This is a genomic window from Streptomyces hyaluromycini (genome assembly GCF_002217755.1).
Taxonomy (GTDB): Bacteria; Actinomycetota; Actinomycetes; order Streptomycetales; family Streptomycetaceae; genus Streptomyces; species Streptomyces hyaluromycini.
Genome location: NZ_BCFL01000017.1, coordinates 902,653 through 947,441, shown reverse-complemented (window position 1 = coordinate 947,441; position 44,789 = coordinate 902,653). Strand labels below are relative to the sequence as shown.

The 44,789-nt window shown below is 70.7% G+C and carries 38 protein-coding genes, 3 tRNA genes and 4 pseudogenes (1 of these 45 running past the window's edge); 18 read left to right on the top strand and 27 right to left on the bottom strand.

The features are described 5' to 3' along the window. The 7 genes and pseudogenes from SSP29_RS58430 to SSP29_RS12235 form a co-directional block, all read right to left on the bottom strand. The coding region (locus SSP29_RS58430) for a tetratricopeptide repeat protein (protein ID WP_167449903.1) at positions 1 to 1,697 on the bottom strand (1,697 nt) is incomplete at its 3' end. Positions 1,698 to 1,707: 10 nt separating this feature from the next. Further along, a complete protein-coding gene (locus SSP29_RS12260) occupies positions 1,708 to 2,076 on the bottom strand; it encodes a hypothetical protein (RefSeq protein ID WP_145968879.1) in 369 nt (122 codons plus the stop codon). A 550-nt stretch (positions 2,077 to 2,626) separates the two neighbouring features. Next, complete coding sequence (locus SSP29_RS12255) at positions 2,627 to 3,946, bottom strand: IS630 family transposase (RefSeq protein ID WP_089100572.1); 1,320 nt, start codon at positions 3,944 to 3,946, stop codon at positions 2,627 to 2,629. 139 nt (positions 3,947 to 4,085) lie between these two features. Further along, a complete protein-coding gene (locus tag SSP29_RS12250) occupies positions 4,086 to 4,499 on the bottom strand; it encodes a cytidine/deoxycytidylate deaminase family protein (protein ID WP_089100571.1) in 414 nt (137 codons plus the stop codon). Between the two features lie 21 nt (positions 4,500 to 4,520). Continuing rightward, a pseudogene (locus SSP29_RS12245) lies at positions 4,521 to 4,826 on the bottom strand (transposase); the annotation flags it as partial. 194 nt (positions 4,827 to 5,020) lie between these two features. Next, the gene (locus tag SSP29_RS59655; RefSeq protein WP_089100775.1) at positions 5,021 to 5,413 is read right to left on the bottom strand and encodes a hypothetical protein; all 393 of its coding nucleotides are present in this window, start codon (positions 5,411 to 5,413) and stop codon (positions 5,021 to 5,023) included. Between the two features lie 98 nt (positions 5,414 to 5,511). Continuing rightward, positions 5,512 to 5,925 (bottom strand): ATP-binding protein, encoded by a 414-nt coding sequence (locus tag SSP29_RS12235; RefSeq protein WP_245883074.1) that lies wholly within the window; start codon positions 5,923 to 5,925, stop codon positions 5,512 to 5,514. A gap of 212 nt (positions 5,926 to 6,137) precedes the next feature. On the opposite strand from SSP29_RS12235, the gene SSP29_RS12230 reads away from it, so the two are divergent. The 4 genes and pseudogenes from SSP29_RS12230 to SSP29_RS12220 all read left to right on the top strand — a co-directional run bounded on the left by SSP29_RS12230 (position 6,138) and on the right by SSP29_RS12220 (position 9,314). After that, on the top strand, positions 6,138 to 6,452 hold the full coding sequence (locus tag SSP29_RS12230) for a putative quinol monooxygenase (RefSeq protein WP_089100569.1): 315 nt from the start codon (positions 6,138 to 6,140) through the stop codon (positions 6,450 to 6,452). Beyond that, a complete protein-coding gene (locus SSP29_RS12225; RefSeq protein WP_245883073.1) occupies positions 6,433 to 7,671 on the top strand; it encodes a helix-turn-helix domain-containing protein in 1,239 nt (412 codons plus the stop codon). The genes SSP29_RS12230 and SSP29_RS12225 overlap by 20 nt, the downstream gene beginning before the upstream one ends. A 298-nt stretch (positions 7,672 to 7,969) precedes the next feature. After that, positions 7,970 to 8,089, top strand: a pseudogene (locus SSP29_RS59650) (DNA-binding protein); the annotation flags it as partial. Next, positions 8,070 to 9,314, top strand: a pseudogene (locus SSP29_RS12220) (site-specific integrase). The pseudogenes SSP29_RS59650 and SSP29_RS12220, both read left to right, overlap by 20 nt. 94 nt (positions 9,315 to 9,408) lie before the next feature. Here the strand turns inward: SSP29_RS12220 and SSP29_RS12215 are convergent. Together SSP29_RS12215 and SSP29_RS12210 are read right to left on the bottom strand one after the other, a co-directional pair. Next, positions 9,409 to 9,481, bottom strand: a tRNA-Arg gene (locus SSP29_RS12215). 289 nt (positions 9,482 to 9,770) lie between these two features. After that, positions 9,771 to 9,861: transfer RNA gene (locus tag SSP29_RS12210), tRNA-Ser, on the bottom strand. Between the two features lie 172 nt (positions 9,862 to 10,033). Between SSP29_RS12210 and SSP29_RS12205 the strand changes: the two genes are divergently transcribed. Both SSP29_RS12205 and SSP29_RS12200 read left to right on the top strand, forming a co-directional pair. Then, positions 10,034 to 10,450, top strand: coding sequence for an SSI family serine proteinase inhibitor (locus SSP29_RS12205; RefSeq protein WP_089100568.1), 417 nt, complete (start codon positions 10,034 to 10,036; stop codon positions 10,448 to 10,450). A 345-nt stretch (positions 10,451 to 10,795) separates the two neighbouring features. Beyond that, entirely contained in the window at positions 10,796 to 14,899 is a 4,104-nt protein-coding gene (locus SSP29_RS12200; RefSeq protein ID WP_089100567.1) for a hybrid sensor histidine kinase/response regulator, read from the top strand. A gap of 156 nt (positions 14,900 to 15,055) precedes the next feature. Here SSP29_RS12200 and SSP29_RS12195 read toward each other — a convergent pair whose 3' ends face one another. The 8 genes from SSP29_RS12195 to SSP29_RS12155 all read right to left on the bottom strand — a co-directional run bounded on the left by SSP29_RS12195 (position 15,056) and on the right by SSP29_RS12155 (position 23,058). Beyond that, a complete protein-coding gene (locus SSP29_RS12195; RefSeq protein ID WP_089100566.1) occupies positions 15,056 to 16,711 on the bottom strand; it encodes a long-chain fatty acid--CoA ligase in 1,656 nt (551 codons plus the stop codon). Between the two features lie 141 nt (positions 16,712 to 16,852). Further along, positions 16,853 to 17,422 (bottom strand): SigE family RNA polymerase sigma factor, encoded by a 570-nt coding sequence (locus tag SSP29_RS12190; RefSeq protein WP_089100565.1) that lies wholly within the window; start codon positions 17,420 to 17,422, stop codon positions 16,853 to 16,855. Positions 17,423 to 17,766: 344 nt separating this feature from the next. Further along, positions 17,767 to 18,933 carry a lipid-transfer protein gene (locus SSP29_RS12180; RefSeq protein WP_089100564.1) on the bottom strand — a complete coding sequence of 389 codons (1,167 nt, stop codon included), beginning with the start codon at positions 18,931 to 18,933 and terminating at the stop codon, positions 17,767 to 17,769. After that, complete coding sequence (locus SSP29_RS12175) at positions 18,930 to 19,379, bottom strand: MaoC family dehydratase (protein WP_150134006.1); 450 nt, start codon at positions 19,377 to 19,379, stop codon at positions 18,930 to 18,932. Before SSP29_RS12175 ends, SSP29_RS12180 begins: the two co-directional genes overlap by 4 nt. Beyond that, a complete protein-coding gene (locus SSP29_RS12170; protein WP_089100562.1) occupies positions 19,369 to 20,421 on the bottom strand; it encodes an acyl-CoA dehydrogenase family protein in 1,053 nt (350 codons plus the stop codon). Before SSP29_RS12170 ends, SSP29_RS12175 begins: the two co-directional genes overlap by 11 nt. Position 20,422: 1 nt before the next feature. Beyond that, entirely contained in the window at positions 20,423 to 21,385 is a 963-nt protein-coding gene (locus tag SSP29_RS12165; protein WP_089100773.1) for a bifunctional MaoC family dehydratase N-terminal/OB-fold nucleic acid binding domain-containing protein, read from the bottom strand. Continuing rightward, a complete protein-coding gene (locus SSP29_RS12160; RefSeq protein WP_089100561.1) occupies positions 21,369 to 22,538 on the bottom strand; it encodes an acyl-CoA dehydrogenase family protein in 1,170 nt (389 codons plus the stop codon). Before SSP29_RS12160 ends, SSP29_RS12165 begins: the two co-directional genes overlap by 17 nt. A gap of 202 nt (positions 22,539 to 22,740) precedes the next feature. Next, complete coding sequence (locus tag SSP29_RS12155; protein ID WP_089100560.1) at positions 22,741 to 23,058, bottom strand: hypothetical protein; 318 nt, start codon at positions 23,056 to 23,058, stop codon at positions 22,741 to 22,743. 361 nt (positions 23,059 to 23,419) lie between these two features. Here SSP29_RS12155 and SSP29_RS12150 point away from each other — a divergent pair, with 361 nt between their 5' ends. Together SSP29_RS12150 and SSP29_RS12140 are read left to right on the top strand one after the other, a co-directional pair. Next, on the top strand, positions 23,420 to 24,295 hold the full coding sequence (locus tag SSP29_RS12150; protein WP_089100559.1) for a bifunctional DNA primase/polymerase: 876 nt from the start codon (positions 23,420 to 23,422) through the stop codon (positions 24,293 to 24,295). Between the two features lie 473 nt (positions 24,296 to 24,768). Next, positions 24,769 to 25,563: a glycoside hydrolase family 3 N-terminal domain-containing protein gene (locus SSP29_RS12140; RefSeq protein ID WP_089100557.1), complete on the top strand. Its 795-nt coding sequence runs from the start codon at positions 24,769 to 24,771 to the stop codon at positions 25,561 to 25,563. A 91-nt stretch (positions 25,564 to 25,654) separates the two neighbouring features. On the opposite strand, the gene SSP29_RS12135 is transcribed toward SSP29_RS12140, so the two are convergent. Then, positions 25,655 to 26,560, bottom strand: a complete 906-nt coding sequence (locus SSP29_RS12135) for a GNAT family N-acetyltransferase (protein ID WP_089100556.1) — start codon at positions 26,558 to 26,560, stop codon at positions 25,655 to 25,657. Positions 26,561 to 26,732: 172 nt separating this feature from the next. Continuing rightward, on the bottom strand, positions 26,733 to 27,128 hold the full coding sequence (locus SSP29_RS55430) for a hypothetical protein (protein WP_089100555.1): 396 nt from the start codon (positions 27,126 to 27,128) through the stop codon (positions 26,733 to 26,735). A 498-nt stretch (positions 27,129 to 27,626) separates the two neighbouring features. Here SSP29_RS55430 and SSP29_RS55420 point away from each other — a divergent pair, with 498 nt between their 5' ends. The 3 genes and pseudogenes from SSP29_RS55420 to SSP29_RS59645 form a co-directional block, all read left to right on the top strand. Further along, positions 27,627 to 27,815 carry a hypothetical protein gene (locus SSP29_RS55420; RefSeq protein ID WP_089100553.1) on the top strand — a complete coding sequence of 63 codons (189 nt, stop codon included), beginning with the start codon at positions 27,627 to 27,629 and terminating at the stop codon, positions 27,813 to 27,815. Between the two features lie 183 nt (positions 27,816 to 27,998). Then, a complete protein-coding gene (locus SSP29_RS12115) occupies positions 27,999 to 28,895 on the top strand; it encodes an SCO4651 family lipoprotein (protein ID WP_497589677.1) in 897 nt (298 codons plus the stop codon). Positions 28,896 to 29,221: 326 nt separating this feature from the next. After that, positions 29,222 to 29,667: pseudogene (locus tag SSP29_RS59645) on the top strand (UTRA domain-containing protein); the annotation flags it as partial. Positions 29,668 to 29,824: 157 nt separating this feature from the next. On the opposite strand, the gene SSP29_RS12105 reads toward SSP29_RS59645, so the two are convergent. Together SSP29_RS12105 and SSP29_RS12100 are read right to left on the bottom strand one after the other, a co-directional pair. Next, positions 29,825 to 29,911 (bottom strand) — tRNA-Ser (locus SSP29_RS12105). A gap of 60 nt (positions 29,912 to 29,971) precedes the next feature. Beyond that, positions 29,972 to 31,483, bottom strand: coding sequence for a S1C family serine protease (locus tag SSP29_RS12100; protein ID WP_089100551.1), 1,512 nt, complete (start codon positions 31,481 to 31,483; stop codon positions 29,972 to 29,974). Positions 31,484 to 31,740: 257 nt separating this feature from the next. Here SSP29_RS12100 and SSP29_RS12090 point away from each other — a divergent pair, with 257 nt between their 5' ends. The 3 genes from SSP29_RS12090 to SSP29_RS12080 all read left to right on the top strand — a co-directional run bounded on the left by SSP29_RS12090 (position 31,741) and on the right by SSP29_RS12080 (position 34,562). Further along, entirely contained in the window at positions 31,741 to 32,577 is an 837-nt protein-coding gene (locus tag SSP29_RS12090) for a glycerophosphodiester phosphodiesterase (protein WP_089100550.1), read from the top strand. Positions 32,578 to 32,764: 187 nt separating this feature from the next. Next, a complete protein-coding gene (locus SSP29_RS12085) occupies positions 32,765 to 33,421 on the top strand; it encodes an ATP-binding protein (RefSeq protein WP_089100549.1) in 657 nt (218 codons plus the stop codon). A gap of 175 nt (positions 33,422 to 33,596) precedes the next feature. Continuing rightward, a complete protein-coding gene (locus SSP29_RS12080; RefSeq protein WP_089100548.1) occupies positions 33,597 to 34,562 on the top strand; it encodes a DUF5926 family protein in 966 nt (321 codons plus the stop codon). Positions 34,563 to 34,807: 245 nt separating this feature from the next. On the opposite strand, the gene SSP29_RS12075 is transcribed toward SSP29_RS12080, so the two are convergent. Both SSP29_RS12075 and SSP29_RS12070 read right to left on the bottom strand, forming a co-directional pair. Continuing rightward, positions 34,808 to 35,347, bottom strand: coding sequence for a hypothetical protein (locus tag SSP29_RS12075; RefSeq protein WP_245883096.1), 540 nt, complete (start codon positions 35,345 to 35,347; stop codon positions 34,808 to 34,810). A gap of 120 nt (positions 35,348 to 35,467) precedes the next feature. Then, a complete protein-coding gene (locus SSP29_RS12070; RefSeq protein WP_089100547.1) occupies positions 35,468 to 36,142 on the bottom strand; it encodes a bifunctional DNA primase/polymerase in 675 nt (224 codons plus the stop codon). Between the two features lie 646 nt (positions 36,143 to 36,788). Between SSP29_RS12070 and SSP29_RS12065 the strand changes: the two genes are divergently transcribed. Next, a complete protein-coding gene (locus SSP29_RS12065; RefSeq protein WP_089100546.1) occupies positions 36,789 to 38,174 on the top strand; it encodes a PP2C family protein-serine/threonine phosphatase in 1,386 nt (461 codons plus the stop codon). A 123-nt stretch (positions 38,175 to 38,297) separates the two neighbouring features. Continuing rightward, positions 38,298 to 39,767, top strand: coding sequence for an aminopeptidase P family protein (locus tag SSP29_RS12060; protein ID WP_089100772.1), 1,470 nt, complete (start codon positions 38,298 to 38,300; stop codon positions 39,765 to 39,767). Between the two features lie 93 nt (positions 39,768 to 39,860). Here the strand turns inward: SSP29_RS12060 and SSP29_RS12055 are convergent, their stop codons facing one another. The 4 genes from SSP29_RS12055 to SSP29_RS12040 all read right to left on the bottom strand — a co-directional run bounded on the left by SSP29_RS12055 (position 39,861) and on the right by SSP29_RS12040 (position 42,785). After that, the gene (locus SSP29_RS12055) at positions 39,861 to 40,679 is read right to left on the bottom strand and encodes a triphosphoribosyl-dephospho-CoA synthase (protein WP_089100545.1); all 819 of its coding nucleotides are present in this window, start codon (positions 40,677 to 40,679) and stop codon (positions 39,861 to 39,863) included. 10 nt (positions 40,680 to 40,689) lie between these two features. After that, positions 40,690 to 41,622 (bottom strand): intradiol ring-cleavage dioxygenase, encoded by a 933-nt coding sequence (locus SSP29_RS12050; RefSeq protein WP_089100544.1) that lies wholly within the window; start codon positions 41,620 to 41,622, stop codon positions 40,690 to 40,692. Between the two features lie 99 nt (positions 41,623 to 41,721). Next, complete coding sequence (locus SSP29_RS12045) at positions 41,722 to 42,297, bottom strand: GNAT family N-acetyltransferase (protein ID WP_089100543.1); 576 nt, start codon at positions 42,295 to 42,297, stop codon at positions 41,722 to 41,724. A gap of 38 nt (positions 42,298 to 42,335) precedes the next feature. Next, positions 42,336 to 42,785, bottom strand: coding sequence for an ATP-binding protein (locus SSP29_RS12040; RefSeq protein WP_089100542.1), 450 nt, complete (start codon positions 42,783 to 42,785; stop codon positions 42,336 to 42,338). Between the two features lie 247 nt (positions 42,786 to 43,032). On the opposite strand from SSP29_RS12040, the gene SSP29_RS12035 reads away from it, so the two are divergent. After that, positions 43,033 to 43,911, top strand: a complete 879-nt coding sequence (locus SSP29_RS12035) for a hypothetical protein (protein ID WP_089100541.1) — start codon at positions 43,033 to 43,035, stop codon at positions 43,909 to 43,911. A gap of 238 nt (positions 43,912 to 44,149) precedes the next feature. Continuing rightward, positions 44,150 to 44,789: the 5' portion of a YcnI family copper-binding membrane protein gene (locus SSP29_RS12030; protein WP_089100771.1), read on the top strand. Its footprint extends 119 nt past the window's final position; the window shows 640 of its 759 coding nt (coding positions 1-640); its start codon is at positions 44,150 to 44,152; its stop codon lies off the right edge, out of view.

Here is a 44,789-nt window from a genome sequence, read left to right as displayed (position 1 = left end):
AGGTCGAGGGCCTCCTGGATGCGTCCGGCTTCGCTGTAGGAGACGGCGAGGTTGTTGCGGGCGGAGAGGGTGTCGGGGTGGTCGTCGCCCAGAATGCGCACGAAGTCGGCCAGGACCCGCTCGCGCAGGTCGAGGGCCTCCTGGATGCGTCCGGCATCGCTGTAGGAGACGGCGAGGTTGTTGCGGGCGCGGAGGGTGTCGGGGTGGTCGAGGCCGTGGATCTCGTTGCTGTGGCGAGCGATTCTCTCGTCGTACTCGACGGCCTGCTGGTAGAGCCCTGCATCCGTGAGGCTGCTGCTGACCCGGTAGATGCACGGGTGGGTTTTGGGCTGCCACAGGGCCGAGCGGGTGAGGTCATCGAGATGGGCGGTGTTGGCGCGCAGTGTGGCGGTCAGTTCCCGTTTCTCGTGGTCGTGGCCGGGCCACAGTCTCAAGATCGCGTCGGCCGCGGTACGGGCTGTGGCCGGGAGGGTGCCGGAGGGGATGGTTTCGCGCACCGCGCGGGCGGTCAGGGCGTGCAGACGGATGGGGGCGGTGGTGGTGTCCTGGGTGATCAGGGCATAGGTGCGCAGGCATTCCAGCGCGCTGCGCACCTCACCTTCGGTGACGGCCGGGTGGTGGCGGCGCAGCCGGCGGCGTTGTGGTGGGCGTGCGGTGCGCAGATGGCTGAGGGCTGCGGGTGTGGTCCATGTGGTGGCGGGGTGGCCGAGGGGGGCCATGAGTGAGGCGAGGTGCAGCAGGGGGCGTGCCAGTTGGGTGGTGTCGGCTTTGTCGACGGCGTCGAGGGAAAGCAGGAGCGAGGCGGTGACGGTCCGTCCGTAGCCTTCGGTGTCGGCGCTAGGCGGGAGCAGATCGCTCAGCCTGCTGCGGGTGTCGCGCAGCAGGGTGAGGTAATCGGGCATCGTGTGCCGGGTGTTGATGAGGTAGGCGGCGGCGTGGCCCAGGGCGAGGGGCAGATCGCCAAGTTCTTCTGCCAGCTCTTCCGCCTGGTCGGGGTAGTGGAGGTGGGCGTGTCCGGCGTCGGTGAGCCGGCGGCGCAGATAGGCAGCTGCCTCGTCCCGCGTGTAGAGGCCGAGCCGGATCAGGGTCCGGCCCTGGCCGCTGAGCTGGGCATCCTCGCGCCGGGTGGTGGCCAGGACCCAGCCGTTACCCGTACCGCTGTCCGGCCACCATTCCTCAAGGGGAGCAGGGTCGGTGAGGTCGTCGAGCACCACGAGCCACCGTCGCCGCGTGGCCGCCAGCCACCGCACGAACAGCCGCGCCGCCCCGCCTTCGTCCTCCTGGTCGGCCCCGGGAAGATGCAGTTGCCCGGCTGCTTCCGCGTACGCGGTGATGATCTGGTCGGAGCTGGTGGCTCCCGCCCACACCAGTACGTCCAGACCGGCATCCGTGGTGTTCTCCTGGTCCCGCAGCTGCCGTGCCAGGGATGCCGCCAGCTGGCTTTTGCCCACTCCGCCCGCGCCGGACAGCACCACGTCACGACCCTCGCGCCGCGCCTCATCGGCCTGGTCCCGTATCGCCGTACGCGGCTGGAACGCCGCGGCGAGCCGCGGGACGTCCCCCACCCACACCGGCCACTGCACGGACGGGCCGGGCACCGGCGGCCGGTACACGTGCATGTCCCCCGCCGCCTGTATGACGTCCCGTTGTGCCCGTGCCTGCTGACGCGTACGGCGCTGCCCTGGTCGCTCCACCACTGCCGGCCCCTCAGGCCCGGTCCCCGCCGGCCTGGTCGACGTCACCGCCGCCGCGTGCCTTCTGGCGGATGTTCTCCCGCATCGGCCGACGCCCGGTCCTGCCGGCCGCACTGTGGTTTCCTGCGGTCTGCTTGATGTTCCCCTTGGCGCGTGCCGACTGCCGTACCGTGCGCTCCGGCCCTCTGCCTGCAGGTGTGCCGGTCTGGGAGGCCCACCAGCCCAGCGCGGCCAGCACCCCGGCCGCGACCACACCGGCGACCGGGCCGATCACTTCCCACGGGTCATGCCCGCCCGAAGACAGCACTGCCCATGGCACGGCCACGGCAAAGAACGCCGCCACCGAGGCCACCACCGCAACCACCCACCGCAGCGCCGCCATACCCCGCCCCCGTCCGAACCGGCCAACGCACCTGAAACAAACCATGGTTGCACCTACCGCGCCATCAGAACCCAGCCACGGGGGAAATTGACGACCGAGCCGTGCGCAGCTGCTGATCCGCCGTCCAGACAGGCACGCGGCGACAGTGCCGACCAGCAACACGCTTTCCAACTGTGGTGGTGAGGGCGCGGGGCTCGTACAGGACCGTTCACCTGCGTTCACGGCTGGCCGGTCCATGAGTCGATTGCCATGTGCGGTCCGGGCTGAACAGCCCTGTACAGCGCTGAATGAGACGGAAACTGAGACGGCCTGGCCTGTGACTGGACTGCCGCAGGGGACGCTCGACCTTCTGATCCGTAGCTCTACAGAGATCGGTCAACGGCGGTCATAGAGGCCACCGTTCGGCTCCTCTGAGTTCGCTGTTGGCCATGGTCGATTGCTGGGGTTGCTGTACTTCGTTGCTGTACCGGAACCGCGCACGTCCGCGCCTCCTCCCACCCGGCCGTTGTCAGTGCTGCCCGCTAGTGTGATGCGCCAGAAATCCTGAGGGTTAGTTCTGCTCTGTTTTCTGGCCGGTTGTTCCGACCTTGGTGAGGTAGTCGGCGAGGGAGTTGAGGATCTCGTCGGCCGTTTTGGTCCAGGTGAAGGGCCGTGGGTTCTCGTTCCAGGTGTCGATCCACGCGGTGATGTCGTCCTCCAGTGCCTTCACGGACCTGTGGACGCCGCGGCGGATGAGTTTGTCGGTGAGCAGGCCGAACCACCGCTCGACCTGGTTCATCCAGGAGGAGCCGGTGGGGGTGAAGTGGACGTGGAAGCGTGGGTGTTTGCCGAGCCAGGTCCTGATCTCGGCGGTGTTGTGGGTGGCGTAGTTGTCGCAGACGAGATGGACGTCGAGCCCAGCGGGCACTGCCTTGTCGATCCGGACCAGGAACTTCTTGAACTCGATCGCCCGGTGGCGGCGGTGCAGTGCCGATATGACGGTGCCGTCGGCGATGTTGAAGGCGGCGAACAGACTGGTGATGCCGTGCCTGAGATAGTCGTGGGTGCGGCGTTCGGGCATGCCCGGCATCATCGGCAGCACCGGCTGGGACCGGTCCAGCGCCTGGATCTGGGACTTCTCGTCCACGCAGAGCACGACCGCCTTCTCGGGCGGGTGGTGGTACAGGCCGACGACGTCGACGACCTTGGCGACGAACTGCGGATCGGTGGACAGCTTGAAGGAGTCCTGCAGGTGGGGCTTGAGGTCGAACCGCTTCCAGATTCGCCCGATCGTCGACTTCGACAGGCCGGTGCGCTGGGCCATCGAGGCCCGTGACCAGTGCGTGTCCCGGTCAGGGAGCGACTCCAGGGTGGCCACGACGACCTCTTCGACCTGGTCGAGGAGGATCGAAGGCGGCCGGCCGGAGCGCGGCTCGTCGTGCAGACCATCGAGGCGTCTTGCGATGAACCGGGCCCGCCAGCGGTCCACGGTCGACCTGTCGATGCCGAGGTCGGCCGCAGCCTGCTGGTTCGTCCCGCCCTCCGCGCAGCGCAGCACGATCTTCGCGCGCAACGCAAGGAACTGGGCGGTCTTGGCCTGCCGCGCCCACTGCTGCAGCTGCCTGCGCTCAGCATCGTCGAGGATCAGGTCGGCCTTCGGCCGGCCGATCCAGCCGGCGTCCTCAAGCCCGGCCATCCGCTCCGCGGCGAAAGCCCGGCGCCACTTGCCGACGGTCTTGGCCTGGACACCGACGACCCGCGCCACACTCGCGTTTGACATGCCGTCAGCACACGCCAGGATGATGCGGGCCTTCTCGGCCGAGCGCCGGTGTGGCATTTTCGTCCGGCGCACCAACTCGGCGCGCTCGGCCTCGGACAGTGTGATCGCCACAGCAGAAGGCCCCGAATGCGACATGCCAACAAGGTACTTACTAACCCTCAGGATTTCTGGCGCATCACACTAGTGCCGCATCAAGCAACGTTCGCCCTGTTGTCGGCCGACGGTGCCAGCTCGTGCTGAGTGGCGCGGTCTACTCGGCGTCGAGCTGGTGGTCGGCCCAGACGTAGCATTCAGGCAGCAAGTCGGTGACAAGGACGGTTCGGACGCGGTCGTCTTCGCCGACGATGACCTTGAGGGCGGGAAAGTAGTCGAGAAGGACCTGACGGCACCGGCCGCACGGGGGAACAACCCCCCGGTCGCGGTCGCCCACGGCGACAATCGTGTCCAGCTCGTAGGCGCCCTGGGCGGCTGCCGCACCAATGACGACCAGCTCGGCGCAGGGTCCTCCCGTGAAGTGGTAGGCATTCACCGCCGTGACAATCCGGCCGTCCCGGGCGCGGGCCGCGGCCGCCATGGTGTGGTTGTCACCCCGGCAGCGAGTGCGAGCCACGTGCGCCGCAGCCTGGATGAGTTCGTGGTCGACGGGGTGGGTCTGCGTGGTCATCTTCTCTGCCTTCGTCAGGTGTCAGGCGACGTTGACCCGCGTGACGATGGCGTGCAAGCGAATATCGGCGGTGTGCTTGTTCCGCCATATGATGTAGCGGCGGATCATGCTGCCCTGTTCCTTGTGGCTGCTGTGGTCGGTGCCGTCCAGCGTGAAGTAACGCAGGGCGGTGAACTGGGCCTCGATCCGGTTCAGCCACGAGCTGTTGGTCGGCGTGTAGGCGAATTCGACGTTGTTGGCCTTGGCCCAGTCGCCGACCCGGATGTCCTTCTTGGTGGTCAGGTGCGGGGAGAAGTTGTCGAGCACGATCGCGATACGGGGAGGTGGCTAAAGCCGTGGAGCCGACCGCCCCAGCCACGACGTACCCCTTCTCTGGCATCAGGCGGCTGAACGCTTAGCGCGCGGCACGGGCGCCGGCCGGGCTGGAGCGGGGCGGAGACTGGAGCGCAGGCCCGGCCGGGGGCCGGGCCGCGCGCGGGGAGCGGAGCGAGCCGCCTTGAACACGTGAAGAAGGTTGTTACTCAGTCGGATGCGTGGGGCTCGTGGGGTTTGAAGTCCTGTGTGCAGGCGGGGAATTCGGTGCCCTGGCGGTGTGCGAGTGGCAGGAAGGTCACTGGACGGATGGTCCATGTGATGCGGGTGCTGGTGTGAGTGACCGTCACTGAGCAGGGTCGGCCTCGCAGTAGGGCGTGCCGTGTTGCGATGCGGCCGTGGTAGAGCCAGGCCCATGCCTCGTCGGACGCCTCGGGGTCGAGTGCCGGTGAGATGGTCCGCAGTGCGATGGCGACCCATCTGTCTGCCTGGGGTGCGGAGTAGGCGTCGAAGGAAGCTCGGAGTGCCGGCCGCTCCTGGCTGGTGATGTCGTCGGTCCAACACTCGCACCAGAAACCGTGCCTGGTGCCGTTCGTCAGCATGAGTGGCCTTTCCTGGCGGGTGTCCCTGGGGAGCTCCGCCTCAGCCATGCCGTAGACATCGTTGGGATCGGGGGTCTGCTGGCTGTCCGGCTCAGGGCTCATGGGCACGGTGTCGGCTCCTGAAGGCTCGCCCGGACATGGAGTTCGGCGGTGACGGTGCGGCCCGAGTCGTCGCCCTTGACCGTCAGGCTGTCGGCGAGGGCGGCGACCATGCCGAGTCCGCGGCCGTGGGTGGCGGTGAGGGAAGCGAGCTGGATCTCGGGAGTGGACTTCGCGTGCCCCGAGTCGGTCACCTCGATCGTGATGGTCGCCTCGGAGACGGTGAGCGTGACGTGGAAGGCGCCGGCGGCGTCGCCGCTCGCGGTGTGTACCACGGCGTTGGTGCCGAGTTCGGTGACGATCAGGGCGGCCTCTTCGGCCTGAGGGTGGTCGTTGAGCGTGGCGCGGGTCCAGTTGCGCGCGGTGCGGAGTTCTTGAGGATCCCCCGGGAAGGTGCGTTGGCGCGTGGGCAAGGCGTCCTCCATGGCGCTGAGCTGCTGTTTTCTGTGTCAGCGGTGCCGACCGGCTGACACGGACCACGCAGAGTCGTACAATTAGTACTAGCACCGTACCGAATGTGCGCGTACCGGGAGTGCGGGTTCGCACTTTTCGTGCGGGCGGTCGGCGCATAGCGTTCGCTGTGCGGTCGGGTGCTGACCTGATGCCGTTGGAGAGAGGACCTCGCATGTTCGGACTGTTTGTACGCTTCACCTGCAAGGACGAAGCGGCGGCAGCCGCGTTCGACGACCTCGTGGCGCGGACGGGTGAGCAGATCCGTGCGAATGAGCCCGGCACGGTGATCTACACAGTGCATCGTGTTGACGGCCGCCCGCTGGAGCGCGTGTTCTACGAGCTGTACCGGGACAAGGACGCCTTCGAGGAGCACGAATCGAAGGACTACGTGCAGGCCTTCCTCTCCGAGAGGAACCTGTATCTCTCGGCCACGGAGGTTGACCGCCTCGACTTCGTGTCAGGCAAGGGTGTGGACGTTGAGTACTGAGTACCAGAAGGCACTTGGCCGCAAGATCGCCTTCCACCGCAAGCGACGAGGGCTGTCACAGAAGGAGTTCGCCGGCCTGCTGGGGCGCTCGGAAGCGTGGGTGTCCCAGGTAGAACGGGGCGTCCGGCGTATCGACCGGATGACCGTCCTGGAGAAGGTCGCCGATGTCCTTGAAGTTCCGGTCGCCGAGCTGGCGGCCGAAGCTCCCATCGTGGCGTCCGTGGCCGAGGGCGAGCCGCCCGGGGCGAGTCGGCTGCGGCTGGTGCTGAGTGCCGCGCACTCACTGAAGGCGGTCCTCGGTCAGAAGGACACCTCTCCCGATGTGCCGGCGCTTCGCGCCGAGGTCGACCGTGCCTGGTCGCTCACGCACCAGGGGAACTACGCCGACCTGGCCGAGCTGCTCGAAGGACTGGTTCCGCGACTGGAGTCGGCGACCCGATCGGTTCCGGAGGCGGACCGTCCCGAGCTGTTCCGGCTGCTGGCGGTCATGTATCACACGTGCAGTGGCGCGCTCGCGAACATGGGGGAACCCGAGGCGGCCTGGATCGCCGTAGACCGTGCGGTGGTTGCTGCCGAGCGGGCCAATGATCCGCTGCTGATGGCGGCCGGTGAATTCCGGTTGTCGCTGGTCTTCCTTGGCGCGCGTCACTTCGAGCAGGCGGCCCAGGTGTCAGGGAGCGCTGCTGACGCGCTGCGGCCTCTGGCCGACTCCGGACAGGTCGAGGCGGTCGCGCTGCGCGGTGCCTTGACCTTGCAACGGGCTGTCGCTGCCGCTCGGTTGAACCTGGCGGACGACGCGTACGGGTATCTGCGCGACGCTCGCGAGATGGCCGAACAGGTCGGCGATGGGCGCAACGACTACAACACCGAGTTCGGGCCGACCAATGTCGGCTTGCACGAAGTGGCCGTGGCGGTCGACCTCGGCGATGCCGGAGTTGCGCTGCGGGCTGCACAGGCTGTGGACGCGTCGGGGCTGTCCGCGGAACGGCAGACACGCTTTCAGATCGACGCGGCCAGGGCTTATGCCCAGCGTCGGCAGGTCGCTGACGCGATTTCAGCACTGGTGAAGGCGCGTGAGCTGTCGCCCGAGATGGTGCAGGCCCTGCCGATGGTGAAGCAACTCGCGGCGGACCTGCTGACCATGAGCCAGCCGCCCTCTGAGGAACTGCGCTCCCTGGCGAGGGAGTTGGGCGTACAAGAAGTACGGACTGGTACCTGAAGTACTAGATAGTACTTGGAGTGCGGGTTACTGTGGTTGGTGTCGGCATGCCTCTTCGCGTCCAGCGGAGCAGGTGATGCGGGCATGCGAACGGGCCGGAGCAGGAAGGCACACCTGCGCCGGCGCGTGAGCGGAAGGGCCACAGAACACAAATGTGGCCTGAGCGGGAGGCAGTCCCACTCAGGCCGGGCGTGTCATTAGCATCAACGCTCTTGGAGCGTATCGCGCTCAGCCGGTATGCGGTCAACCTCCCGTTGCGTAGCCATCCGTCACTAAGTGCACCGTGCGTGCGTAGGCGCTCGTGCTCGCGGGCGAGATCCGTTCCGTGAAGGTCGGCCGGAACCGTCGCATCCTCCCGGCCTGGGTGGACGAATACGTCAACCGGTGCGCCGGGGACGCTGAGAGGTGGTCCGCATGAGCGCGCCAACGGCGAAGGGTCTATCTACCCGTACAAGAACGGCTTCGCCGCGTACGTCTGGGTCACGACCCCCGAGGGAGACCGGAAGCGAAAGTACGTCTACGGGAAGACCCGCGAGGAGACACACGAGAAGTGGATCAAGCTCCACAACGAAGCCACCAGGGGCCCGGTGCAGACCCGCCACCGCACGGTGCAGGCGTTCCTCTCCTACTGGCTCGAATCGATCGTGAAGCCCAACCTCGCTCCGCTGCCATAGGTCTCGTACGAGGGCTCGGCGCGGCTCTACATCGTCCCGCACCTGGGTACGAAACGCCTCGACAAACTGACCGTGCGGGACGTGCGCGAGTGGCTGACCAAGCTGGCCGGCATCTGCCAGTGCTGCGCCCAGGAGAAGGACGCCAAGCGGCCCCAGGAACGGCGGCGCTGCTGTGCCGTCGGCGAGTGCTGTGAGGCGTACCCGTCCCGCCGCGTGGTCCAGGCCGCGCGTGATGCCCTGCGGCCCGCGCTCACCCACGCCGTGACCGAGGAGGAGATCAGCAAGAACGTGGCCTCCCTGGTCAAGGTCCCGAAGCCTCGGCGTCGTCGGATCAAGCCGTGGTCCGTCGTCGAAGCAGGCCGCTTCCTCGCCGATCCCCTGGCGCGTGAAGATCCGCTGTTCGCGGCCTGGGTGCTCGTGCTGTGCCTCGGGCTGCGTCGTGGTGAGGTCCTGGGCCTCACCTGGAAGTCGATCGACTTCGAGACGGGGGAGTTGTACGTGGACCACCAGATCCAGCGGGCGGGTCGACAGATTCTCCACCGGGAGACCAAGACCGAGGAGTCCGACGACTTCCTTCCGCTCCCCCAGTTCTGCCTCAAGGCGCTCCGTATGCGCCACGCTCAGCAGACCGGCGACCGGAAGGCGGCCGGTGATCTCTGGCAGGACACCCGGGGACTCATCTTCACCACGAAGTACGGGACCCCGATCGAGCCCGGCAACCTCACCCGCATGTTCGCCCTACGCGCTCGCCGTGCCGGCCTCCGGGTCATCCCGCTCCGCAACACCCGGCACACATGCAGCTCACTCCTGGTCGCCCTCAAGGTGCACCCGAAGGTCGCCCAGCGGATTCTCCGGCACTCACAGATCGCCATGACTATGGAGGTCTACGCGGAGGCGAGCGAGGAGGAGGTGTGGGCCCCGCTCGGCAAGCTGTCGGAAGCGATGGGCGGCTCACGGACCGACGGCTGACATCAACCGCTGACATCAGCCGTTGCTGTACTTCGCTGCTGTACGGCCCCGAAACGACAAAGGCCCCGGAGTGATCCGGGGCCTTTGACCTGTGTGCACTCGGCAGGATTCGAACCTGCAACCTTCTGATCCGTAGTCAGATGCTCTATCCGTTAAGCTACGAGTGCTTGTTTTTTTGTATTTTGTCTTTGCTCCCGGCCCTTTCGGCCCGCTCGCGGCGACAGGAAGAACATTACATGACTGCCGCCGCCATGTGAAATCCGTTAGGCGCACCCCTTGTGAGCTGCGGAAACGTCGTATCGGGTGGGGCCTGCGGGCGGCGGTGGCCGGGGGGTGGGGCGGGGCGTGTGGTGGGTCGGCGTCGCGTCGGTGGCGGTGTGGGGTGTCGTGGTGGCGCGGCCGTAAACGCGAATCAGGGAGCCCAGACCGAAATGGTTGGACTCCCTGATTGAGGTGCGGAGGCGGAGGGATTTGAACCCTCGATGGGCTTTAAGGCCCAAACCGCATTAGCAGTGCGGCGCCATAGACCGGACTAGGCGACGCCTCCAGCACAGCCGCCCGCGCGATCGCGAGTGGTGCGTGCAGATGATGACACAGTCGAGCGTGCTGTCACCAATCGGCTCCCACGGTACTAGGCAGTCGGGCCGCAGGGCAAAGCCCTTCTCGCGGGGCCCGGAGGCGTCGCGCAACATCCCGGCGGGCCGCGCGTTGGGCAGGGCATGTCTCACTTCGCCGTGCGGGGCGCCCTCGGGGCCGTCGCCGCCGTCCTCGGGTCCGTCGCCGCCCTGCCCGCCTCCGCCGCCGTGACGGCCGACCACCTCACCGTCACCGTGCGGCACGCCGGGGACGGGCGGGACGGGACGTACGAGCTGTCCTGTCACCCCGGCGCCGGCAGTCACCCGGACGTGGGCGGGGCCTGCCAGGCGCTCGACCGGAACACCCGCTGGGGCCGCGACACCTTCGCCCCGGTCGCCCCGGGCACCGCCTGCACCATGCTCTACGGCGGCCCCGCCACCGCCCACGTCACCGGTACCTGGGCCGGCCGCCCGGTCGACGCCACGTACGACCGCAGCAACGGCTGCGAGATCGGACGCTGGGACCGGATGGTGCCCCTGCTGCCCGACCTGGGCTCATAGACCCGCCTCGGTTCATCAACCCGCCTCGATTCGTCAACCGGCCTCGGTCCGTGAACCGGCTCCGGTCCGTAACGCCGCCTCGGTCCGTGAGCCCGCCTCGGGTCATAACGGCGGCACAGCCGTTTCACGGTCGTGGCCCCGCTTCCGTAAATGTCCCGCGAAGGTACGGCGGAGGTGAGGCGTGTCGGTCACATGTTCGCCGTCACTTCGTCGTGCGACCTCCCTCTCATCCGGCGTCGCGAGCGCAACCGGTGCCTTTAGACTCCCTCGCGTGACACGCCGCGGGCCGGTTGGCAAGATGGCCCGAGCGGTCGGCAAGGTGCGGTAACAGGGAGGAAGCGTCTCGTGAGCAGCAGGCCATCCCGAGGCGCTGCTCGCCTCGCAGCCATACTGGACGCGCTGCCGGATGCGTTGGTACTGGTCAACGCCAACGGCACCGTCGTCAACGCGAACACCATCGCCCTGGAGGCCTTCGAGGCGCCGGGGACGGCATTGGTGGGGCGCGGGTTGCTCGATCTGCTTCCGCAGTTCGACTCCCGGCTGATCCCGGGGTCGATGCGGCGGCCCGACCACATGGATCCCCGTGGGCGGACCAAGCCGACTCGGATGGTCGCGCGGCGCACCGACGGGACCGAGTTCCCGGTCGAGGTCACCAGCGCCAACCTGGAGAACGGGCAGCAGGCCTACGACGGTTACGGCTACAGCGGCGACGAGCTGCTGATGCTCGTCGTCCGCGACCTGACCGGCACCGTGGACACCGAGGCCGAGCTGGCCCGCTCGCAGCGGCAGACCGAGATGATCCTGCGGGCGGCGAGCGAGGGCGTCGTGGGGACGGACACCGACGGGCGGATCGTGCTCGTCAATCCGGCCGCCGCTCAGATACTGGGATACCGGGCCGGTGAGCTGGGCGGCAAGGAGCTGCACAACCTCGTGCTGCACTCGCGCGCCGACGGCTCCCCCTTCCCGTACGCCGAGTCGCCGCTCGCCGACACCCTGCGCTCCGGGCGCAAGCACCGGGTGCGCGGGCAGGTGCTGTGGGCCAAGGGCGACAAGAAGGTGCCGGTCGACCTGACGACCGCACCGGTGCGCGACGGCGACCAGCTGGTCGGCGCCGTGATGACGTTCACCGACCGGCGGCCGTACGACTCCGTCGTCGACGAGAAGACGGCCCAGGAGAAGGCCCACGCCGACGAGCTGGAGCGGCTCTCCGAGGAGCACGCCTCCGACCTGACCGCGCTGCGCCAGAAGCACGTCACCGAGGTCGAGGAGCTGCTCGAACGGCACGCCGAGGAACTGGCGGCCGGCGAGGACCGGTACGCGGCCCTCGGCGAGCGCGAGAAGGACCGGTACGAGGCCCTCTCCGGGCGGCACGAGCAGCTGCTGACGCTGCTCGCGCAGTCGCTGCGCGGCCCCCTCGACGAGCTGCGCCGGGAACTGGCCGCGCTCGCCGCGGACGACGCCGGGCAGCTGTGGCCCGAGGCCAACCAGGTGCTTCACCATCTGTCGGCCGGTTACTCGCGTATCACCCAGCTCATCGACAACGTGCTCGGCTATCAGCGGCTGGACGCGGGCACCGAGGACATCAACCGTACGAAGGTGATGCTCGACGCCGTCGTCGCCGCCGGTGTGGACGGGGCGGTGGAGCTGATCGGGCCCGGGCGGGTGCAGTTCGCCGTGCACGCGCCGCCCATCGAGGCCGAGGTGGACCCGCAGCGGCTCGCCGTCGCGCTCGCGCATCTCATCGCGGACGTGGCCGGCGTCGACGCGACCGGCAACGCGCCCGTCTCCGCGGGCGGCTACATGGACAACACGGTGGTGGTCGCGGCGGCGCAGCGCGGCGAGGTGGTCCGTATCGAGGTGCGCGGGCCGTACGCCGGGGGAGACCCGGTGCACGAGCCGATCGTGCGCGGGATCGTGCGGGCCCACGGCGGGGTGCTGCAGACCCATGAAGTGCCGGGGATGAGCGGCAGCGCGTTCGTGCTGGAGGTGCCGATCGGCGGTGGCGCCGGAGCCGTGCCCACGCCGGCCGGAACCGAGGTGGCCATGATCCAGGCCGCCGCCGAAAGCGTTGGCGAGGCCGGTGTCGAGACCGGCGGGCGGCGGCGGGCCCGGCGGTCCTCCGTGGACGCCTTCCTGGAGAGTGACGTTCCCGGCGAGGCGGGCGGCGAGGACGAGGGCGAGGTCCCGGTCACGCCGACCGGGCGGCGGCGCCGGCGCGCCGCCGAGGCGGAGGGCCCGGAGAGCGGGCCCGCGGCGATCGAGAGCGCGGAGTCGGCGTCCGGCGGTACCGGACGGCGGCGCGGGCGCCCGGCCGACGGTGGCCCGGGGGTCTCCGAGGGCGCCGTGATGACGGCGGCCGAGCAGGGCGCGGGGGCGGCCGCCTCGGGTACGGGTCTGGGCGGCACCGTTCCGCCGCAGGGCGTGCCCGTGCCGGCGTCGGGGCGGCGCGCCCGGCGGGAGCCGGACGAGCGGCAGGCGCTGCCGCCTGCGCTGCCCGCGGCCCCGTCCGAGCAGGGCGCCGACGAGGGGCAGCCCGGCGGACGCAGGCGGCGCGCGCTGGCCGCCGCGGCCGAGCGGGCGGAGCGGGCCGAGCAGCAGCAGGCGGGCCCCCGCCCGGTCTTCGCGCTGCCGCCCGCCGAGGCCGACCGCACCCCCGAGCCGATCGGCGCGGCGGGCGACGAGGGCCGGCACGATGCCGTGGCGCACGACCAGGCCGAGGACCACACCCCGCCGCAGCCGCACCCCACCAACGCACCGACCGGCCGTCGCCGACGGGCCGTGGGCCAGCCGGGCGCGGAGAACACTCCGGACGCCCTGGCGGTACCGGCAGTACCGGCGGTCCCAGCGGTCCAGGCAGTCCCGGCGGTGCCCGCGCAGGCGGCCGCTCCCGGACAGCCGGTGCAGCCTCAGGGCATCCCGGTGCAGGCCGGGCCGGCGAACCAGGGCCAGCCCGCCCTTCCGGCTCCGCAGGCGCTGCCGGGCGCTGCCGTACCGGCCCAGGCACCCCCGCAGCCACAACCGCAGCCGCCGGGCGCCGCTCCGGTGGCCCCCGGGCAGCCTGCCCCGGCCGCCGAGGCCGCCCCGGCTCCCGCGCAGCCGCTTCCGGCGGAGGCCGCTCCGGTGGCCCCCGGGCCGCAGCAGTGGCCGGGCGCCGACGACGCCCCCGCCGCCCCCGCCGCCTCCCGACCGGCGCGTGCCGCACAGCCGTTGCCCGCCGAGGCGACGGCGCTGCCGGCGGCGACACCGGCACCAGCTCCGGCGCAGACACCGGCACCGGCACCGGCACCGATCGACCCGGACTCCACGCAGGGCCGGGCGTTCAGTGTGCGGACGCTGGGGCAGGGGGTGCCGTTCTCGCGGCAGGCCGCGCAGGTGCAGCAGCCGACGGCGACCCCGCCCCCGCACCAGCCCGGCGGCAACGGACGGCGCCGCAAGCTGGGCACGCCCCCGGACCCGGGCACGCGTGCCGAGCAGTCGCAGCCCGAGCAGTCGGCCCGGCCGCATCCGCAGGCCGAGCAGCCGCTCACCGCCCAGCCGCAGCCGTCGCTGCCGCAGCCGTCGATGGCCGGGCAGTCCCGGCTGGTGGGGGCCACCGAGGGCGCCGGACGGTCGTACGCGATAGGCGCACCGGACGTGAACGCCGCCGAGGGCCCGGAGCCGCTGGACGGTCCGGGCGGTGCGGTCGAGGTCGCGGACCCGCCGCGCCCGCAGCCGATGGACGACGAACTGCCCCCGGAGCCGCTGGACAACCCGCGCCGGCTGCTGGTGTGGCCCGCGCCGGACGTCACCACCCAGCAGGAGCTGAGCGACCGCGGCTACCGGCCGGTGATCGTGAACTCCCGTGAGGAGGTCGACGCGCAGATCGCCGCGTTCCCGGCGGCGCTGTTCGTGGACCCGCTGACCGGGCCGATCACCCGGACCGCACTGCAGTCGCTGCGGCAGGCGGCGGTGGCGGCCGAGGTGCCGGTGATGGTGACGGCCGGGCTGGGACAGGCGACGCGCGAGGCGGCGTACGGCGCCGATCCCGCCGTACTGCTGAAGGCGCTCGCGCCCCGGGACAGCGAGCAGCATCCGCCGCGGGTGCTGCTGATCGAGGAGCACGCGGAGATCGCGCTCGCGCTGACCTCGACGCTGGAGCGGCGCGGGATGCAGGTGGCGCGGGCGGCGAGCGACGCGGACGCGGTGACGCTGGCCGGGCAGTTGCGGCCGAACCTGGTGGTGATGGACCTGATGCAGGTGCACCGCCGCCAGGCCGGGATCATCGACTGGCTGCGCGCGAACGGGCAGCTGAACCGGACGCCGCTGGTCGTCTACACGGCGGCCGTGGACCAGGCGGACCTGCCTCGGCTGGCGTCGGGGGAGACCGTGCTGTTCCTGGCGGAGCGGTCGACGAGTTCCGAGGTGCAGAGCCGGATCGTTGATCTGCTGGCCAGGATCGGGACGAACTGAAGCGAAGCAGGAAAGCGCCGTTCGGGGAACTGCCGACCTTCGGCCGCGGGTGGGTCGTGGCTGGTCGCGCCCACGCGGCGGCAGCCGCACATCGAATACAGCCCCGCGCCCCTGACGGGGCGCTTCAGCGCGGGGCGCTCAGAGGCTGCCGGGCGTTCACAGGCTGGTGACGTCCAGCTGGCCGTCGGCGTACTGCCTCCTGAGCACCTTCTTGTCGAACTTGCCCACGCTCGTCTTCGGGACCGACTCGATGACCGTCCAGCGCTCGGGGAGCTGCCACTTGGCGATCTTGCCCTCCTCGGCGAGGAAGATGCGCAGGGTCTCGAAGGTGGCCGTGGCGCCCTCCCGCAGGACGACGGTCGCCAGCGGGCGCTCGCCCCACTTGTCGTCCGGTACGGCCACGACCGCGGCCTCGGCGACGTCCGGGTGGGACATCAGCGCGTTCTCCAGTTCGACCGAGGAGATCCACTCGCCGCCGGACTTGATGACGTCCTTCGCACGGTCGGTCAGGGTGAGGAAGCCGTCGGCGGAGATGGTGCCCACGTCACCGGTCTTCAGCCAGCCGTCCTCGCTGAACTTGTCGGCGGGGCGCAGGGGTTCGGCGTCGGGGCCGTTGTAGTAGGCGCCCGCGATCCAGGGGCCGCGCACCTCCAGCTCGCCCGCCGACTCGCCGTCCCAGGGGAGGCGTTCGCCGCCGGGGCCGCTGAGCCGGGCCTCGACGGACGCGGGGAAGCGGCCCTGCGTGAGGCGGTACGCGAACTCCTCCTCCGTGCCCACCACGTGGGCCGGCGGGCGGGCGATGGTGCCGAGCGGGGAGGTCTCGGTCATGCCCCAGGCGTGGCAGACCCGCATGCCCAGCTTGTCGAAGGCCGTCATGAGGGAGGGCGGGCAGGCGGCGCCGCCGATGGTGACCTGGGTGAGGGAGGAGACGTCCCGGGGGCGGGCGGTGAGCTCGCCGAGCAGGCCCTGCCAGATGGTGGGGACCGCGGCCGCGTGCGTGGGGCGCTCGCGCTCGATCATCTCGGCGAGCGGGCCGGGCTGGAGGAAACGGTCCGGCATCAGCAGGTTGACGCCGGTCATGAAGGTGGCGTGCGGCAGGCCCCAGGCGTTGACGTGGAACTGCGGCACGACGACCAGCGAGGTGTCCTGGTCGGTCAGGCCCATCGACTGGGCCATGTTGACCTGCATGGAGTGCAGGTAGATCGAACGGTGGCTGTACACCACGCCCTTGGGGTCGCCGGTGGTGCCGGAGGTGTAGCACATGGCGGCGGCCTGGCGTTCGTCGAGCTCCGGCCAGTCGAACGTCTTCGGCTTGTCCGCGATCAGTTCCTCGTACTCGTGCACCTGTGCGGTGGCACCGGCGAGCGGCGACCGGTCGCCCGGGCCGGAGACGACGATGTGCTCGACGGTCGGCAGCTTGGACAGAAGCGGCGCGATCATCGGGATCAGCGAGCCGTTGACGATGATGACGCGGTCGGCGGCGTGGTTGACGATCCAGGCCAGCTGCTCGGCGGGCAGGCGCAGGTTGAGCGTGTGCAGGACCGCGCCCATGGACGGCACGGCGAAGTAGGCCTCGACGTGTTCGGCGTTGTTCCACATCAGGGTCGCGACCCGGTCGTCGCCGCGGACTCCGAGGTCGTCGCGGAGGGCGTTCGCCAGCTGTACCGCGCGGATGCCCGCCTCGGCGAAGCTGCGCCGCTGCGGCTCGCCCTCGCCGGTCCAGGTCGTGATCTGGGACCGTCCGTGCACCAGCACACCGTGCACAAGAATGCGGGTGACAGTCAGCGGTACGTCCTGCATGGTGCTCAGCACGGCGTCCTCCCGGGGGCGACATTGCCCTACTCGGCGGTAAAGGGGCTGCGCTGATTCTGCGCACATACCAGCCGGTATGTCACTAGGAGAAAGCCAACAAAGCCCGTCCGGAGGCTCCTGAGGCTCCGGCCGCTCCGACTGCTACCGGGCGAGGTCCAGCTCAGGGTCCTCACGCAGCTTGCCGAGCGCACGCGACACGGCCGACTTCACCGTGCCCACCGACACCCCGAGCACCTCGGCCGTCTGCACCTCGCTCAGGTCCTCGTAGTAGCGCAGCACGACCATCGCCCGCTGCCGCGCCGGGAGCTTCATGATCGCCCGCCACATCGCGTCGTGCAGCGCCTGCCGTTCGGCCGGGTCGTCCTCGCCGGGCACCGACTCGGGCTCGGGCATCTCGTCGCAGACGAACTCGTCGACCCGGCGCTTGCGCCACTGCGAGGTACGCGTGTTGAGCAGGGCCCGGCGCACATAGCCGTCGAGCGCCCGGTGGTCCTCGATCCGCTCCCAGGCCACGTACGTCTTGGCCAGCGCGGTCTGGAGGAGGTCCTCGGCATCGCTCGGGTTCGCGGTCAGCGACCGGGCGGTGCGCAGCAGGACCGGCTGGCGGGCCCTGACGTACGACGCGAACGACGGGTAGGGGCGGGCGTGCGGGCGGGTCTGCCTCGGCGAGACAGCGGCGTCCGAAGCGCTGGTGCAGACGGGTGTGGTCATGGCTCCACGCTATGAGCGAGCGGTGTCGCGGCGGATCGGCCGCAGGTCCCGAAGCAGAGTCCCCCTCAGGTTGTAGGGGTGGGGCTGGCTACACCTCCTGAAGGTGGAGTACGGGCGCGGAACTCCTGCGGGTTTACCCCTGAGGGGGAGGACGGCAACGGCCTCGGCCTCACCCGTCCGAGGCGTCCGGCACGGTGGCGGGCTCGGCCGGCAGAGGTGTCCGGCCTGTGGTGCGGGCTCGGCCGGCAGAGGTGTCCGGCCTGTGGTGGCGGGCTCGGCCGGCAGAGGTGTCCGGCCTGTGGTGCGGGCTCAGCCGGCAGAGGTGTCCGGCCTGTGGTGCGGGCTCAGCCGTCCGAGGTCAGGACCAGCCCGGACGTCGGTACGCCCGTGCCCGCCGTCACCAGGACCCGGTCCGCCCCCGGTATCGGGTTCACGGCCGTGCCACGCAGCTGGCGCACCCCCTCCGCCACCCCGTTCATCCCGTGCAGGTACGCCTCCCCGAGCTGGCCCCCGTGCGTGTTCAGCGGCAGCCGCGCCTCGGCCACGAAGTCCGCCGCCTCCCCCCGCCCGCAGAACCCGAACTCCTCCAGCTGCATCAGCACGAACGGGGTGAAGTGGTCGTACAGGATCCCCACGTCGATGTCGGCCGGGGCGATTCCGCTGGTGCGCCAGAGCTGCCGGGCCACCACGCCCATCTCCGGCAGCCCGGTCAGATCGTCCCGGTAGAAGCTGGTCATCTGCTCCTGGGCCCGGCCGGCGCCCTGCGCGGCCGCCGCGATCACGGCCGGCGGATGCGGCAGATCGCGCGCCCGCTCCACCGACGTGACGACGAGGGCCTGGCCGCCGTCCGTCTCCTGGCAGCAGTCCAGGAGACGGAGCGGCTCGACGATCCAGCGCGAGGCCGCGTGGTCCGCGAGGGTGATGGGGCGGCCGTGGAAGTAGGCGGCCGGGTTCGTCGCCGCGTACTTGCGGTCCACCACCGCCACGTGCCCGAACGCCTCCGGGGTCAGCCCGTACGTGTGCAGGTAGCGCTGCGCCGCCATCGCCACCCAGGACGCCGGGGTGAGCAGCCCGAACGGCAGCGCCCAGCCGAGCGCCGCCCCCTCCGCCGACGGCTCCCGGTGCTGTACGCCCGAGCCGAAGCGGCGGCCCGATCTCTCGTTGAAGGCGCGGTAGCAGACCACCACCTCCGCGACCCCGGCGGCCACGGCGAGAGCCGCCTGCTGGACGGTCGCGCAGGCCGCGCCGCCGCCGTAGTGGACGCGGGAGAAGAAGGACAGCTCGCCGATCCCGCAGGCCTGGGCCACGGTGATCTCCGGGCTGGTGTCCATCGTGAACGTCACCATCCCGTCCACGTCGGCCGGCGTCAGTCCCGCGTCGTCCAGCGCGGCCCGCACCGCCTCCGCCGCCAGCCGCAGCTCGCTGCGCCCCGAGTCCTTGGAGAACTCGGTCGCCCCGATCCCCACGATCGCCGCCCGCCCGCCGAGCGAGTCCCGCCCCCGCACGCTCATGAGTCCGCCTCGTCGGTGAGGGTGACGGTCACCGTGGCTTCGGCGAAGGTGAGTGTCACCGTGCCGGTCACGTGGTTGCCGATGCCGTTGGCGCCGACCACCCGGACCGTCGCCGTCCCCCGCTCGTCGTCCAGCTCCTCGATCCTGCCGGTCAACACCATGCGGTCCCCGGGGTAGTTGGGTGCGCCGAGCCGGATGGCGACCTTGCGGAGCTCTGCCGTCGGGCCGAAGTAGTCGGTGACGTACCGGCCGACCAGGCCGTTCGTCGTCAGGATGTTCATGAAGATGTCCGGGGAGCCCTTCTGGCGGGCCAGTTCGGCGTCGTGGTGCACGTCCTGGTAGTCCCGGGACGCGATCGCCCCGGCGACGATCAGCGTCCGCGTGATCGGGATCTCCAGCGGCGGCAGGGCCGTGCCCACCGCCGGCCTCGTCGTCTCAGTCCCCACTCGCGATCAACTCCCCCAGTTCCTGGAGCACTTCGCTCCCGCTGCCCAGATACGCGTCCAGTTGCCGTCCCCACAGGAAGTGCCGGTGCACGGGGTGGTCGACGTCGGCGCCCGCGCCGCCGTGCAGATGCTGGCCCGTGTGCACCACCCGCTGCCCGGCCTCGGACGCCCACCAGGCCGCGGTCAGCGCGTGCGTGGCGTACGGCAGTCCGGCGTCCCGCCGCCAGGCCGCCTCGTACGCCGTGACCCGGATCGCCTCGGTGTCCATGTGGGCGTCGGCGGCGCGGAGCTGGACGCCCTGCCGGGTGGCGAGGGGGCGCCCGAACTGCTCGCGGGTGTTGGTGTGGGCCACGGCCCTGGCGAGGGAGCCCGCGCAGACACCCGCCTGGAGACCTGCGAAGGCGGTGCGGGCGGTGGCCAGGACGTCGGCGTAGGCGCCTGGGCCGGTGTCGGTACCGGTGTCGGTGCCCAGGGGCTCGGCGGGGGCCTCGTCGAGCGTGAGCCGCCCCGCCGACCAGGGCGCGGTCAGCTCGATCTCCTCGACACCGGTGCCTGTGCCCTCGCCGAGCGGCGCCAGCCACAGCCGCCGGCCGGCGTCCGCGACCAGGACATGGGTGGCGTCCCGCAGCCACGGGACGACGGGGACGGTGCCGCTCAGCCCGCCCCGCGCGGAGGGCCGTACGCCCTGCTGCGCGGGGAACGCCCCGGCCACCACCACCGACCCGTCCCCGATCCCCGGCAGCAGCCGCGCCCGCTGTTCGTCCGTGCCGTGCGCGGCGACGGCCAGCTGCCCGTACACGCAGCTCGCCGCGTACGGCACCTGGGCCGTGGTGCGGCCCTGCTCCTCCAGGAGGAGCACCAGCCCCAGCAGGCCCAGCTCCTCCACCGCGGCCACCAGTCCCGCCCCGCACAGCGCCTTCCACAGCTCCGGGTCGCTGCCGGTGCCGGCGGCCCGCAGCCGCTCGTGGGTGGCGAGGTCGGCGAAGATCCTGGCGGCCAGGTCACGGGCCTCGGCCTGGGCCTCGGTGGGCGTGAAGTCCATGTCAGACCTCCCCGCCGGGAGCGCCGGGAGCACCGCGATCGCCGAGCGCGTCGAGTGCGTCGGCGGCCCGGAAGACGGGCAGGGTCAGCGCCCCCTCCGCGTCCTCGTACCGGCGGAACTCCACCCGTACCGGCAGCCCGATCCGCACCTTGTCGTACGGCACCCCCACCACGTTGCCCACCATCCGCACGCCCTCGGCGAGCTCGATCAGGCCGACCGCGTAGGGAGGGTCGAAGGCAGGGAAGGGCGGGTGGTGCATCACGACGTACGAATAGACCGTGCCCTCGCCGGACGACTCGACCGTGTCCCAGTCCAGGGAGCCGCAGGCGTTGCAGCCCGGCAGCCAGGGGTGGCGCAGGGTGCCGCAGCCGGCGCAGCGCTGGACGAGGAGCCGCTTCCCGGCCACGCCCTCCCAGAAGCCGGCGTTGTCCCGGTTGACCACCGGGCGGGGGCGCGGCGGAGCCTTGGCCGGCTTGCCCGCGGGCGCGTACTTGAGGACGCGGAGGCGGTGGACGCCCACCAGCTCCCCGCCGACCCGGATGTCCGTGCGCGTGGTGACGAAGTAGCCCGTGCCCAGCTTCGTCGTCTTCCGCCCGGACACCGACTCGATCACCGTGTCGAAGACCAGCTCGTCGCCCGGCCGGAGCGGGCGCAGGTACTCCTGCTCGCAGTCGGTGGCGACGATCGAGACACAGCCCGCCTCGTCGAGCAGGGCGGACATCTCGTCGTACGCGCCGGTGCGTGCCGTGTTCCCGGAGAGGCCGCCCATCGTCCAGGCCTGGAGCATGGTGGGCGGGGCGATCGCGTCCGGCCCCTCGTACGCCGGGTTCGTGTCGCCCATCGCCTCGCACCAGTGCCGGATCATGGGCAGGTTGACCGGGTCCTTGCCGGTGCCCGCCCGGGAGGCCGGCTGCCCCTCGTACGCCTTGAGCCGCGCCCCCAGCTCGTCAGTCCCCCCGGCCACGGCCACCCCTCCGCATCCCGAGCCGCATCGTCGCGACGATCTCCCGCTGCACCTCGCTCACCCCGCCCCCGAACGTGTTGATCTGCGCCGCCCTGTTGAGCCGCTCCAGTTCGCCGTTCCCGAACGCCCCCGGCGAGCCGGACCGGATCAATGCCGCCTCGCCGACGATCTCCTGACACATGCGATACGTCGCGACTGCCGATTCCGTTCCCGCGAACTTCACCCCGCTGGCCTCCGCGGGGGCCACCCGGCCCGCCCCCGCATCCCCCACCAGACGCCAGCTGAGCAGGCGGTTCGCCGCCAGCCGGGCATGCGCCTCGGCCAGCCGAAAACGAATCCACGGCTCGTCAACACGGCGTCGCCCGGTCACCGGATCGGGGGTGCGGGCGGCGGCCAGCGCGGCCGTGTAGAAGTCCTCGGCCTGCATGCCGGTCGCGGCGAGGGCGACCCGCTCGTGGTTGAGCTGGTTGGTGATGAGCGACCAGCCGTCGTGCTCGGTGCCGACCAGGTTCCCGGCGGGGACGCGGACGCCGTCGTAGTACGTCGCTGTCGTGATCTGGCCGCCCACGGTCTCGATCGGGGTCCAGGAGAACCCGGGGGCGTCGGTGGGGACCAGGAGGATCGAGATGCCGCGGTGCCTGGGCGCCTCGGGGTCGGTCCGGCAGGCCAGCCAGATCCAGTCGGCGTGCTGGGCGCCCGAGGTGAAGATCTTCTGCCCGTCGATCCGCCAGCCGTCGCCGTCCCGTACCGCCCGGGTGCGCAGCGAGGCCAGGTCGGTGCCGGCGGAGGGTTCGCTGTAGCCGATGGCGAAGACGAGGTCGCCGCGGAGGATGCCGGGCAGGAGGCGGGCCTTCTGCTCCTCGCTGCCGTACTTCATCAGCGTCGGCCCGACCGTGTTCAGGGTGACCATGGAGACGGGGGCGCCGGCCCGGTACGCCTCGTCGAAGAACACGAACTGCTCGTCGGCGCCCCGGCCCTGACCGCCGTACTCGACGGGCCAGCCGAGGCCGAGCAGGCCGTCCGCGCCGATGCGGCGCAGCAGGGCACGGCGTTCGGCGGGCGTCTCGGGTGCGGTGGACGGGATCAAGGCCCTGAAGTAGGCGCGGAGTTCGGCACGCAGCCGCTGCTGGCGTTCGGTGGGAGCCAGATGCATGGTTTCTGACTGTCCGTCAGATACGGCCCACTGTCAAGGTCGAGCGGGTTGGCGGAGGCACCGACGGAGGGGCGGCGGAGGGGACGGCGAAGGGGACGGCGAAGGGGGCCGGAAAACGCCTGCGCGGCGGTGCCGAAGCACCGCCGCACGGACGCACTGCCCATCCCCACAGACCACACCCCCACCAGGGCTCAGCCGGGGCTTACCACAGCTGGGTGAAGTGGACGGCGACGTTGTCGTTGCCCTGCTGGATCGCGGTCCAGGCGGAGCCCTTGACCTGAGCGGTGTTGCTCTGGTTCGAGGCGCCGTTGCCCACCGCGTTCTGCTGGGTGGTGGCGGAGTTGCCGTTGTTGTCGTGGCCGACTCCGCTGCCGATGATGCCCGCCACGCCAGCGTTGGCGCTCGATCCGTTGTCCGCGATCGCGCCGTTGTCCGCCGCAGCGACACCGGCGAAGAGGGCGGCGGCGAGCGGGAGTGCGGAGACGGCGGCGAGAACGCGGGCGGTACGGATGCTTGCCATGTTGTTTCCTCTCAGAGCCCGGCAGTGCCGGAAGTACGTCAAGTAAGGCTTTTTCCGGGGCAGTTGGCCGACCGCCTCGGTGGTTGTCATCGACGTCGCGAGACCAGAGTTGCCCACCGAATCCCCGGCGAACCACCCCGGAAGCCGTTATTCGCCCTCAAGCGTGATGACAAGTCGATAAACCCTTTTCGCCATCTTTGGTTGACTCCCGTCCCAGCCGTGACCACCCAGGACATCCACCACCATCAGGTACTCCAAGGGAAAAACCGTTCCGTCCCGGGCCTGCGGCGAAGTCACCGCCCTCGGCGTGTCACACCGGCGCCCTCTTCCCTTTTTCGAACGCACGTACGAACATGGAGCCATGGCCACCACCGATCGGCAGGCCACGACGCTGGCCCTCGCACACGCCCTGTCAGCCGCCGAGCGCGGCCTGGCCGTCATCCCCCTGTCCCGCACGAAGCTCCCGGCCCTGCGCTCCCCGCACCGCCACGACCCGGACCCCGCACTGCCGCCCTGCCACGGCGAGTGCGGCCGCCCCGGCCACGGGGTGTACGACGCCACCACCGACCCGGCCCGCATCCGCGAACTGTTCGCCGCGGCGCCCTGGGCGACCGGCTACGGCATCGCCTGCGGGCTGCCCCCGTACCGCCTGATCGGCATCGATCTCGACGTGAAGTCCGGTACGGACGCCACCTCCGCCCTGCGCGAACTGGCTCTGCGGCACCTGTTCACCCTCCCGCCGACGGTCGTCGTCCTCACCCCGAGCGGCGGCCGCCACCTCTGGCTGACCGGCCCCCCGGACGCCGTGATCCCCAACTCGGCGAGCCGCCTGGCCCCCGGCATCGACATCCGGGGCGCCGGCGGCTACCTGGTCGGCCCCGGCTCCCGTACCGACCACGGCGTCTACGCCACCGCCCCCGGCACCGAGCACCTGGTCCCCGCACCCTGCCCCCCGTCCCTCCTCCGCCTCCTGCTCCCGCCGCCACGCGCGCCGCACCCCTCGACCCATCCCTCGGTCGGCAACCGCGGCCAGGGCCTGGTCCAGTTCGTCCTCTCCGCCCACGAGGGCCAGCGCAACACCCGCCTCTTCTGGGCGGCCTGCCGCGCCTACGAGAACGGCATCGGCCGAGCCCTGCGGGCCCCGCTGATCGACGCGGCGGTCCACACGGGCCTGACGGAACACGAGGCCCGCGCGACGATCGCGTCGGCGGCCCGTATGACCGGCCGCCGGCCCTGAAATTCGAACACCCCCAGCCGCCGTCGGGCCACGACGCGGACCGAGGACTGCGGGAGGTGGCCTGGGAAGAGCCGGCGCAGGACTACGAGCTCTGAGGGCGTACTGCCCGCCCCGATGCGACTTCGGGAGGCCTTCGGGATGCCTTCGGGATGCCGAGGCAGCGACGAAAGATGCGCGGAGGGAGACTTTCGGGAGCTGATCCGGGCGGGGTCCGCTCGCCATGCTGGCGGTATGGATCAGGCGAAGATTTCCCGGCGAGCGCTGGTGGGCGCGGCCGCGGTGACAGCCGGGGCGGCCCCGGCCTCGGCCCTGGCCGCGGCTCCGACCCCGAGCCCGACCCCGACCCCGAGCCCGACCCCGAGCCCGAGCCCGACCCCGAGCCCGAGCCCGAGCCCGACTGCGGGTGCACGCCGGCGTCGGACCGGCGGGCGGGCGGCTCGGCCTCCCGACGCGTCGAAGCACTGCTGGCCCGCATGACAGTGGCCGACAAGATCGGCCAGCTGAACATCCCGGTCTGTCTCCCCCAGGAGCTGCTCGGCGATTCCACGGACCCGACGGGCACGGTGGCGAACCGGGAGGCGTACGTACGCGGCCGGACCGTGGTCGGCACGGGCGCCGGGCAGCTCCGGCTCGGCCCGGGCGGCGGTTTCTTCGGCCTGGTCAACCAGACCCTGTCCGGTTCTGTCGAGGTACCGCACCCGCTCACGCCACGCGAGCAGGCCGAGCAGCACAACCGGCTCCAGCGCCTCGCCCGTGACACCCGGCTCGGCATTCCGCTGCTGGAGATCAGCGAGGGCACACACGGTTCCGTGGGCCCCGGTTCGACGATGTTCCCGGAGGGGCCGGCACTCGGCGCGACCTTCGACCCGGAACTGATCGGCCAGGTGTACGCGGCGGTGGCCCGGGAGGCCCGCGCGGTGGGGATCCACGCGCTGAGCACCATCACCGCGGCGCTGGTCAGCCAGAAGGCCCTCTTCCAGCGTCGCGGGCGGATCGTCCTGCACTCCGACCGGCTGGTCCTCACGGACTGGTCGGACACCAGCCCTCTCGTCCTCACCCGTGCGGACATCACCGCGGCCGAGACCCGCTTCACCGACCTCTACGGCCGCTTCCTCGGTGGCCTCCTCAACGCCGGCAAACCCCTCATCCTCAGCACCGCCGCCCCGTCCCCGGGCGACATCTACCTGCTCATCAACCGCCGCGAGTTCATGGAGACGACGGACGACAGGCAGTGGGAGAAGCGGATCAACGACTGGCGCACAGGCTGATCCCGCAGACCGCGCAGCTCCCGCAGCTCCCGCAGCTCCCGCAGCTCGCGCAAACCCCGCGGAGTTCCCCACAGAGTTCCCCGCAGAGTTCTCAAGCGGTTGCCGGCGCGGCTGTCGGGAAGTCATACCCGAAGTCGTACCCGAAGTCGTACACGCTCCAGTCGGTGAGCCCGGCGTATCCGAGGCGCTGGTAGAGGGCGTTGCTGGTGGGGTTGGACAGGTCCGCGAACAGGACGACGTCCTGCGCGCCCGCGGCCAGCGCGGCCCGGCTGACCTCCGCCGTCACGGCACCCGCGTAGCCTCGGCCGCGCAGCTGGGACGGGGTGTAGACGACGTCCACCTGGATCTGGCCGCCGATCATCGGGTTCAGGCCCGCGACGGAGACGGGCGTGCCGTCCGGGGTCTCCCAGAGCGTGTAGCCCTTGTCCGCGTAGCGCGTGCCGGCCCAGGTGCCGGCGTCGATGGCGACGCCCTCCCCGACGGCCCTGGCGAACTCGCCGCACCAGAACATGGCCTGTTCGAGGTCCTGCTCGCCCAGGACACGGCCCCGGCCGGCCGGCATCGGATCCGGTGGGGTGAGCGTGCCGAGGCGGTAGAGGCGCAGCCGCGTGTCGCGGAGTCTCGGCGTCGCGCCGGTGTGCCGCTGCCAGGCTTCGGCGAAAGCGGTGGCCGAGCCGTGGTCAGCGCTGACGGTGGGAAGGGAGTGCCCGAGGGCGGCCAGGCGGGCGGCGAGGGAGTCGGCCTGCTCGGGCGTGAGCGGGGAGAGGCCCAGGCCGCGGGGCGGGAGGCCGTAGAAGGTGGCGCGGGCCTCGCCCGCCTGCTCCAGCACGCCGAAGACGGGGGCCTCGGTGCCGAACGCCTCCGCCCCGCGCACCCGCACTCTCTCGGCCCACGTCAACTGCATGACGTGCAGGCCGGGACGCGAGCGCAGGAAGTCCCCGGCCCGGGCGAGGAAGTCGTCGACGTCGTCGGTCAGGTACCAGTCGGCTGAGCGCATGCCCGACACCTTCCCATCCCGACCATGCGGGCCGGCCGGAGCCGGGCATGGACCGGCCATGCACCCGCCCGCTTCAGTCGACCGAGATCGTGCAGTCCTCTTCTTGACCTGCTCGCACGTGGCGGACCACACAGATGCGCCGGCATACCGCGTTGCCCCGACGCTCCTACGGTCAGGCCAGCGCAGGCATGAAGCCGCCGCGGGCGGTGCCCGAGGACAGCAGGGCAGACCAGTCGAGTGCCTCGGGCAGGTGGTCCAACGACAGAACGACTGCTCCGCCGGCCTGCTCGGCATCCGCGCACCAGTCGCCCATGCCGCCAGATGCCGTGCCGTCGTCGGCCCCGCCGACCACCGGCGCAGCGAGAGCAGGGACGACGAGCCCGTGGTCCCCAGGTCCGTCCACCACGCACAGGGTGAGTCGGGGAACGATGCTCCAGCCCTCGCACAACGGCACCGCCCCGTCCGGCGCGGTCAGGAACGGCAAGGCATCGTGGACAGGCGCGCCGGCCAGCAGGAGCACGGGCGTGGCACCACGGACGAACAGCGTGTTCTCAGGATCCAGCAGCACGGGACCACTCTCCCAGGCCGGGGCATCGGAGCGGCAGCGGGGTGCCGAGGCGGCCAACGAGCACGCGATCGAACCCCTAAAGCGGTGGTCGCGTGGGAAGCGCCCTCTCTACTCTGTCGGCATGTGCCGATACGCGGCCCCTTACAAGCGGCACTTCGTGTGTCTGGCCTGCCGGTCGTCGTTCAAGCAGAGCCCACTACCGCCACGAGCGCATCCGTGCCCGCGCTGCCGCACCCCGATGATGAACGCTGGGTACGACCTTGCCATCCCTCGCCATAGAGACAAGAACGCTTGGGAAGCGCTTGGGGCCACGCTGCGTGCCGGCCTCACCTTCCACTCATGCGGTTGCGGCGGTCCCGGCTACCGGCCGCGGTCGACTGCAGAGGTCCGGGAGCGACGCCGGGCGGCCGAACGGCTCGGGCTTCCGGAACAGGCGGCACTGAAGCGATACGACCCCTGGGAGGACCCGGCACGAACCGTGCCCGGAACAGGGGGACCATGAGCAGGAGACGCTACGTCGCCCGAGGCGTGCCGGGTGGATACCGGATCTGGGACAACCGAGGACGTCGATGGTGGGGCGACTTCTACGAGCTGTGTCCTGACGATCTCGTGGCCGAGCTCAACGGCCAGGCTGACCATGTGCGGATATCTGCGCTGATGAAGCGCTACAGGGCGCAGAAGCGGTAGACGGCGCCCGAGCGTGGATGACGAATGCACGCACCACAACCGCACCAGATCGGGCGGGGAACAGCGGGGAATCACGGGAAACGGGTCACCGCCTGCCAAGGCCCCCTGTCGACCATTCACCGAGGTCAGCGCATACCCCAGCAGGTATCAGGACGCATCCCGAGTTAGGCTCACGACCTTGGCATGGATCTGCCATTTATGTTGGGGGTTGTGGGGATGTCCGTTCTTGTTTCCGTACCGCGCAGAGTCACGAGCGTGGCGTTCGTGGCCGTACTGCTCGCAGGGGGATCGGTTGCCTGCGGAGGGGGCGCCAGGAGTGGTTCAGCGGTTGCAGGCCAACCCAAAGTGACTCCTGCGTTGGCCGTGGCGAGGGCGGAGAAGAACGCCAAGGGCATCACGTCGCTCCGCTATCGGATCAGCGGGACCGTGCCGGGGAGAGGCCGTCTGGAGGCCGAGGCCTCCATGAACACGCAGCCGCCGGCCATGAGTATGACGATGACCGCTGCGGCCGCCCAGGGTGGGAACGGCCAGGGGAGGCGCGGCCAGTTGGAGATCCGGTTCGTCGGCAAGGTGATGTACGTCGGCGGGAGTGCGGTGCGTCCCGAGAAGCTGAACGGCAAGAGCTGGCTCAGCGCCGCGCCGGCCATATGGGGGCGCGGCGGAGCGGACAACCAGTCCTACGGCGTACTGCCCAGTCAGCTGCAGGCAAACCCAACTGCGCAGTCCACGCTTCTGACCGGGTCCAAGGATCTGCGTCTGATCGGGACCGAGGCGGTCGACGGCGCCAAGACCACGCACTACAAGGGGACGGTCAACAGCAGGGGCCTCATCGGAGGGCGCCTCGATCAGTTCATACAGCTCGAAGTTTCCAACCCGCTCACCATGGACCTGTGGATAGACGGCAACGACCGCACCAAACAGTTCCGTATGCGGGCCAAGCACAACGACATGTTTGCCGACGCCGGAGACGGGCCGCTCGACCTGACGATCACCTTCCTCGACATCAATCAGCCCATGACCATCAAAGCCCCGCCGGCCAAGGACACCACCCCGATCGCGGACGACGCCCAGAAAGGATGAGCGACACCTGGGCAGAGGAGAACGTCTGAGGCGGTGACCCCTTCTCAGTTTCCGTCTCGTTCAGCCGCGTTCACGACCGTTCAAGCAGGACCCACACCCCTCCCGGCGCCGACGACCGATCGGCCATGGACCCAGGTGAACGCCCCCGAACACAGCCCCACACCCCGCCACCGCAGTCGGAAAGCGTGTTGACGTGGAGGCGCAGGGGCCGGCAAGGCCGCTGCAGCAAGACGACCGAGGCGGAAAGGGGGACTGTCCCGGTCGAGCTGGAGCAATGGCTTCGATGCAACAACGCTGAGGCGACGGGGGATGCACCAGCGTCGTCCGTCGGGGGACAAAGGGACTGGGAGAGCCGGACCGACGCAAGGTCCCCGCCCCCGCCGCCATCGCCGCGCGGCTGGGCATCGCCGAAGGCGACCTGTGCGTGCGGACCTCGTACGAGTGGCCCGTGCAGCTGTCCACGAGCTGGGAGCCCTACGACCTCACCGCCGGCACCCTCGTCGTCCTCCCCGAGGGAGGCCCGCACGCCGGGACCGGCGTCGTGAACCGCATGGCCGCCATCAGGATCACCGTCAGCCACGCCGTGGAGCAGCCCGAGCCCCGCCAGGCCACCGCCGAGTAAGCCTCGCTCCTCGGCGTCCAGAAGGCCGCTCTCGTCACCCACATCCGGCGGACCTGCTACAGCGACCAAGGACGGCCCGTCGAGACCGCGGACATCATCGTACCCGCCGCCCACTGCGAGATCGTCTACGAGATTCCGATCAACCGGTAGGCGACAGCCCCCTCAGGCCATGATCCAAGGCCCTCACGTCGTGCCCCTTCTGTGCCCGACAGAGCGGGAAACCAGGGGGAACAGCGGTGTCCGAGGGGGAGTGCATACGCCAACGGCCCCCGACCGTCTTTCCTGGTCAGGGGCCGTAAACGTCACGCGGTGGGTGTGGGATTTGAACCCACGGTGACATCGCTGCCACGACGGTTTTCAAGACCGTTCCCTTAGGCCGCTCGGGCAACCCACCCCGCGCCGGTGGAGATCGGCGCGGGGAACAGAGTAACCGGTTCGTGCGGGCGTGTGCGGGTCAGTTGTCGCCGACGCGGGAGCCGAGGGTGACGGTGACCGTGTGTTCGCTGCCGCCCCGCTTGTAGGTGATCGCAACCTTGTCGCCGGGCTTGTGGGTCCAGATCTCGCCGATCAGGGTCGGGCCGCTGTCGATCACCGAGTCGTCCAGCTTGGTGATGACGTCGCCGGGCTTGAGGCCGGCCTTGTCCGCGGGGCCTCCCGACTCGACCGCGGCGGAGCCGCCCGAGCCGGAGTCGGTGATCTGCGCGCCGCCGGTGCCGTCCTCCAGGGACACCGACGCACCGATCTTCGCGTAGACCGGCTTGCCGGTCTTGATCAGCTGCTGAGCCACGTACTTGGCCTGGTTGATCGGGATGGCGAAGCCGAGGCCGATCGAGCCCGACTGCCCGGTGCTGCCCAGGCCGCCGCTGGAGGCGGACTGGATCGCGGAGTTGATGCCGATCACCGCGCCGGAGGCGTCGAGCAGCGGCCCGCCGGAGTTGCCCGGGTTGATGGAGGCATCGGTCTGCAGGGCGCTCATGTAGGACGCCTTGCTGGTGGAGCTGCCGTCGCTGGAGGCGACCGGGCGGTTCTTGGCGCTGATGATGCCCGTGGTGACCGTGTTGGACAGGCCGAAGGGGGCGCCGATCGCGATCGTCTCGTCGCCGACGGCCACCTTGTCGGAGTCGCCCAGGGCGAGCGGCTTCAGGTCCGACGGCGGGTTCTTGAGCTTGATCACCGCGACGTCGTAGCCCTGTGCGTGGCCGACGACCTCGGCGTCGTACTTCTTGCCGTCCGGGAACGTCGCGGTCAGCTTGCCGCCGTCGAGGGAGTCCGCCACCACGTGGTTGTTGGTGATGATGTGGCCCTGCTTGTCGAAGACGAAGCCGGTGCCGGTGCCGCCCGTGCCGCTGGTCGACTCGGACTCGATGGTGACCGTGCTGGGCAGCGAGTTCTGGGCGACCGCCGCGATGGTGCCGGCGGCACGCTTGACCTGGGTGGCTCCGCCGCTGGAGGACGAGATGGTCGTGGAGCCGCTGTCGTCGTTGTTCTTCGCCAGCGTGTAGCCGAGGCCGCCGCCGATGCCGCCCGCGACCAGCGCGGCCACCAGGACGGCGGCGATCAGACCGCCCCGCCCGCTGCCCTTCTTCGGCGCGGGCTGCGGCTGCTGGAACGGCTGGGGCTGCTGATACTGCTGGTACTGCTGGTCGTACGACGAGCCCCAGGCGGCGCCGGCACCCGCACCGGCACCCGCGTCCGCGTAGGAGCCCGCACCGGCACCCGCGTCCGCGTAGGAGGGGGTCGCGGGCGGCGGGGGCGGCCAGGAGCTGTCGGGGGCCTGCGGCGCGGTCCCGTAGGGGTAGCCCGCGGGCGCGCCGGGCGCACCCTGTGGCGCCGGCGGGATCGGTGCGGTCGGCGCTTCCCCGCCGTCGGACGCGGCAGCCTGCGGCGAGGCGGCGGGAGACGTCGGCGGCACGGGAGGTGCGGACGGGGCCGGAGGTACCGGGTTGCCCTCGTTCTCGGTGCTCACAGCTTCTCTCCTCGGTCCACGGCTTTTCTTCTCGGTCGCACTCGGTCACGCTCTTTCACGCTTGCTGTCGCTCCGGCGCGATTCAGCTGTGCATGTGCTTTTGTATGCCGTCAGCTTTTCCCACAGGCCGTCAGAGCACCATAAGCGGTGGCTGTGGGTACACGGACAACCTTTATATAGGGCCTGTCCGACAAAAGTTCTCTTTACCGGCATGCAGGGTGCCCACAGGTACCCCCGCTCGGTGGCACCATGACGCGGTGACCCACGCACCACAGCATCGCATCCAGGTCGTCGCGCACCGCGGGGCCTCCGAGGACGCCCCCGAGCACACTCTGGCCGCCTACAAGAAGGCCATCGAGGACGGCGCCGACGCCCTGGAGTGCGACGTACGCCTGACCGCCGACGGCCATCTGGTGTGCGTCCACGACCGACGGGTCAACCGTACGTCCAACGGGCGGGGCGCGGTCTCGGCCCTGGAGCTCGCGGACCTGGCCGCCCTGGACTTCGGCTCGTGGAAGAAGGGCCCGGCCTGGCACGGGCGGGACGAGGAGCCCGACTGGGAGTTCCGGCCCGAGGACCGCGAGGACACCTCCGTACTGACGCTGGAGCGACTCCTTGAGCTGGTCGCGGACGCCGGCCGGCGGGTGGAGCTGGCGATCGAGACCAAGCACCCCACGCGGTGGGCGGGGCAGGTCGAGGAGCGGCTGCTGGTCCTGCTCAAGCGGTTCGGGCTGGACGCTCCGGCCACCCCCGCCGAGTCGCCGGTGCGGGTCATGAGCTTCTCCGCGCGGTCGCTGGCCCGGGTGCGGGCGGCCTCGCCGACGCTGCCGACGGTCTATCTGCTGCAGTTCCTCTCGCCCCGGCTGCGCGACGGGCGGCTGCCGGCCGGGGTGCGGATCGCGGGGCCCTCGATCCGGATCGTGCGCAATCACCCGGCCTACGTCGAGCGGCTGAAGCGGAACGGCCACCGGGTGCACGTGTGGACGGTGAACGAGCCGGAGGACGTGGACCTGTGCGTGGAGCTCGGGATCGACGCGATCATCACCAACCGGCCGGCGGCGGTGCTGCACCGACTGGGGCGGCAGCTGTCCTGATCAGGGCTCAGATAAAGAGTCAAGTAAGGACACCTCGCACCTCTTGACCCGACAGCCCGCCCACAGCATCCTCACTTATCGGCCACACCATCGAAATCCAGCCACACGAAGCCATATCTGGGGGATATGGCGACGGCCCGTCACAGGGAGTGCTCCGGCGCGTTCGGCACGTATTCGTTGGTTGCGAATGCGTCACCGGACATTCATTGGCCGGTTTCCGGTTCAGGCCAATGGGGCATCCACACCGTGGCGTGGGGCAAAGGAGGTCTCGGGGGTGGCGTTGGTGGTGGCACAGGAGGTGCCCACGTCGTCGAGCATGGCCGTACCCCATGGCCCTGCGGGCGTGGGGAAGGCGAGACACCGTATGCGCGATCAGTTGCGCACGGGTGGTCTATCGGAATCGGTCATCGACGATGCCGTACTGATCCTTTCCGAACTTTTGAGCAATGCCTGCAAGCACGGGCGCCCCCTGGGCGACGCGCTGGCCGGGGACGGCGACGTCCGGGCCGCCTGGCAGGTCGACACGCGCGGCCGGCTGGTCGTCGAGGTGACGGACGGCGGTGGTCCGACCCGCCCGGCTCCCATGACCCCGTCGGTCACGGCACACGGCGGCCGCGGGCTGAACATCATCACGGCCCTGGCCGACGACTGGGGTGTCCGCAACGACGCCCGGGGCGAGGTGACGGTCTGGGTCGTGGTCCACAAGGACGTGCGTGATCCTGACACCGGGAACACCCGGGACCGCCGGGACGCCTTCGCCACACGCGTCATGGCGCCCTCGGGACCGCCGGTCCCGGAGATGGCCGACCTGGACTTCGCAGACGCGTTCGACGACCTCGACTGACCGAGTCGGACCGAGCGGACCGACGGGGATCGGCGGGGATCGACCGGGATCGACCCGACCGACCGGGATCGACCGGATACGCGACGGCGGCTCCGTCCACAGGTTCCCGTGGCCCAGGGCATGAACGGCTAGGCTCCCGCCCGTACGAGACGAGCCGTAACCGGGAGACACCCAGATGGCCAAGAAGCGACCCCAGACGACGGCCACGCGGCCGCAGCTCAGCGATGCAGAGATCCCGGTTGTCGGCGCCCGTGAACCCTGCCCCTGCGGCAGCGGCCGCCGCTACAAGGCGTGCCACGGCCGGGCGGCGGCGCACGCGGCGACCGAGCTGGTGCACCGCCCGTTCGAGGGGCTGGCGGGCGAGGGCGACTGGGTGGCGCTGCGCGAGCTGGTCCCCGCCGCCACGGTCGAGCTGACCCTGAAGGACGGTCTGCCCGAGGGCGTCCCCTCGGTCACGCTCGCCACGGTGCTGCCGATGGCCTGGCCGGCGCTGCGCCGCGACGACGGCACGGTCCTGCTCGGCCTGCAGAACGACACGGCGTCCGGCGACATCAGCCGCGACCTCGCCGACACCCTGCAGCGGGCCCTCGCCGCCGAGCCGGGCACCCCGGTGCAGGCCCGCCGCGCCCCCGCCGACAGCCCCCGGCTGCAGGACCTGCTCGACCCGAAGGGCCCGTTCGAGCCAGTTGTGCACGACGGCTTCGAGTTCTGGGTGCAGGACGCGGAGAACGCCACCCCGGACGTGACCGCCTCCCTGGAGCGGGCCAACGCGGCGGCCATCCCGACGGTGAAGCTGACCGGCGTCGACTCCGCCTACTGGTGCGAGACGCCCGAGAAGAACCATCTGCGGTGGGTCATGCCCTATCCCGAGGAGCAGCTTCTGGACGCTCTGGCGCGGCTGCACGCGGCGGGCCGGTCCAGCCTCGGCGAGGGCACCCGGCTGGTCGGTTCCTTCCGTGCCCACGGTCTCACCGTGCCGGTCTGGGACCTGCCGAGCGGGGTCGGCGCGGAGGACGTGGAGAAGCCGGCCGCCGAGTTCGCCGAGCGCCTCACGACCGCCCTGGCCTCGGAGGCACCGCTCACGGCGGACGAGCGGCGGGCCCGCGGCGGACTGACCAACCGGCAGGTCACGCTCAGCTGACGACCGGCGCGGACACCGGGGTGCGGCTGACCGGTCGGTCAGCCGCACCAGGCCCGTCGAAGCGGGTGACTCCTGTCACAACTTCCCTACACGGCAAGCAAATACGTGTCCGAATAGCCGAGATCGAATTTGCGAACCGCCGATCTCTTGTTACCGTCTCAGTAGCCCGGTTGCTGGTGCATCCCCCGTCGCCAGCAACCGGGCCTTTTCATGCCCGCGCCCGGTGTACGGACCGAAGCGATTCGTCAACTCCCGTTTGACCGCTGGGAGTTGTCCGCGGACGAGTCCCCGGAGCCGTCGGCCGAACGCCCGGATCCGTCTCCCGAGTTGCTCGCGGAACGCAGCAGCAGGGGGCCGTCGCCGTTGCGTGCCGCGAACTCCGTGACGGCCGTGTAGGCGTCCAGGGTGCCCCGGGTGTGCTCCCGGGGCGTCTCACAGGTGGCGGGCTCGTCGTCGGCGTCCGCGGCGCAGTGCGTCTGCACAGTGCGGCCGTGCGGGCCCAGCAGACTCAGCACGGCCTCCAGGGCCGCCCCGGTGGCGTTGCGGTAGTAGGTGCGCGCCCAGGTGTCCGCCCCCTGGGCCATCACACAGGTCTGCGCCTCGACGCCGTCGGGCGAGGTGAGTTCGGGACCGCAGCGGGCAGCCGTGGCCAGGCCCAGGCCGAGCACCAGCGGGGACCGGACCGGCGCCGGCAGTTTCTCGTCGTCGTGCCGGGCGGGGTGTACGGCGTCGCCCACCTGTCCCGCGGACGCCACGGTCAGCGGCAGCACGACCGCGCACACCATGACGCCCACGAGGGCGAGCAGACGTAGTCGGGGGTCTGAGGGCCGACCCCCAGAATTACGCAGCATGTGCGGAGAGTAACCAGGCGGACGCGACAAGCCGTGTTCTCGCGCCCGACACCCTTACAACTCGGGTGCGCTCACACCCGTACGAGTGAGGGCGTCGACCACGGCGTCCACCACGGCCTCCACATCGGGCACCCAGGGCTTGGCCGAGCCGGGCAGCGGGGCCCGCTCCCAGCGGATGGCGCCCTGGCCGGTCTCGGAGGGCGGCAGGGCGAGGTAGCCGCCCTCGCCGTGGAAGCGGAGCGAGCCGGGGACGAAGTCCTTGGCGTAGAGCAGCTCGCCCAACTGCTCCATGGAGTACGGCTTGACGAGCAGCGCCCAGCGGGTGGACGCGGCCACCACCGGACCGAGCCGCATGCCGCGGCGGTCGAGGAGGGCGAGGGCACGGGAGGCGGCGAGGGCGGGCAGGCTGACCGCGCAGGGCGCCTTTCCGCCGGCGGCTCCGGTGGCGAGGACGATCGGGGCCGTCGGCCGGTTGCCCCACCACCAGCGGATCATGCGCGCGTCGGTGGTGGCGGCGAGCAGGCCGGGGTCGAAGGGGTGTGCACCGGGCACCGTGCACTCGGGGTCGGGACACGCGCACCGGGCCCGCCCCTGAGGGTCGGGAGCCACGCCCGGGAGTACGGGCCACTGCCATTCCGTCGCGAAGGTCAGGGCCGCGCCGAGAAACTCAGGCCCCTTGTCGTTCCGCCTGGACAGGAGCCTGCGTCGCCTTCCGAGGATCTCGCGCATGAGCGCTCGTTCCTTTCCGTTGCACCGCTGGCAACACCGTGGACCACATCACATCATGTGTCGATCACTTCACTGTGCGTACCTGTTGGCGCATCACACCCCTGCCCTGGGCAAGGGGAACCCCTGGGGGTCGAGCGGGGACCGCGCCCGCGTTCACAAGAACTGCGTCGTACTGCTCGTACTGCGTCTATCAAAAGCACGGCCACGGCGTGGGGGTGGCGAAGTCTGGCGTTTTGCCGTTCCGAGTGTTTCTCTCCGCCTCCGCCACGGGAGGATGGGGCACGGTCGTCGGTGGTTAAGACGCCCGGGTCCGTCGCCAGGTTCCGGGTGGTTCCCAACCACCCCTGGCCTTCTCCGAGTACGTACCCATCACGACCGCTGTGACGCTCCGTGGAGCAAGGCCAGTCGACCGCAATGAACCGTTACCCGAGTCAGTTTTAAGCCAACTTCGCCTTTGCGCAAGCCGTCCGGGAGAAGACCTCGGCAAGACCTCAAGAGGCCCACGGACACCAGGAATCCCGGCAGGACAATGCTGGACATCTCCTCACGAGTGCGTGTACATGTGGAGACACTGCTAGCGGCGCAGAAAGACATGGGGGTTTGCGATGCTTTTGAGCAATACGCACAGGTCTGAAAGCCGGACGCGATGAACGCCCCGCACCCTCCGAAAGTGGCTGGAATCGATTCAACGGTTCCCACGCCCGCACACACTGTCGCGCCGGTACCCCCCGCCCCGGCCGCACCTCCCGTCCCGAAGGCCCCCACCGCACCGGCGCCCGGCACCGTCCTCCAGGACCGGCTGGCCGGCTGGGTCTCCGACCTCACCACCCTCCATGAACTGACCGAACGGCTCGCCCGGACCGGCACACTGGAGCCGGCCCTCCAGGAAATCCTGCGCGCCGGTGCCGCCCTCGTGGGCGCCCGGCGCGGTCTCGTGGCACTGGAGCCCGCCGACGGACTCGGCCCGCACACCACGCTGGGCCTGGGCCTGGGCCGCGCGGACCTCGGCCACCTGGAGACCGTCCCGCGCGGCGCGCTGCCGTACGACGACGGGGCCGCCGCCGAGATCGTGCACCCCGACCTGTTCGCCGAGGACGGCCTCGACCCGCGCCACCGCGAGGTCGCCGCCCGCCTCGGCTACGCCGCCAGCTACGCACTCCCCCTCGTCACCGATACGGCCGACCGCCTCGGCGCGGTCGCCTGGCTGTACGACGAACCGGCCGAGCCGCACGAGCGCCAGCGCCACCTCGTCGGCCTGTACGTCCGGTACGCGGCCGAACACCTGGCCCGGCTGCTGGAGGTGGAGCGCACGCGCGCGTGCATGACGACCATCGCCGAGGAGCTGCTCCCCTCCCGGCTGCCCCGGGTGGCCGGCGTCCAGCTCGCCGCCCGGCACCGCACCGGCCCGCGCGGCGGCGGCGACTGGTACGACGCGCTGCCGCTGCCCGACGCCGCCCTGGGCCTCGCCGTCGGCTCGGTCACCGGCTCCGGGCCGAGCGCGGTCGCCGCGATGGGGCGGCTGCGCGCCTCCCTGCGGGCGTACGCCGTGATGGAGGGCGAGGACCCGGTCGCGGTCCTCTCCGACCTGGAGCTGCTGCTGCGGCTGACCGAACCGGCCCGCTCCGCCACCGCCCTGTTCGCCTACTGCGAGCCGGCACTGCGGAGGGTCACCCTCGCCGGGGCCGGCCACAGCCCGCCGCTGCTGATCGGGGAGCACCGCACCGAGTTCGCGGAGACCTCCGTGTCCGCGCCGCTGGGCATGCTCGCCTGCTGGGAGGCGCCCAGCGTGGAGGTCCAGGCCGAGGCAGGCGAAACGGTGCTCCTCTACACCGACGGGCTGCTGCACCGCACCGGCGACCCCATGGACCGCGCCTTCGCCCGGCTGCACACCGCCGCCGCGAGCATCCCGCGCACGCTGCGCCACGACCCCGGGGCGATCGCCGACCACGTCCTGCGCACGGTGCTGCCGGACGGCCTGGACGAGGCCGACAGCGAGGAGGACGTGGTCCTGCTGGCGGCCCGGTTCGACTGATCGGTCAGTCAGAAAGGCGGAGACGGACACACCTCACACCGCTGTGGGCCCCGAGTCCCTGGGACGCCGTTCGGTACGACCGTACGATGGACGGGATTCACTGCAGTGTCGAGGAGGATGACCGTGTCCGACGAGCTCACCCCGGAGACTCCGGAGACCCCGGAGACCGAGTCGGAAGAGCCGATCAAGCAGCGCAAGAACGGCCTGTACCCGGGCGTGTCCGACGAGCTCGCCGAGAGCATGAAGTCCGGCTGGGCCGATACGGAGCTGCACGATCTCAAGCCCATCGAGCAGGCCGGGCACACCGCCCGCCGCCGCGCCGAGCTGTCCGCCCGCTTCCCGGGCGAGCGCCTGGTGATCCCGGCCGGCAACCTGAAGACCCGCTCGAACGACACGGACTACCCGTTCCGGGCGTCGGTCGAGTACGTCTATCTCACCGGCAACCAGACAGAGGACGGCGTACTCGTCCTGGAGCCGAAGGACGACGGCCATGTCGCCACCGTCTACCTGCTGCCCCGCTCCGACCGCGAGAACGGCGAGTTCTGGCTCTCCGGACAGGGCGAGCTGTGGGTCGGCCGCCGCCACTCCCTCACCGAGTCCGAGGCGCTCTACGGCATCCCCGCGGCCGACGTCCGCGAGCTGGCCGGCAAGCTGCGCGAGGCCACCGGCCCGGTCCGGGTCGTACGCGGGTACGACGCCGGCATCCAGGAGGCGCTGACCGACAAGGTCACCGCCGAGCGCGACGAGGAGCTGCGGGTCTTCCTCTCCGAGGCCCGCCTGGTCAAGGACGAGTGGGAGGTCGGCGAGCTGCAGAAGGCCGTCGACTCCACGGTCCGCGGCTTCGAGGACGTCGTGAAGGTCCTCGACAAGGCCGAGGCCACCAGCGAGCGCTACATCGAGGGCACGTTCTTCCTCCGCGCACGCGTGGAGGGCAACGACATCGGCTACGGCTCCATCTGCGCGTCCGGCCCGCACGCCTGCACCCTGCACTGGGTCCGCAACGACGGCCCGGTGCGCTCCGGCGACCTGCTCCTCCTGGACGCCGGCGTCGAGACGCACAGCCTGTACACCGCCGACGTCACGCGCACGCTGCCGGTCAACGGCACGTACAGCGAGATCCAGAAGAAGATCTACGACGCCGTGTACGACGCCCAGGAGGCCGGGATCGCGGCGGTGCAGCCGGGCGCCAAGTACCGCGACTTCCACGATGCCGCGCAGCGGGTGCTGGCCGAGCGGCTCGTCGAGTGGGGGCTCGTGGAGGGGCCGGTGGAGCGGGTGCTGGAGCTGGGACTGCAGCGCCGGTGGACGCTGCACGGGACGGGGCACATGCTCGGGCTCGACGTCCACGACTGTGCTGCCGCGCGGACCGAGACGTATGTGGAGGGCGTCCTGGAGGCGGGGATGGTGCTGACCGTCGAGCCGGGGCTGTACTTCCAGGCCGACGACCTCACCGTGCCGGAGGAGTACCGGGGGATCGGCGTGCGGATCGAGGACGACATCCTGGTGACGGCCGACGGGAACCGGAACCTCAGCGCGGGGCTGCCCCGGCGGTCGGACGAGGTCGAGGCGTGGATGGCTTCGCTTAAGAGCTGACGGGTGATGTGAATGGCCGGGTACCAAGGGGGTGCCCGGCCATCGTTGCGTTCTACGGGTAGTCGGTGGCTGGTCGCGCAGTTCCCCGCGCCCCTAGGTAGGAATCGGCAACGCATCCAAGAAGAGAGCGCCGGCCAGCAGGCCCGCGCTGCCGCGCGGGCTCCAGCCCTTTTCGTGCAGGTCCGCGTCAAGGGTGCGGAGCGCCTCCGCACCCGCCTCTGTCGCCGTGCCGCCCGCCTCCAGTATTTCCCGCGCCCCTGCCTGGACCTGGCGCAGGCCCAACGGGCCCGCCTCGTAGAGGAGTTCGGTGTCCTGGAGGGTGGACATCACGGTCAGTAAGGCGTCCAGGCGGGCCTGGTTCTCGGTGGCGCCCGCCTTGCGGGCCGTCGCCAGGGCGTCCAGCGCCCGGCGTACGTGCGGGAATCCGGCCCTGGCCTCGCCCCGGGCGCCGGCCGCGCCGTACTTGACGGAGATCGACGAACCCCGGGAGGGGCGCTTGGGGGCGCCCTTGTCGGTGAACGCGGCGATCTTCCGCGCGTTCGCGGCGATCTCGCGGGCCTTGGCGCGGGGGTCCAGGGCGACCGCGGCGACCAGGAAGCCGAGGGCCCACAGGGCGCCCCTGTGGCCGCCGCCGGCCAGGCCCACCGAGTGCTCGGTGCACCGGCCGATCGCGCCCAGTTCCGCCCGCAGCACCGGCGTGGCTTCGCCGGTACGGCGGGCGGAGGCGGCCATCGCCGCGAGGCCGGGCGCCAGCGCCTTGGCCGACCAGCGCAGACTGTCGTGCTCCCGGCGCGTACTGCGGGCGTCGAGGTCACGGGGGTCGGGCAGGCCCGGCTTGGGGGCCAGTGCCAGCTGACCGGTGAGCGCGGCCACGGCGGCCTGCGCCAGCGCATCGTCCTCGCGGCTTGTCATGTCCCTTACCTTATGAGGAGGCGGAGGCCGAAGGGGAGGCGCTGTCGCTCGGCGGCGCGCCCGTCGGGGCGCCGCTCGGCGGAGTGCCTCCGCCGCCGCTGCCGGCGCCGGTGTTCTCGGCGTCCGGGTCGACACCCAGGGTCAGGGAGCCCTTGTAGCCCTTCGAGGGGTCCTTCTTGTGCACGGCCTTCAGGGTCAGCAGACCGCTGGAGGCACCACCGCCGTCGTACACCATGTCGTTGGCGAGCGTGGTGTAGCTGCCGGTGTGCTTCGAGTAGGGGTCGAGCGTGAAGATCTCCTCGGCGATGTCGTCGGCGAAGAACAGCTGGCCGGTGTAGTTGACCTTGCCGCCCTCGTAGGTGCCGTCCTCCTTCTCGCCGCCCGTGTGCACCTTCACGTGGATGTGGCAGGTGCGCGGGGTGTACCAGCCCGGGAAGATCGTCTCGAACTTGACGACCCCGTTGGCGTTGGCGATCTGGTAGCCGCGCAGGTAGGTGTTGTCGTTGGCGGAGTCGCCCTCCTCGCTCTCCGCGGGGGCGGAGCCGCCCGGGTTGGCGGTGGTGTAGCCGGAGTAGTAGCCCCAGGCGTCGCAGTGCCAGATCTCGACCGCGGCGCCCTTGACCGGGGTGCAGCCGTCGGTGGCGTCCACGACGGTCAGGCGCAGGGTCAGCGGAACGCCGGCCTTGCCCTCGGTGATGTCCTTGCGCACCAAGGCACCATCGAGGTAGTACGGCCCTTCCGTGACGCTGCTCATCAGCGTCATGCACTCACTGCTGGTGGAACTCGCGGAGGCCGTGGCGTCCGCGTCGGTGCTGGTGTCGGTCGTGTCGGCGAAGGCCGACTGGAAGCCGGCGACCGCGAGGCCGCCGGCCGCCACCGTGCCGCCGGAGACCGCGAGGGCACGGCGGCGGGTGATCGACGTGTTTTTGTGGTTTCCCGTCATGGCCGACGAAGCTAGGAACGTCGTTTGTCAGAGGCATGGGCGGGAGCTGGCAACGGCCTGTGAACGCCCAGGAAACTGAACCTGTTGGGAAGCCGCTGGTCACAGAGCCGGGGCGCGGCCGTGCAGGATCCGCTGGAACAGCCGGCTGTCCCGCCATTCTCCATTGATGTGCAGATACTGCGGCGCGTCCCCGATCGTCTCGAACCCGCATTTCTTCAGCACGCGCTGGGACGTGGTGTTCTCGATCAAGGTGGACGCCTCGATCCGGTGAAGTCCCACGACATCCCGGGCTATCTCGCAGACCCGCTCCAGGGCGGCGGTGGCCAGACCACGGCCCTGTTGATCACCAGCCACCCAATAGCCGACGTAGGAACTGCAGAAAGGCCCCAGGGAAATTCCGGAAAGAGTGATCGCGCCGACGATCCGGCCGTCCTCGGCCGACTCCATGATCCAGGGGGCCAGGAGGCCGTCTGCGGCCTGTCCCAGCAGGCCATCGATGCGCTCGGTCTGCCCCTCGACGGTGAAGAAGGACTCGGGTCTGAGCGGTTCCCAGGGTTCGAGATGCCTTCGGTTGCCGACGTATGCGGCGCACAGCGCTTTCGCGTCGCCGACGGCAATGGGACGCAATATCACCCCGGGCAGGAGCAGGCTTTCTTTAATCTTTCTGAGAATCATGCGCGCACCCTAGCGCGGGTGTTATGCGGGGGCGAGGGTCATGCCGAAAGCAGAGAAGGATCTTTCTTCCACTTGAGGATCTTGTCGAAGCTGACCACGGTCCCGCCGCGGCCCGGCTTGTTGCCGATGTGGACGTGATCCGCGAGTTCTCTGATGAGACAGAGCCCTCTCCCGTGCTCGGCGTCGGGACGGGCGGGTCTGAGGTCCTGGGTACGGGCGAACCCCGGGCCGAGCCCCGGCCCCGAATCCGCCACTTCGATACGGCACTTCTCGCCGTCCAGGTAGGCGGTGACCCGGTACGCCTCCGAGGTACGGCCGGCCCCGCCGTGCTCGACGGCGTTCGCACAGGCCTCGCTGAGGGCGACGGAGAGGTCGTAGGAGATGTCGGGGTCGACGCCCGCCGTCTCCATCGTGCCGATCAGCAGCCTGCGGGCGAGCGGCACGCTCGCGGCCTCACGCCGCAGATGGAGTGACCACCAGATGCTCATGCTCCAGCCTCCTGGCCGCGGCTCGACATACCGATACCTATTGCCACCCGTGCGCGGGTGTAAGCACTCCGTTCATGTGAGAACGCCCATCCGGGGGATGCGCGGGGGGAGGTTTCGGTGTATGAGCGGGTGGTTCGCCACAAGGATGATCTTTCGCTTCTTTCTCTCGATCACCCCCCTGGGCGTAACGGAATCTTCCGGACCTGGCGTATAGCGGGACCGGGTCCGGTGCGATGATGAGCGCGCCATGACTGCCCCCCACCCGCGCGCGGCGCGCACCGGAAGCGGACTGCGGCTCCTGCGGGCCGCGGTGTTCGCCGCGCTCTGTGTCGTGCTGGCCGCGGCGGGGCACACCCTGGCCTCCTGCGCGACCGTTCCGCTGTGGACGCTCGGCGCGGGCTTCCTGGGCACCCTGGCGCTCGTCGCCCCGCTGACCGGCCAGGCCCGCTCGCTGCCGGGGATCGTGGCCCTGCTCGCAGTGCTGCAGACGGTGCTCCACACGCTGTTCGGGCTCGGTCAGCACGGCAGCTCCGTGATGTCCGGCGGCTCGATGTCCATGTCCTCCATGTCATCGATGTCGCCCGTGACGTCCATGACGTCGATGTCCACCGGTGACGCCTCGCTGGTGGAGCGGGCCGCGCGGCTGGTGTGCGGGGCCGGGGCCGCGCAGATCAGCCCCGCCCACGCGTACAAGATCCTCGCGGACGCGCATCTCAGCACCTCCGTTCCGGCCACCGGCACGAGCGGGGCGGCCCATGCCGCGGACGCCACCGGGGCCTCCGGCTCGCTGCTGCCCTCCGTGCCCATGCTGCTCGGACACATCCTCGCGGCCGTCGTGGCCGGGTGGCTGCTGCGCCGGGGCGACCTGGCGCTGCTGCGGCTGATCCAGCTGTCGGCCGATTCGGCGCACGGGGTCGCCGAGGGGGCGCTCATCCGTTCCCTGCGCGGGGCGCTCGCGCTGGCGTGCGCCCTGTGTGCCGGGCTCGTGGCCGTACCCGAGGCGCCCGCGCGTGGCCGTCGTAGCGCCTGGGACGCACCGCCCGCCCCGCACACCGTCGCGCTCCAGCACTCCGTGATCCGGCGCGGGCCGCCCACGGCAGCCGCCGTACTCGTTCTCGCCGCCTGACACGACGCGACCAGAGCACTCCCCCGGGGTCGGCCCGGATCCGGAGGGGCCTGCCGCCGTCGTGCGGCACGCGCGCGTGCGCTTTCCGACGGCCGCTTCCGACTTTCGGCTTTCGGCTTTCGGCTTTCCACGCGCCCCCTCAACGACAGAACTCACTCGGAGTGGAGTGCTCCCTGCCATGAAGGCTTCCGCCATGTCCGCCAGGTCCGCCAGGTCCGCCGTATCCGCCCTGTCCGCCATGAAGGCCTCGCGTATCGCCGCCGTCGCCACCGTCGCCGCCGTCACGGGTACGGCCGTACTGGCCGTCTCCTCGCCCGCGTTCGCGCACGTCAGCGTCCAGCCCGAGGGCACCGCCGCCAAGGGCGGTTACGCGGTCATCGACTTCAAGGTCCCCAACGAGCGCGACGACGCCTCGACCACCAAGGTCGAGGTCAACTTCCCCACCGACCACCCGGTGGCCTCCGTGATGCCGCAACCGATGGCCGGCTGGAAGATCGAGGTCACCAAGTCCAAGCTGGCCAAGCCGCTGGAGATACACGGCGAGAAGATCGACCAGGCGGTCACCAAGGTCACCTGGACCGCCGAGGACAAGGGCATCGAGCCGGGCTACTTCCAGAAGTTCCCGCTCTCCGTGGGCGCCCTGCCCGAGAACACCGACGAGCTGGTCTTCAAGGCGATCCAGACGTACTCGAACAAGGAGGTCGTCCGCTGGATCGAGGTCCAGCAGGAGGGCCAGGACGAGCCGGAGAACCCGGCCCCGGTCCTCGCGCTGTCCGCCGCCACCGACGACCACCACGGATCCGCCACGGCCGAGGACACGGCCGTGGAGACCTCGGCCGGCACCGAGACCACCGCGTCCGACGACTCCGGCTCCTCCG

Bases quoted from the DNA above. Each gene is read 5' to 3' on its own strand.
- SSP29_RS12230 (WP_089100569.1), top strand. From the start codon at position 6,138: ATGTTCGGACTGTTTGTACGCTTCACCTGCAAGGACGAAGCGGCGGCA.
- SSP29_RS12045 (WP_089100543.1), bottom strand. From the start codon at position 42,297: ATGATTCTCAGAAAGATTAAAGAAAGCCTGCTCCTGCCCGGGGTGATA.
- SSP29_RS12115 (WP_497589677.1), top strand. From the start codon at position 27,999: ATGGATCTGCCATTTATGTTGGGGGTTGTGGGGATGTCCGTTCTTGTT.
- SSP29_RS12055 (WP_089100545.1), bottom strand. From the start codon at position 40,679: ATGACAAGCCGCGAGGACGATGCGCTGGCGCAGGCCGCCGTGGCCGCG.
- SSP29_RS12085 (WP_089100549.1), top strand. From the start codon at position 32,765: ATGCGTCACCGGACATTCATTGGCCGGTTTCCGGTTCAGGCCAATGGG.
- SSP29_RS12140 (WP_089100557.1), top strand. From the start codon at position 24,769: ATGACAGTGGCCGACAAGATCGGCCAGCTGAACATCCCGGTCTGTCTC.
- SSP29_RS12160 (WP_089100561.1), bottom strand. From the start codon at position 22,538: ATGCATCTGGCTCCCACCGAACGCCAGCAGCGGCTGCGTGCCGAACTC.
- SSP29_RS12065 (WP_089100546.1), top strand. From the start codon at position 36,789: ATGAACGCCCCGCACCCTCCGAAAGTGGCTGGAATCGATTCAACGGTT.
- SSP29_RS59655 (WP_089100775.1), bottom strand. From the start codon at position 5,413: ATGCTGACGAACGGCACCAGGCACGGTTTCTGGTGCGAGTGTTGGACC.
- SSP29_RS12170 (WP_089100562.1), bottom strand. From the start codon at position 20,421: ATGGACTTCACGCCCACCGAGGCCCAGGCCGAGGCCCGTGACCTGGCC.
- SSP29_RS12180 (WP_089100564.1), bottom strand. From the start codon at position 18,933: ATGAGCGTGCGGGGGCGGGACTCGCTCGGCGGGCGGGCGGCGATCGTG.
- SSP29_RS12155 (WP_089100560.1), bottom strand. From the start codon at position 23,058: ATGGCAAGCATCCGTACCGCCCGCGTTCTCGCCGCCGTCTCCGCACTC.
- SSP29_RS12250 (WP_089100571.1), bottom strand. From the start codon at position 4,499: ATGACCACGCAGACCCACCCCGTCGACCACGAACTCATCCAGGCTGCG.
- SSP29_RS12075 (WP_245883096.1), bottom strand. From the start codon at position 35,347: ATGGTGTGCGCGGTCGTGCTGCCGCTGACCGTGGCGTCCGCGGGACAG.
- SSP29_RS12035 (WP_089100541.1), top strand. From the start codon at position 43,033: ATGACTGCCCCCCACCCGCGCGCGGCGCGCACCGGAAGCGGACTGCGG.
- SSP29_RS12190 (WP_089100565.1), bottom strand. From the start codon at position 17,422: ATGACCACACCCGTCTGCACCAGCGCTTCGGACGCCGCTGTCTCGCCG.
- SSP29_RS12040 (WP_089100542.1), bottom strand. From the start codon at position 42,785: ATGAGCATCTGGTGGTCACTCCATCTGCGGCGTGAGGCCGCGAGCGTG.
- SSP29_RS12150 (WP_089100559.1), top strand. From the start codon at position 23,420: ATGGCCACCACCGATCGGCAGGCCACGACGCTGGCCCTCGCACACGCC.
- SSP29_RS12135 (WP_089100556.1), bottom strand. From the start codon at position 26,560: ATGCGCTCAGCCGACTGGTACCTGACCGACGACGTCGACGACTTCCTC.
- SSP29_RS12260 (WP_145968879.1), bottom strand. From the start codon at position 2,076: ATGGCGGCGCTGCGGTGGGTGGTTGCGGTGGTGGCCTCGGTGGCGGCG.
- SSP29_RS12205 (WP_089100568.1), top strand. From the start codon at position 10,034: ATGTCTCACTTCGCCGTGCGGGGCGCCCTCGGGGCCGTCGCCGCCGTC.
- SSP29_RS12050 (WP_089100544.1), bottom strand. From the start codon at position 41,622: ATGACGGGAAACCACAAAAACACGTCGATCACCCGCCGCCGTGCCCTC.
- SSP29_RS12080 (WP_089100548.1), top strand. From the start codon at position 33,597: ATGGCCAAGAAGCGACCCCAGACGACGGCCACGCGGCCGCAGCTCAGC.
- SSP29_RS12070 (WP_089100547.1), bottom strand. From the start codon at position 36,142: ATGCGCGAGATCCTCGGAAGGCGACGCAGGCTCCTGTCCAGGCGGAAC.
- SSP29_RS55420 (WP_089100553.1), top strand. From the start codon at position 27,627: ATGAGCAGGAGACGCTACGTCGCCCGAGGCGTGCCGGGTGGATACCGG.